57 protein-coding genes (2 of these 57 running past the window's edge) are annotated in these 57,671 nt (G+C 45.7%); 15 read left to right on the top strand and 42 right to left on the bottom strand.

The features are described from left to right. Together MKY87_RS25315 and MKY87_RS25310 are read left to right on the top strand one after the other, a co-directional pair. Positions 1-879, top strand: the 3' portion of a protein-coding gene (locus MKY87_RS25315; RefSeq protein WP_338593324.1) for a YheC/YheD family endospore coat-associated protein. It extends 228 nt beyond the left edge of the window; only the last 879 of its 1,107 coding nucleotides appear in the window; its start codon lies beyond the left edge, outside the window; it ends in the stop codon at positions 877-879. Positions 880-914: 35 nt separating this feature from the next. Next, positions 915-2,093 (top strand): YheC/YheD family endospore coat-associated protein, encoded by a 1,179-nt coding sequence (locus tag MKY87_RS25310; RefSeq protein WP_338593321.1) that lies wholly within the window; start codon positions 915-917, stop codon positions 2,091-2,093. Positions 2,094-2,160: 67 nt separating this feature from the next. Here MKY87_RS25310 and MKY87_RS25305 read toward each other — a convergent pair whose 3' ends face one another. The 8 genes from MKY87_RS25305 to MKY87_RS25270 all read right to left on the bottom strand — a co-directional run bounded on the left by MKY87_RS25305 (position 2,161) and on the right by MKY87_RS25270 (position 12,190). Continuing rightward, entirely contained in the window at positions 2,161-4,083 is a 1,923-nt protein-coding gene (locus tag MKY87_RS25305; RefSeq protein ID WP_340966706.1) for an alginate lyase family protein, read from the bottom strand. Next, positions 4,080-4,415: a cupin domain-containing protein gene (locus MKY87_RS25300; RefSeq protein ID WP_340966704.1), complete on the bottom strand. Its 336-nt coding sequence runs from the start codon at positions 4,413-4,415 to the stop codon at positions 4,080-4,082. Before MKY87_RS25300 ends, MKY87_RS25305 begins: the two co-directional genes overlap by 4 nt. A gap of 68 nt (positions 4,416-4,483) precedes the next feature. Next, a complete protein-coding gene (locus tag MKY87_RS25295; RefSeq protein ID WP_340966703.1) occupies positions 4,484-5,881 on the bottom strand; it encodes an ABC transporter substrate-binding protein in 1,398 nt (465 codons plus the stop codon). A 133-nt stretch (positions 5,882-6,014) separates the two neighbouring features. Continuing rightward, on the bottom strand, positions 6,015-7,619 hold the full coding sequence (locus MKY87_RS25290) for a helix-turn-helix domain-containing protein (protein ID WP_340966702.1): 1,605 nt from the start codon (positions 7,617-7,619) through the stop codon (positions 6,015-6,017). Positions 7,620-7,630: 11 nt separating this feature from the next. Then, the gene (locus tag MKY87_RS25285; RefSeq protein ID WP_340966700.1) at positions 7,631-9,382 is read right to left on the bottom strand and encodes a sensor histidine kinase; all 1,752 of its coding nucleotides are present in this window, start codon (positions 9,380-9,382) and stop codon (positions 7,631-7,633) included. 104 nt (positions 9,383-9,486) lie between these two features. Beyond that, positions 9,487-10,356, bottom strand: a complete 870-nt coding sequence (locus MKY87_RS25280) for a carbohydrate ABC transporter permease (RefSeq protein ID WP_310336617.1) — start codon at positions 10,354-10,356, stop codon at positions 9,487-9,489. Positions 10,357-10,407: 51 nt separating this feature from the next. After that, positions 10,408-11,298 carry a carbohydrate ABC transporter permease gene (locus MKY87_RS25275; protein ID WP_338593306.1) on the bottom strand — a complete coding sequence of 297 codons (891 nt, stop codon included), beginning with the start codon at positions 11,296-11,298 and terminating at the stop codon, positions 10,408-10,410. A 205-nt stretch (positions 11,299-11,503) separates the two neighbouring features. Beyond that, positions 11,504-12,190 (bottom strand): HAD family hydrolase, encoded by a 687-nt coding sequence (locus MKY87_RS25270; RefSeq protein ID WP_036610980.1) that lies wholly within the window; start codon positions 12,188-12,190, stop codon positions 11,504-11,506. A gap of 294 nt (positions 12,191-12,484) precedes the next feature. Between MKY87_RS25270 and MKY87_RS25265 the strand changes: the two genes are divergently transcribed. Then, the gene (locus MKY87_RS25265) at positions 12,485-14,203 is read left to right on the top strand and encodes a methyl-accepting chemotaxis protein (protein ID WP_340966698.1); all 1,719 of its coding nucleotides are present in this window, start codon (positions 12,485-12,487) and stop codon (positions 14,201-14,203) included. 156 nt (positions 14,204-14,359) lie between these two features. Here the strand turns inward: MKY87_RS25265 and MKY87_RS25260 are convergent, their stop codons facing one another. Both MKY87_RS25260 and MKY87_RS25255 read right to left on the bottom strand, forming a co-directional pair. Next, the gene (locus MKY87_RS25260) at positions 14,360-14,809 is read right to left on the bottom strand and encodes a hypothetical protein (RefSeq protein ID WP_340966697.1); all 450 of its coding nucleotides are present in this window, start codon (positions 14,807-14,809) and stop codon (positions 14,360-14,362) included. Positions 14,810-14,946: 137 nt separating this feature from the next. Next, entirely contained in the window at positions 14,947-15,903 is a 957-nt protein-coding gene (locus MKY87_RS25255; protein ID WP_340966694.1) for a Gfo/Idh/MocA family protein, read from the bottom strand. A 435-nt stretch (positions 15,904-16,338) separates the two neighbouring features. Here MKY87_RS25255 and MKY87_RS25250 point away from each other — a divergent pair, with 435 nt between their 5' ends. The 4 genes from MKY87_RS25250 to MKY87_RS25235 all read left to right on the top strand — a co-directional run bounded on the left by MKY87_RS25250 (position 16,339) and on the right by MKY87_RS25235 (position 19,915). After that, positions 16,339-17,949: a thiamine pyrophosphate-binding protein gene (locus tag MKY87_RS25250; protein ID WP_445669434.1), complete on the top strand. Its 1,611-nt coding sequence runs from the start codon at positions 16,339-16,341 to the stop codon at positions 17,947-17,949. Positions 17,950-17,961: 12 nt separating this feature from the next. Then, positions 17,962-18,330 (top strand): carboxymuconolactone decarboxylase family protein, encoded by a 369-nt coding sequence (locus tag MKY87_RS25245; RefSeq protein ID WP_091032589.1) that lies wholly within the window; start codon positions 17,962-17,964, stop codon positions 18,328-18,330. Positions 18,331-18,517: 187 nt separating this feature from the next. Beyond that, positions 18,518-18,868, top strand: coding sequence for a hypothetical protein (locus tag MKY87_RS25240; RefSeq protein WP_340966691.1), 351 nt, complete (start codon positions 18,518-18,520; stop codon positions 18,866-18,868). A gap of 54 nt (positions 18,869-18,922) precedes the next feature. Further along, positions 18,923-19,915, top strand: a complete 993-nt coding sequence (locus MKY87_RS25235) for a 3-oxoacyl-[acyl-carrier-protein] synthase III C-terminal domain-containing protein (protein ID WP_338593289.1) — start codon at positions 18,923-18,925, stop codon at positions 19,913-19,915. A 263-nt stretch (positions 19,916-20,178) separates the two neighbouring features. Here the strand turns inward: MKY87_RS25235 and MKY87_RS25230 are convergent, their stop codons facing one another. The 8 genes from MKY87_RS25230 to MKY87_RS25195 form a co-directional block, all read right to left on the bottom strand. Continuing rightward, entirely contained in the window at positions 20,179-20,487 is a 309-nt protein-coding gene (locus tag MKY87_RS25230; protein WP_340966690.1) for a hypothetical protein, read from the bottom strand. Between the two features lie 208 nt (positions 20,488-20,695). Further along, positions 20,696-21,265 carry a manganese catalase family protein gene (locus MKY87_RS25225; protein ID WP_101313332.1) on the bottom strand — a complete coding sequence of 190 codons (570 nt, stop codon included), beginning with the start codon at positions 21,263-21,265 and terminating at the stop codon, positions 20,696-20,698. Between the two features lie 98 nt (positions 21,266-21,363). After that, the gene (locus MKY87_RS25220) at positions 21,364-21,639 is read right to left on the bottom strand and encodes a spore coat protein CotJB (protein WP_036669913.1); all 276 of its coding nucleotides are present in this window, start codon (positions 21,637-21,639) and stop codon (positions 21,364-21,366) included. Further along, the gene (locus MKY87_RS25215; protein WP_017689526.1) at positions 21,629-21,868 is read right to left on the bottom strand and encodes a spore coat associated protein CotJA; all 240 of its coding nucleotides are present in this window, start codon (positions 21,866-21,868) and stop codon (positions 21,629-21,631) included. The genes MKY87_RS25220 and MKY87_RS25215 overlap by 11 nt, the downstream gene beginning before the upstream one ends. Before the next feature lie 278 nt (positions 21,869-22,146). After that, positions 22,147-23,499 (bottom strand): hemolysin family protein, encoded by a 1,353-nt coding sequence (locus MKY87_RS25210; protein WP_339784876.1) that lies wholly within the window; start codon positions 23,497-23,499, stop codon positions 22,147-22,149. Between the two features lie 46 nt (positions 23,500-23,545). After that, positions 23,546-24,682, bottom strand: a complete 1,137-nt coding sequence (gene yfkAB, locus MKY87_RS25205; protein ID WP_091032604.1) for a radical SAM/CxCxxxxC motif protein YfkAB — start codon at positions 24,680-24,682, stop codon at positions 23,546-23,548. Between the two features lie 220 nt (positions 24,683-24,902). Further along, positions 24,903-26,024: an HD-GYP domain-containing protein gene (locus MKY87_RS25200; RefSeq protein WP_340966688.1), complete on the bottom strand. Its 1,122-nt coding sequence runs from the start codon at positions 26,022-26,024 to the stop codon at positions 24,903-24,905. A gap of 72 nt (positions 26,025-26,096) precedes the next feature. Further along, positions 26,097-27,527, bottom strand: a complete 1,431-nt coding sequence (locus MKY87_RS25195) for a bifunctional metallophosphatase/5'-nucleotidase (RefSeq protein ID WP_340966687.1) — start codon at positions 27,525-27,527, stop codon at positions 26,097-26,099. Positions 27,528-27,647: 120 nt separating this feature from the next. Between MKY87_RS25195 and MKY87_RS25190 the strand changes: the two genes are divergently transcribed. Together MKY87_RS25190 and MKY87_RS25185 are read left to right on the top strand one after the other, a co-directional pair. Continuing rightward, positions 27,648-28,394, top strand: a complete 747-nt coding sequence (locus MKY87_RS25190) for a molybdenum cofactor biosynthesis protein (protein ID WP_340966685.1) — start codon at positions 27,648-27,650, stop codon at positions 28,392-28,394. 123 nt (positions 28,395-28,517) lie between these two features. Beyond that, the gene (locus tag MKY87_RS25185; protein WP_340966683.1) at positions 28,518-29,567 is read left to right on the top strand and encodes an HD-GYP domain-containing protein; all 1,050 of its coding nucleotides are present in this window, start codon (positions 28,518-28,520) and stop codon (positions 29,565-29,567) included. 159 nt (positions 29,568-29,726) lie between these two features. Here MKY87_RS25185 and MKY87_RS25180 read toward each other — a convergent pair whose 3' ends face one another. The 10 genes from MKY87_RS25180 to MKY87_RS25135 all read right to left on the bottom strand — a co-directional run bounded on the left by MKY87_RS25180 (position 29,727) and on the right by MKY87_RS25135 (position 39,302). Then, positions 29,727-29,867, bottom strand: coding sequence for a hypothetical protein (locus MKY87_RS25180; protein WP_017689533.1), 141 nt, complete (start codon positions 29,865-29,867; stop codon positions 29,727-29,729). Between the two features lie 149 nt (positions 29,868-30,016). Next, positions 30,017-30,736, bottom strand: coding sequence for a M23 family metallopeptidase (locus tag MKY87_RS25175; protein WP_074094354.1), 720 nt, complete (start codon positions 30,734-30,736; stop codon positions 30,017-30,019). Positions 30,737-30,943: 207 nt separating this feature from the next. Continuing rightward, positions 30,944-32,293, bottom strand: a complete 1,350-nt coding sequence (locus tag MKY87_RS25170; RefSeq protein WP_340966681.1) for a jacalin-like lectin — start codon at positions 32,291-32,293, stop codon at positions 30,944-30,946. A gap of 300 nt (positions 32,294-32,593) precedes the next feature. Further along, the gene (gene sufB / locus MKY87_RS25165) at positions 32,594-33,991 is read right to left on the bottom strand and encodes a Fe-S cluster assembly protein SufB (protein ID WP_076209130.1); all 1,398 of its coding nucleotides are present in this window, start codon (positions 33,989-33,991) and stop codon (positions 32,594-32,596) included. Positions 33,992-34,011: 20 nt separating this feature from the next. Further along, positions 34,012-34,443, bottom strand: a complete 432-nt coding sequence (gene sufU / locus MKY87_RS25160; protein ID WP_017689537.1) for a Fe-S cluster assembly sulfur transfer protein SufU — start codon at positions 34,441-34,443, stop codon at positions 34,012-34,014. Beyond that, a complete protein-coding gene (locus MKY87_RS25155) occupies positions 34,433-35,653 on the bottom strand; it encodes a cysteine desulfurase (protein WP_076318350.1) in 1,221 nt (406 codons plus the stop codon). The genes sufU and MKY87_RS25155 overlap by 11 nt, the downstream gene beginning before the upstream one ends. Further along, a complete protein-coding gene (gene sufD / locus MKY87_RS25150) occupies positions 35,650-36,954 on the bottom strand; it encodes a Fe-S cluster assembly protein SufD (RefSeq protein WP_036609929.1) in 1,305 nt (434 codons plus the stop codon). The genes MKY87_RS25155 and sufD overlap by 4 nt, the downstream gene beginning before the upstream one ends. A 25-nt stretch (positions 36,955-36,979) precedes the next feature. Beyond that, positions 36,980-37,762: a Fe-S cluster assembly ATPase SufC gene (sufC, locus tag MKY87_RS25145; RefSeq protein ID WP_062833524.1), complete on the bottom strand. Its 783-nt coding sequence runs from the start codon at positions 37,760-37,762 to the stop codon at positions 36,980-36,982. Between the two features lie 379 nt (positions 37,763-38,141). Then, positions 38,142-38,717 carry a DUF1802 family protein gene (locus tag MKY87_RS25140; protein WP_339784890.1) on the bottom strand — a complete coding sequence of 192 codons (576 nt, stop codon included), beginning with the start codon at positions 38,715-38,717 and terminating at the stop codon, positions 38,142-38,144. Positions 38,718-38,840: 123 nt separating this feature from the next. Beyond that, positions 38,841-39,302: a Dps family protein gene (locus MKY87_RS25135; RefSeq protein ID WP_017689542.1), complete on the bottom strand. Its 462-nt coding sequence runs from the start codon at positions 39,300-39,302 to the stop codon at positions 38,841-38,843. A 296-nt stretch (positions 39,303-39,598) separates the two neighbouring features. On the opposite strand from MKY87_RS25135, the gene mtnK reads away from it, so the two are divergent. Then, positions 39,599-40,816 (top strand): S-methyl-5-thioribose kinase, encoded by a 1,218-nt coding sequence (gene mtnK, locus MKY87_RS25130; protein ID WP_339790716.1) that lies wholly within the window; start codon positions 39,599-39,601, stop codon positions 40,814-40,816. A gap of 23 nt (positions 40,817-40,839) precedes the next feature. Further along, entirely contained in the window at positions 40,840-41,913 is a 1,074-nt protein-coding gene (gene mtnA / locus MKY87_RS25125; protein WP_339784892.1) for an S-methyl-5-thioribose-1-phosphate isomerase, read from the top strand. Positions 41,914-42,039: 126 nt separating this feature from the next. On the opposite strand, the gene MKY87_RS25120 is transcribed toward mtnA, so the two are convergent. The 3 genes from MKY87_RS25120 to MKY87_RS25110 all read right to left on the bottom strand — a co-directional run bounded on the left by MKY87_RS25120 (position 42,040) and on the right by MKY87_RS25110 (position 43,569). After that, positions 42,040-42,342 (bottom strand): YunC family protein, encoded by a 303-nt coding sequence (locus MKY87_RS25120; protein WP_017689545.1) that lies wholly within the window; start codon positions 42,340-42,342, stop codon positions 42,040-42,042. A gap of 214 nt (positions 42,343-42,556) precedes the next feature. Beyond that, positions 42,557-43,162, bottom strand: a complete 606-nt coding sequence (locus MKY87_RS25115) for a hypothetical protein (protein WP_339784894.1) — start codon at positions 43,160-43,162, stop codon at positions 42,557-42,559. A gap of 146 nt (positions 43,163-43,308) precedes the next feature. Next, the gene (locus tag MKY87_RS25110; RefSeq protein ID WP_340966678.1) at positions 43,309-43,569 is read right to left on the bottom strand and encodes a hypothetical protein; all 261 of its coding nucleotides are present in this window, start codon (positions 43,567-43,569) and stop codon (positions 43,309-43,311) included. A gap of 592 nt (positions 43,570-44,161) precedes the next feature. Between MKY87_RS25110 and MKY87_RS25105 the strand changes: the two genes are divergently transcribed. After that, positions 44,162-44,740, top strand: a complete 579-nt coding sequence (locus tag MKY87_RS25105) for a hypothetical protein (RefSeq protein WP_340966675.1) — start codon at positions 44,162-44,164, stop codon at positions 44,738-44,740. Positions 44,741-44,864: 124 nt separating this feature from the next. Here the strand turns inward: MKY87_RS25105 and MKY87_RS25100 are convergent, their stop codons facing one another. Beyond that, positions 44,865-45,251, bottom strand: a complete 387-nt coding sequence (locus tag MKY87_RS25100; RefSeq protein ID WP_340966674.1) for a DUF423 domain-containing protein — start codon at positions 45,249-45,251, stop codon at positions 44,865-44,867. Positions 45,252-45,730: 479 nt separating this feature from the next. On the opposite strand from MKY87_RS25100, the gene MKY87_RS25095 reads away from it, so the two are divergent. Together MKY87_RS25095 and MKY87_RS25090 are read left to right on the top strand one after the other, a co-directional pair. Continuing rightward, positions 45,731-46,201 carry a hypothetical protein gene (locus MKY87_RS25095; protein WP_340966673.1) on the top strand — a complete coding sequence of 157 codons (471 nt, stop codon included), beginning with the start codon at positions 45,731-45,733 and terminating at the stop codon, positions 46,199-46,201. Positions 46,202-46,306: 105 nt separating this feature from the next. Beyond that, on the top strand, positions 46,307-47,155 hold the full coding sequence (locus MKY87_RS25090; RefSeq protein ID WP_339784901.1) for a DegV family protein: 849 nt from the start codon (positions 46,307-46,309) through the stop codon (positions 47,153-47,155). 194 nt (positions 47,156-47,349) lie between these two features. Here the strand turns inward: MKY87_RS25090 and pdaA are convergent, their stop codons facing one another. Both pdaA and MKY87_RS25080 read right to left on the bottom strand, forming a co-directional pair. After that, the gene (pdaA, locus tag MKY87_RS25085) at positions 47,350-48,129 is read right to left on the bottom strand and encodes a delta-lactam-biosynthetic de-N-acetylase (protein ID WP_340966670.1); all 780 of its coding nucleotides are present in this window, start codon (positions 48,127-48,129) and stop codon (positions 47,350-47,352) included. Positions 48,130-48,226: 97 nt separating this feature from the next. Continuing rightward, positions 48,227-48,637 carry a hypothetical protein gene (locus tag MKY87_RS25080; protein ID WP_338593084.1) on the bottom strand — a complete coding sequence of 137 codons (411 nt, stop codon included), beginning with the start codon at positions 48,635-48,637 and terminating at the stop codon, positions 48,227-48,229. Positions 48,638-48,842: 205 nt separating this feature from the next. Between MKY87_RS25080 and cysC the strand changes: the two genes are divergently transcribed. Beyond that, the gene (cysC, locus tag MKY87_RS25075; RefSeq protein WP_338593081.1) at positions 48,843-49,481 is read left to right on the top strand and encodes an adenylyl-sulfate kinase; all 639 of its coding nucleotides are present in this window, start codon (positions 48,843-48,845) and stop codon (positions 49,479-49,481) included. Between the two features lie 81 nt (positions 49,482-49,562). Here the strand turns inward: cysC and MKY87_RS25070 are convergent, their stop codons facing one another. From MKY87_RS25070 to MKY87_RS25035, 8 genes are all read right to left on the bottom strand, one after another. Further along, positions 49,563-51,380: an ABC transporter ATP-binding protein gene (locus MKY87_RS25070; protein ID WP_340967548.1), complete on the bottom strand. Its 1,818-nt coding sequence runs from the start codon at positions 51,378-51,380 to the stop codon at positions 49,563-49,565. Continuing rightward, complete coding sequence (locus tag MKY87_RS25065) at positions 51,380-52,513, bottom strand: nucleotidyltransferase domain-containing protein (protein ID WP_340967546.1); 1,134 nt, start codon at positions 52,511-52,513, stop codon at positions 51,380-51,382. The genes MKY87_RS25070 and MKY87_RS25065 overlap by 1 nt, the downstream gene beginning before the upstream one ends. Before the next feature lie 52 nt (positions 52,514-52,565). Next, positions 52,566-53,048, bottom strand: coding sequence for a lasso peptide biosynthesis B2 protein (locus MKY87_RS25060; protein ID WP_074094340.1), 483 nt, complete (start codon positions 53,046-53,048; stop codon positions 52,566-52,568). 4 nt (positions 53,049-53,052) lie between these two features. Then, positions 53,053-53,352 (bottom strand): lasso peptide biosynthesis PqqD family chaperone, encoded by a 300-nt coding sequence (locus MKY87_RS25055; RefSeq protein WP_017689560.1) that lies wholly within the window; start codon positions 53,350-53,352, stop codon positions 53,053-53,055. Beyond that, positions 53,352-54,296: an aldolase gene (locus tag MKY87_RS25050; protein WP_340966668.1), complete on the bottom strand. Its 945-nt coding sequence runs from the start codon at positions 54,294-54,296 to the stop codon at positions 53,352-53,354. The genes MKY87_RS25055 and MKY87_RS25050 overlap by 1 nt, the downstream gene beginning before the upstream one ends. 139 nt (positions 54,297-54,435) lie before the next feature. After that, positions 54,436-54,573, bottom strand: coding sequence for a paeninodin family lasso peptide (locus tag MKY87_RS25045; RefSeq protein WP_017689562.1), 138 nt, complete (start codon positions 54,571-54,573; stop codon positions 54,436-54,438). A 29-nt stretch (positions 54,574-54,602) separates the two neighbouring features. Further along, entirely contained in the window at positions 54,603-56,534 is a 1,932-nt protein-coding gene (locus MKY87_RS25040) for an asparagine synthase-related protein (protein ID WP_340966666.1), read from the bottom strand. Then, a protein-coding gene (locus MKY87_RS25035) for a sulfotransferase family protein (RefSeq protein WP_340966664.1) crosses the window boundary here: on the bottom strand, positions 56,531-57,671 show its 3' portion. The gene runs 128 nt beyond the window's last position; the window shows 1,141 of its 1,269 coding nt (coding positions 129-1,269); the start codon falls outside the window, past its right edge; it ends in the stop codon at positions 56,531-56,533. Before MKY87_RS25035 ends, MKY87_RS25040 begins: the two co-directional genes overlap by 4 nt.

The raw sequence follows: 57,671 nt of genomic DNA, 5'->3' as shown, positions 1-57,671 counted from the left end.
CCCCTTCCCCATGTTCTGTACAATCGTATTCCCAACCGGGAAGACGAAGGAAAACCTTCTGTTCAGCGCAAAATTGACGAATGCATGCAATCAGGAATCGAACTGTATAACCCATTCTTTTTTAACAAATGGGATCTGTTCGAATGGCTCAAGAAGTCCAAATCGACTCAGCAACTGATCCCTTACACTCGGCGGATGCGAAGTGCTTCTTCTCTGGGTGCCGTTTTACGGGCGTATCCCTATCTGTACCTTAAGCCCGAGAGCGGCAAAGCTGGCAAAGGAATCATGATGCTTAAATTCCAGGAAAAAGAACGGCTTCCTTATCGACTCAAAATACAAACCACACGTAGAAGCACGACCTATAAAGCAGCTACACTTGCCAAGTTATGGGCACGAATTCGCAAAGAAACCGGACATACGCCCTATATCATGCAACAAGGCATTGAACTGGCATCCTCTCGTAAACGCCCCTTCGATTTGCGTGTTCTTGTACAAAAGAACACCAAGGGCCAATGGAGCGTAACGGGTGTAGGAGCGAGACTTGCTGGCTCCCGCAGCATTACAACTCATGTGCCACGCGGCGGGAGCGTAGAAGACCCTGAGAAGCTTCTGACCGATCTTTTTGGCGAAGAAATGTCTACAACCCTTATGAAACGTGTGAAATCCACTTCATTAATGATCGCAAGACAGGTAGAACGGGGATCAGGTTACACGCTCGGAGAAATGTCCATGGATCTGGGCATTGATGACCTGGGGGAACTCTGGTTCTTCGAAGCCAATGCAAAGCCCATGAAGTTTGATGAACCACAGATCAGACGGCGGTCATTGGAACGTATATTTCACTACAGCGCTTATCTTGCCCGTCAGTCCAAACGATGATAGACAGGAATACTGCAAAAAGAAGGTGATTGTTTGTGTCCTCACCTGTTCTGGGCATTATGACGTTGTACTTAAATGAACATCGCGCTCTTGAAGAACGAAGCGTTTATCGCAGAATGATTCTTGAAGGGCGCAAGCGGGGACTCGATATCTATGTATTCACACCAGCCGACGTACACCCCGGCGGCAAACAAATTGAAGCCATGGTTTTTCATGAGGGAAAAGGCTGGTCCAGGGAGTGGCGATCATTCCCGGACCTGATCTTTGATCGTTGCCGGATTCAGCGTAACCGAAGGTTCCAGCAATTGCTTGCCTTTCGTGAGAAATATGGGCATCTGCTCTTTCTGAACAGGCCACTGCGCAATAAATGGACCATCCACCAGACCCTTTTACAAAAAGCCAATTTTCGTGAACACCTGCCGGAAACCGCTCTATTTCAGGATATGTCCGATGTAAACCGGATGCTCAAAGTTTCTTCTCTGGTCTACCTCAAACCCATTAATGGAACAGGCGGACGTGGTATACTGCGCATTGAACGCAGCAGTAGCGAAGCGAATACGGTGCTTGTTCAGGGGCGGGATCAGAAGCGTCGTATCATCACTCCCCGTAAAGTTCATTTATCACGACTTGGCGCTTTGCTCCAGCACTGGAACATGAAAGACAAGTATCTTGTACAAAAGGGCATTCAACTTCAGCTTCCGAATGGACGTGTGCATGATTATCGCATGCTCGTTCAGAAAAACGGTGAAGGACAATGGGAGCTTACTGGATGTGCTGGACGCATGGGTGCAGAAAAAAGCGTGACCTCCAATCTGCATGGCGGCGGTCAGGCAATAGCGATGAACCGACTCATGAAGCAATGGATCGAAGATGACGACCTCCGGGCAGAAATTAACACAACTGCAGAGACGTTTGGTATTGATGTTGCTTCGTTTCTGGAAGATACGTATGGTGACCTGTGTGAGCTGGCACTGGATTTGGCGATTGACAGAAGCGGACGTATCTACCTGCTTGAAGTTAATCCCAAACCTGCGCGTGAAGTATTCGCTCGCATCGGGGAGCGGGATATCTATTATAAAGCCATCACTCAACCGCTGGAGTACGCCTTATGGGTATATCGCAACAAACCTCCCGGAATGTCCAAAAAGTCAGCCATTCCCAAGCCCGTTTCGCAAAAATCCGCCAGAGTAAAAAGAAAAAGGAAAGTCAAGTGAATGGATTAGAAAAAGCAGGAGTCTATGTTCGCCAAGTGCGAGCATAGACTCCTGCTTCACTGTTTTTTTATTTCTGTTCTTTCGTCCATTGCAGCGTGTCGTTGTCAATCACAATATACCCTTTTTCCTCACCTTGCACATAAGATAATGTCAATCTCATCAGGTCAGGTTCTAGTTGGCATGTGGTAATACGTGTAACCTGGTCTGTGTGATCCGCGGGCAGGCACAACGTCAGAATTCCCACTTTACCTGAGAAATCAGCCTTGCCTTGGATGACCGATGTTTCCGACTTGGAACCATACACCTCAGATACCCAGCCGGGCTGCTCCGTCAACTCGAAGGCTCCCTTCCCAATGCCTGCCGTAACCCATTGCATCGTAAGCGTTATGGAAGATGCCTCATAGCTCATATCCGCCGTCATTTCTCCAGCTTTATTCATTCCCAGTGTAATATCCGCTTGCGGATGAAGGTGAAAACGTTGCTCCAGCGTATGCTCTGCATCTGCCTCCAGCCAATCTACAATTATTAATATAGGAATTTCGGCCCCTGCCAGCATCCACCGACGATGTGTAACTGGATCTGGCAAATGCGTATATCCATCCTGTGAAGCATCAATGAAGTGATAGCTGTCATTGCTCTCCCAACGTAGCGTTGTGGCCTGAGCCTCCGGCTCACCCCATTGCTGTGTGGAGAGATAAGGTGTCTGATCCAGACCATCCACCGTGACGGTATTGTGCGCCCGTGTACTTTTGAAATACCTCCGCCATTCCCCTTCTTCATACGTGTAACGTCCGGTGTCCGTGAAGAAAAGCTGGTTCTTCCACATCCACTCCACATTCAGCGCATCCGCATGTCCGTGTGCTCCGCCCATGGAAGCTGCATCAAAAAAAAGATATTGATACTTGTCCCTCATGACATAATATCCTGTCTGCGGAAAGGCTCGGCTCGACAACGCCGGAGAAGAAGCAGCCTGTAGTCGGAGGCATCGCTCATATTTCTCCACACCCAGCAACCAGAGACACTCTGAGCTATCTGTTCCGCGAGCCATCAAATCATCATCGTCCAGGATCGCTCCAAGCAAGGTCAGTCGTTGTCGTCCATCACCAACCCAATCCGAATCACCAATACCGGTAGACTGATGATCTGGTCGAATCAGCGCCTCAGTAAATGCAGCCATATGGCGCAGACAGCGGGCATACCATGCCGAGAAAGGATGCCCTGAAATCTCGCCCAACCGATAAGGCGTGCCAAACATTTCGATGCTGGCATTGTGGTAATGTGTTGTCAGTTCAACCTGTATCCCTTCTTCACCCAACTGATGCAGCAAACAAAGCTCAAGACGTTCCATCGCCACTTGACGCCAGTATGCACTTCGCGGGTGCTGGTGGTAGAACGTAGCAATCATGAACAAGCCTTGCATGTGCATAATGGCATGATTGATTTCCGTGCTGCCGAGATAACGGGTCAAAAACTCGGCGTGCTCGTCCAGACCTTGACGAAACTCCGCCTGAAAACCTTCGTCCAGCAGCGGACTCGCTTCCATATATTTATATGCCGATATCCAGGACTGCACGCGTAGTCCCGTCTCCAGCAGGCGCCATGGACCGGGTTTTTGAAAGAACACGGCCTCGTCGTAAACCACATTTACAGGTACAGGGTTCTGTCGCCTCCAACTGCGAAAATGGTCAATGAATGCTGTTACATATAGCGGATTGCCCTTCATCAGATATGCCTTTCCCAGATCGAGCATATGCCAGTGTCGATTGATGCCCCATGTGAACTCCAGATCATCGGTCGGATTGTGAAGCCAGTCCACGGGTGTCCCCATCGGAATCCAGCGATTCAGATCGTTGGTATAAGGAACGATAAATTCATTCAGGATGGCACGATTGGCAATCGTGAGCGAATTTCGGGCTTCTTCCGGAAAATGTTTTTCATAATATTGGGCAGCCCGTTGCAGATCCGTTGCCGAAAGGTAAAAATCGCTCATTGGGACGCCTCAAGAAAATCCTGACGGAACGGGGTAAACACATCCAGAATGACGGAGTCCTCCAGTGCCTTGACCCCATGCGGGACGTTAAAACCGGCATAAAAGCTGTCCCCTGCTTTTAAGATGTGAATTTCTTCACCGACCTGTACCTCAAAGCTGCCTATGACGATATAGCTGACCTGCTCGTGCGCATCATGGGAGTGAACTTCTCCAATACCACCTTTAGCAAAGGTAACCTCCACCATCATTAATGTACCGCCCATACCCAAGATCTTCCGGGAACTCGTTTCGTTCACGATATGTGCATCGATCGACGCATGATTAATAATCATTTTGCTTTTCCCCTTTCCTTGTGAATAAGCGACCGAAGTGGTTAAACCACGGCCGCTATGAACGTTTATTAGTCTTCTGTGGACAATTTACCCTGAAGTTTGGAAGAATCAAACGATGGATCAGCAGTTATATTGGTCAGACCTGCAGCTTTGGTTTTCTCCAAAGCTGCATTGTATCTTGTATCCAGATCCTTGATTACACTATCGAGATCACCACCCGTGAATACATAGATGGAGAATGCATCGCTCCATTTATTTCCTTCCAGTGAACTCTCAGTCACCACACTTGGATTTGCCGGGAAAATGGCATCATAACGTTTGGGCAGGAAACCTTCAATGCCCGGAATGCTTGGTTTTTTGTCAGAGCTTAGTACAGCAGGAATCAGTGAAATCCCATATCCTTTTTCGTAATACTCACTCTGAAGATCTGTGCTGTACACATACTCCATAAACTTCCATGCCACTTCCTTGTTGGCAGAATCTGCATTGATGCCGATGTAGGAGCCCCCGATGACTTGCGAAGCGCCCTTGATCGTTCCATCATTAGTTGGTACAGGAGCGGCTGCCCAATTTTCTTTTGTAGGAAACTGATCTTTATATACACCTGGTTCACCAGAGTGGTTAATGTACATTCCGATTTTACCTTGAGCAAACTGGGCTCTGAGCGGATCGATGTCCAGACTTTCTACCCCTGGCAGCATGCTGCCATCCTGATTCATCTGACGAAGCGCCATTGCGATATCCTTGTACATCCCAAAATCAAATTGGCCAGTCTTGTAGTTGTAACCATCAATACCAACATTATTGCTTGCACCTGCAATCGTATTGGCTGCTCTCCAGAAACCGCTGCTGCTCTTGAACGGGCTGGCAAAACCATAGATGCCTTCACTTTTACCAACTTCGGTAATTTTTTTGGCATCCGCAACCATCTCAGCCAACGTTTTTGGCGGACTCTCGATCCCTGCCTTTTTGAAAATATCCTTGTTATACACAAGCCGCCAGACCTGCCCTGTATTGGGGAGGGAATATATTTTTCCATCAATCGTGTTTTTATTTTCAATCAAGCTGTCTTTAAACACGGCCTTCATCTCATCACTCATGTATCCATCGATGGGGGCGAGATACCCCTTCTGATAATAGGTCTGAAAATCATTAACTTGCAGCACATCGGGTGCCTGCTTGCTGGCAAAAGCAATATCGACCGCCTGTGGATAGTTGTCCCCCATCACGGTCATCTCCACTTCAATGTTGTCCTTGTTCGTCTGGTTGAACTCATCGATCTTGGATTTCATAAAATCAGCATCATGGCGGTCCGGTGTCCAATATATGATTTTGGTTTTCCCTCCGGCATTCTCCCCGCTGGCCCCCGATTCGCTATTTGCCGAAGTACCACTGTCAGCAGAACAACCTGCCAAACTTAGCGCCAGCAATGCACTCAGCGTAGTCACCATCCACTTTTTAACCATTGATATGCCCCCTTATGCTTGTCTGGACAACCCGTTTGGTTATCCGTTAACGTAATGATAATCGCTACGCTTTCATGGAGGTGAGGGACATTCTGACTTTGAATGGTGGGAAAAATGACGATCCGTATCGGTTTCAATTCTCATACATTTGCCGGAAGCAGGTTGGTGTCATGCCGCAATATTTCTTGAACAAACCGCTGAAATACGGCCTGTCCTCATACCCCAGCCTCTGGCAGATCTCTTGCACCTGTACACCTGCAACCAGCAACTCTTTTGCCTTTTCCATCCTCATCTTAGTAATATATTGAATCGGCGTTATGCCCGTTTCCTTTTTGAAGGCATTGGCAAAGTAACTCGGACTTAAATGCACGGATTGGGCACAGGCATGCAGCGTCAGATTTTCTGCAAGATTCAGACTGATATATTCCTGTGCTTTGCTAATCGCCTGTTTGACATCGGTGAGTCGTTTTTTGTCCATAATCTCGCAACCCATACTGCTAAAATGTTTGATATATCCCCTCCAGCCCTCAAACGTCAAGGAACGCATCGCCTCAAGCACTGTCAAGTCGGCCTCAAGACGCAATCGTTCCTCTGCTGTAATCTCATCACAAAAGGCACGGTAGATGGCAAAAGCCAGTCCTGACAGCAAACGAATCATCGTGAGCGGCTCGGGAAAACCTTCGGAAACCTGCCATTCTTCGAGAATTTCATCAATGATGCGGTGACAGGTGCTCTCATTACCACATTTCAGTGCGTAAAAAAGCTCTTTCTCCTTCTCCAAAGGATATACCGGAGCCACACAGGCCTGATTCTCCAGTTCAGCATACTGGAGGATGCAATTTCCTTCACTGTAAAAACGATAGGATATCGCCTGATCTGCATGTGCGTAGGACGTCCAGATTTCCTGTGGTCTGCGGGCAATCGTACCAACACCAATTGAGACTGTTTTTTTGCTGAATCGCTCCACATTTTGGCGGCATTGCTCCAGTAGCTCAGAGACGTCGATCTGGCTTGGTGTGTTAAATATGGCTGCAAGCCGGTATCGGTTTTCCCGTAAAACAACGCCCTTGGTATAGCGGTTTAAGGTTTCTCCCACAATATTTTGGACCGCAAAAGGAACGATTTCGGCATCCAGATGCATCGTGTATCCATATCGCGTATAACCATCCACCTCGATGACCATGACGAGAAGATTGGAGGAATCGAGATCAATATGCAGCTCGTTCCAGCGACTTTCATTCAGGAATCCCCCGATTTCATGACGCAACAAGCCCAGTAGATAGCTGTGACGCTCGTACTGGCTGCTACTCTCCACCTTCTGCTCCAGCTGTTCCAACTGTTTGCACTGTGCCTGTTCTTCCTGAATCACCTGTCTTACCTTCAACACCGCACCGAGTATTTCTTCAGGGGTAAACGGTTTGAGTAAATAATCGGATGCACCCAGCTTGATGGCCTCCTGTGCATAATGAAAATCCGAATAACCACTGATAAAAATAAATTTGGCTCGCAGTCCGGCATCCAATGCCCGCTTCATTAGCTCCAGCCCGCTCAGCTTGGGCATCCTGATATCACTGATCACGATGTCGGGTAGTTGCTCCAGCAACAAGGACCAACCGCGCTCTCCATTGCTCGCCGTGCCTACAATCCGAACCTGATGATCTTCCCACGGAATAGTTGAAGATATGCCCTTTACAACTGCCTGGATATCATCCATAACACACATCGTCAATTGGCCCATACTGCCCCTCCTCAGGTGATCGGAATCGTGATAACAACCGTTGTTCCCACATCTGTACTGCTATGAAACACAATCGTGGCCACATCCCCATAGTGCAGGCTTAATCTGCCATGGAGATTGGATAGGGCATAACCCTTGCGTCCCCCGTCAGGAACATCCTCAGCATAGATACTGGCTACATCCATACCACATCCATTGTCGGCCACCTCCAGCCGTAGTGTGTCACCCTCACGATCAATGCGGATCAGGATAACGCCCAAATCTTCTTTGTCACTGAATCCATGCAGGATGGAATTCTCCACTAAGGGCTGAAGCAATATTTTTAAAATATCAACAGCGTAACAAGAGGGGTCCCCCACCTCAATCCGATAAACGAACAGATCCTCGTAACATTTTTGCTGAAGCTGCATGTATTGTTCGACATGTTTGATCTCCTGCTCCACACTGGTGATGTCTTTCCCATCATTCAGTCCCAGACGGAATAATAAGGATAAGGAGACGATCATCTCACTTACATCCTTCTTCTCTCCGCTCTCACTTTTCCAGAACATCGTATTAAGCGTATTGTAGAGGAAATGAGGATCAACCTGCGCCTGAAGCGCCTTGACTTCAAATCGCCGTTTGTCTTGCTCCGTTGTCCGTACTTCTTCAAACAGAATCTGAATCTGGTCCAACATCCGATTGAAACGATGCCCTACAGCGCTGACTTCATCGTCATACTTGCTGCGAAACCGTACATCCAGGTCATTGGACTCCACCTCAACCATCAGGCGTCGCAGTTTGTTCAGTGGCTTCAGCAGAGCAGAGGCCAGCAGGCTGGACAACCCAAGTGCGAGCAAAATGCAAAACAACATGATCAGGATGATCAGCCAGCGTATCTTTTGGAGGGGGGACAACAAGTCAGCCTTGGACTGTACACTTACCATGACCCAATCCTCGTTCATCGACAATGCCGAATAGTTAACAAGCATGTCCTCCCCCTGATCGTTCCTGTAGGTGAAATCCCCAGCATCGTCACGGCTAAACTGTTGTGTAAAGTCAGGCTCCATAATGAAATCGTAATTTCGGGACCTGGGCCGAATGACTTCATTTCCGTTTTTGTGCAGCAAAAACAGTTGAATCTGGTTATTCATGAGATCCTGCGTCAGAATGTCCCGCATCGCCTCTTCCTTCATATTGACGACCATATATACATTCGAATAGGTATGATTATCGATCACAATGGGTTTGAGCAACAGAGATAACACATTTCCTCGGGATTGAAATAACTGACTCTGATGTGAACCAAACCACATCGTATTCCAGCCTTGCAGCTTCACGTAGCGTCCGTATTCCCTGTCGAACGAGTGATTGCGATTCGGAAAATCTTTGGTCGAGAAAAAATCACCGATAGGTGTTTTCAGATATGCGGTATCAATCAGTGGCTCTACGAGCTTCAATTGAGCAAACGATGTTTGCAGCAGCGAGAGATTCTGATAATAATGAGATGTGTTATTTTTCCCCACGTCCTTCATGACCTGGGTGAACGTTTCATTGAGCATAAAAGAAAAAGAGGATACAACAATGTGCCTCAGATGTTCATCCATAACCTGCACTGATTTGTTCAGAATGCTTTGTTTCAGTTCAAGTGCATTCTGCTCAATGCTTCGTGCAGCAAAGAGATAAGAGCATATCCCGGTCACACTGATGCACAAGACAACGAGAAAAATGTACAGCAGCTGTATTCTTTTTTTCAGGGACATTTTATAAAAGTCGAATATCATCGGCGCTCGCTCCTTGAACACGGTTTGGCCCGTCCGCTGTGAATTAAAATGAGTATAGCACAGTGGAATTACCCGTAAAACCGTTTCCATGATTGTGCTCACGCCTATCCTTTCACAGCTCCCAAGGTCACCTGCATGAATGATTTGTTAGCAAAAATATAAACGATGAGCAGCGGCAAAATGGACAGACAGGCTCCGGCCATCATCAGTTGGACCTCAGCCGCAGCTCCGATGCCATATCGCAGATTAGCCAGCCCAACGGGCAAAGTCTGTAAGTCCGGATTGCTCATGGTGAACACAAAAGGAAGAATATATTCATTCCATGAACTCTGGAATACACCCAGACCTGCAACGGCGAGTCCGGGCCGCAGGAGTGGAAGAATAATTCGCCAGTATGTGGTGAAGAAATTACAGCCATCAATCATCGCCGCTTCATCCAGTTCGCGCGGGATGCTCTTGAAGAAACCAATCAGAATAAAGTATGTGGCAGCATGTGCGCTGATCAGTATAATAATAACGCCCCATAACGTGGTATTCAGTCCCAGCTTGACCATGAGATCAAATTGCGGACGCAGCACGACCGCGCCTATGGAAATAAACAGAGTAGATGCCATGAGCAGGGTGTATCCCTTTTTACCTTTGAAATTCACTCGATCCACAGCATAGGCTGACATCGAAGCTACCAGCAGCGTGCCAATTGTTGTACTGATGCTAACAAACACGCTGTTAATCGTGAAACCCGAAAAATTGGCGGTTTTCCAAGCCTGAGCATAGTTGGAGAACTGCCAAATCTTCGGCCAGATGGTGGCTCCTCCGGTCAATTCCTGGTTCGTTTTGAAGGAACCGAGTAATACAAGTATGATGGGGAACAGAGACAGCAGAGCGATTGCGATCAAAAACAGCCAAAGTACCGTTCGTTTTGTCCAGCGAATGAGTTGGGGAGACCCTGAGGGCGCAAGCACGTTTTGAGTCATCATCGTTTCCTCCTGATAATTTATACGTGTTCAAAAAGTCTGTTTTTCAGTTTAATAGACATCATTGAGCTTTTTGGATATCTGGAAGTAAATGAGTGTCACAGCCCCAACGATGAGAGCCGTTGTGAAACCGACTGCACTGCCATAACCGAGCTGCTGGAGTGATTGGGTGTCAGCCGACACGGGAAACAACAGTTTGAACAAATACAGATACATCACCTCTGTTTTGCCATACGGTCCCCCTTCGGTCAGCACCATAATACTCTCGTAACCTTTCAGCGCCGTGGTAATTGCCAGCATGATGATCATCTGCAAGACAGGACCCAGCAACGGAATCGTTACATTCCGCAGTTTCTGAAACTCACTCGCTCCATCCAGCGATGCCGCCTCATAAAGCTCTTCAGGAATGCTCTGAAGACCCGCAATGAACAACAACATATAGTTGCCCACAGCCCCCCAGATGGCGATGATGATGGTTGTTAACATGGCATGTTCAGCCCCTAGCCAGCTAATGGATTCGGAGATCACATGATACTTAAGCAGCAATTGGTTCAATATTCCGTTATAGGAGTTGAAAATAATAAAGAATACAATCGCCATGACCGAAGCGCTAAAGATAGTGGGAAGATAATAGATCGCCCTAAACAGGGATCTTCCTCTCCATTTACGATTCAAAATAATCGCCAGAGTTAACGACAGTGGAATTGTAACGACGAGTTTGCCCAGGGCATACACACCCGTGTTGCCTACAGAATCCCAGAATTGCCCGTCACGCAAAATGCGTCCAAAATTATCAAGCCCGATGAAGACAGGCGTTCCGATGCCTTGATAATCATAGAACATGTAACGCAGCGCCCATAACAGCGGATAGATCCCGAATACAAGAGTTAGAAAAAGACTTGGAAAGATGAACATATAGGCATGTATTTTGGATGGTTTCACCAGAATCGGACCCCCTATAGCTTTTGAATGAAGTATAGAGGGAATATGGAGGAAAGCGGGATAGGGAAATCAACTTTCTACAGGGGAGAATGTGACTGCATGACCAAACAAAAAAACCTGTATTCAACGAATTTCCGTTGAGTCTACAGGTTCATATCATGTGGTTCGTAATCTTAAACCTCAGTATACGTATGCAGCGTAGAGGCTACTCTGCTTCATCATACAGACGCAGTAGTTCTGTAAAATCAGAGATGAGCACATCTGAGCCCGCAAGCTCCTCATCACGACCGAACCCGGCATAAGCACAGCCGATGACCGCCTGACCGTTCATTTTACCAGCTTCCACGTCAGAAGAGCGATCCCCTACCATCCATGCGTCCTGAATACGATGTTTCTCAAGCAGGATCTGCACCAGATTAATTTTGGAAGGAGTCTTGTACTGGCCTGCACTATATACCCCTTCAAAGAAAGGCATGATTTCGTGTGCAAACGCTACACCCTTTACGTAGTCCTCCAGCCCGTTACTTGCGACAAAAAGACGCACTCCTTGTTGTTTCAAGGCTTGCAGCGTTTCTTTCACACCCGGATACAATTGGGAACCTCCTTGATCAAGCCCTTCAATCTCCAGTTGAAGCAACAGTTCGTCTGCCCGGCGATGTGCCGCTTCCGATGCCTCAGGCATAACCACTTTCCATATATCTTCGAGCAACATACCCAAACTTCCCAGCATCCGTTCCTCGGGTGGAGTTTCTCCTTCAAAGTGCCCTTCGGCACGCAATGTATCAAATAGTTGCTGGTAAGCTGGCAACAACAGGGTCTCTGTCTGGAACAGCGTACCATCCATGTCAAAAATCATCGCTTCCGGTTTGAGCAAAACCTTCTCTTTATTCATGTCCAATGTTCCTTTCGGATTGGGATATTGTATATGTAATTGGAATCGTTCCCTTCCCATGATAAACATAACGTTTGAACGTGTAAACCAACGAATGTAAAAGATCATCAACCCCAACCTTATACAACATCAACCAAACGTTATATTGTAGTTCAACAAACTATATACAAAAGAAGTTTCTTTACGTATAATACTAAAAAATAGTGCTTTAGACACCTAATCTAAAGACCTACAATTATCACATTTCCGGTTTTTTCGACAACTACATATACCCCATAGAGAGGAATAACAAACATGAAAAAGCGAAAGACCTTTAAGATTTTTTATAAGATCGGATTAGGATATTTACTTGTACTGGCTGTACTGGCTGGTTGCATCCTGCTGATTCAGAACAGCACAAGTCAGCTCCAACGGGAACTGGATTTTCTGGTCGATCACGATATGAGGGTACATGCCCTCACCTATGAACTCGAAAGAAACATGGTAGATATGGAAACAGGTCAACGCGGTTACATCATCACGGGTCAGGACAATTACCTCGATCCTTACACCCAGGGAAAAGAGCAACTTATTACACTCAGAGATGAACTTGCGGCTTTAATTTCGGATAATCCGGCTCAACTTGCACTTTTGGAAGACATACATACTACTATGGAGAACTGGGTCCAGGTCGCTGGTGAACCTGTGGTCGCCCTTCGCCAAGCAAATAATACGCAGGCCATTCGAGATTTTTTCGCAGATGATCCAGGTAAAAGAGACATGGACCAGATTCGCACTGCTCTCGATACGTTTCGAACCAACGAGCACACGTTAACCGATAACCGTACAGAAGCGCTGAAGCAAAAAAACACACTACTGAACTTGGAACTGTATGGGGCACTTATCGTTGTGGCCATTATCTCGTTCATCACTGCATTAGTCCTGTCACGTGCCATTGTTAGAAACATTCGTACCGTGAAGCAGGCATTAAATGACATCGGTTCTTCCAATGGTGACCTGACACTGAGAATCGCTACACCAATGAAAGACGAAACTCGTGAACTCGCGGAGGCAGCCAATACAATGCTCACTGGTTTGCAGCAAATGATGCTGGACGTTCAGAGCAATGCCATGATTCTGAGCACAGCTTCGGATCGATTGGATAAAGGGGTTGCCGATAGCCATCTTGCAGGAAAAGAAGTTGCCACTGCCATGGAACGCGTGGCTGAAGGCGCTGATGAACAGGTTGCTCTTACGCAAACCATGGTAGCTGCGATGCAACAATCCCTCAACGGGCTTAATCGTGTCGCCTCCTCGGCAAGTGACGTGGCAGGCCGTGCAGTTCGTACCGAATCCATTGCCGTGGATGGGCAACAGCGCATTGATAATGCTGTAGGTAAAATGAGTTCCATTGAGCAATCCTTCCTCTCTGTACAGGGAGCCATTAATGAAATTTCGAAGATGTCTGATCAAGTGATCAACATTGCAGATTCAATGTCGGGTATTGCAAGACAAACCAATCTGCTTGCACTTAACGCCGGAATTGAAGCTGCCCGCGCTGGGGAAAATGGACGCGGCTTCGCTGTCGTTGCCGCGGAAATCCGTAATCTTGCAGACCAGAGTGCAACATCAGCCAAAGAGATTACAAGTATATTGGAAACCGTGGTAACAGGTGTTCAAAGTACGGTGCAGGTGGTTGATGAGAGCACTCTACATGTGAATGAAGGATTGCGGACCATTGAGGATGCAGGTAATGCTTTTTCAACCATTACTCAGCATATTCATAACCTCAGTGGTGAAATTCTCGAGGTATCTGCTGTTGTCGAAGAGTTAACTTCCGGTAGTGAGGCTGTGATGAAGTCCATCAATGAAGTATCGGCTGTTGTGGAGGATACTGCATCAGCCACGGAAGAAGTATCTGCGATGACGGAGGAACAGCTTGCTTCTCTGCAGGAAATGTCTGACACGTCCAAGCAGTTGAATGAAATGTCCGATGCACTTGATCAGCTGGTTAAGCGATTCAAGCTGGTGTAAAACTCTTGCTGATACGGCTGAGTTGAAAGAAAAAGATGATTTCTGTATTTACAGAAATCATCTTTTTTAGTTCCATTTCAGAAGTATATAGAAACACCCTCAGAATGAACGCTCCTCAACTTCAAGGGCGTATTTGAAGAGGAATGCTCGTTATTCTTATTTTTGCAAAACAAGAAAATAATTAAGCTTGTTATTCGTGCCTGAATCTGAAGGCTTCGTAATCCACTCCGACAACAACGCCTGTAAAGTTTCTACCTCTGACACAGTCAACTTATGCTGGTAGCGTGGATAATCTCTAAAAAATCGTTCAAGATTCATAGAAACATTGCGTACTAACGGCTGCTCACTGTAATAGGTTGTACCTGTAGCTACCGCATTTAATTTGGAAGCTTCCGCTTGATACTGGTATATTTCTTCCTCCAAACCCCGTTCAGCATTTTTTCGCAATTGATCCTGAATATTCTCCGCATACATTGTGAAAGATTGATTCATTTTGTCCTGAAGTCGATCATATTGAGTGTTCGAATTCCAGAGCATATAGGTTACAGCCAGATTGGAGAGAATGAGTAGGATGATGATATAGAAAGGCCATTTTTTTGCCCCCATCTGCTTCACTCCCTTGAAAGTATATTATTTATATTGTAGTTGAGCGAAACTATCCACTTCTGAAAACATATCTTGTTGATTTAAAGACAAAGAACCTCCTTTTGGAATAGAAACGCTAATGGAGTTAGTCACATTATTTAATTTCGCAACGCTTCCAGTATCAATTGTGCCTGATACCCATCGTTAAAGTCATATATTTTAGCTGGTTTGCCTTGTATACGGGCAATGACATGTTTAAGAACTGGCAATTCACTGGCGGATTCAAGCACTTCTACTCGAGACAGTGGCAGTCCCACCCGACCCGTCTTCAATTCTTCCCAATTTTCCAGAGCAATCGTGCCCTTCGTACCGTACACCACCATGGATACACGTTCTTCCCCCGCAAATTGAGAGATGCCATTTAGCTGAATTCGAGTCCCGTCTTCCAGTTCCATTGCAGCCTGTACTTCTAGTTCACAGTCTCCATTCTCAGGATATTGAACCTGAGTGCTCACTACCCGGATGGCACCAAACACCTTTTGAATCATATGAATCCAGTGAATACCTACTTCAAGAATAAATCCACCCTGTTCCCGGCTCGTAATCCAAGCATTCTGTTGCCATGATCGTGGCCACTGCGGGAATTGCAGAATCAGATCTATTTTGCGAACGGCCCCCACAGTACCCTGCTTAATCATCTCTTGCAACTTCAGCACGGAAGGTTCATGCGGCATCGAGAAATGGATGGCATGAACAACGCACGCCTGCTCCGCTGCATCCAGCATCTCTTTGGCTTCTTCTACACTATTGGCAAGCGGTTTCTCGCAGAACACATGAATTTTGCGCTCCAGCGCTTCCATGACAACCGGATAATGAAATTTCGGCGGAACTGCAATATACAACAGATCAATCTGATGTTCATTCATCAATTGCTTGTAATCCGTATACGTCCTAACTCCCCGATGAGAAGCTGCAAAAGACGCCAAACCGTCCTCATTCGCATCACACACCGCTACAATCTCAATCTTTGTATCCATCTTTGTATTCTCGATTAGATGAACCATATGTAGTCCCATTTTACCCAGCCCAATCAGAGCCATCTTGATGATTGTCATTCCATCCCCTCCCAATTCCTTTCCAGTATAGCAGAAAGCAAAGAAATGCGAATGCGATGATGCGTTGATACGAAAAAAGATAAATCTCAAGCTTTCAAGTCGCTATTTGTGGCTGAAATTCATCATTTACAGTCATTATTTTACATTATTTGTAACTTCGTTGCGATTGGGTAATTCGTTTCAGGTATATATAACCAATTATTTTTACTTTATCCAGCAACACTTAAAGCGTTACCAACTTAAGAATCAGGAATTTAGACTCACAAAAACAGGTTGACAAAAAACCACAAAAAAAGATACTCTTCCTAATAACAATGAATATTTCCTCTTACAACCTTAGACAGTAACTTGCATTCAACAAATGGAATATGCGTATGGTTCTAATAACCTATTTCATGAAGCGAGGTGTCCCGCATGAGAACAGTTGCGGACTATTTGGCAGAAACTCTGCGTAATCTAGGCGTTACTCATGTCTTTGGTATTATTGGTAAATCCATCTGTCCTGCTGTACTGAAAATGGTGGATTACGGATTAGAGTTCATTCCAGGCCGTCATGAATCCAGCTCAGGTTTTGCCGCATCCGGTTATGCATTACAGACAGGTAAGCTCGGCGTTGCCTTTGCCACATCCGGTCCAGGCGGAACCAATCTTCTTACTGCAGCAGCCCATGCAAAGGCCAACAATCTGCCTGTACTGTTTATTACGGGTCATCAATCCATTCAGGAACTGGGACTCCCCCAGTGTCAAGATTCTTCTTCCTATCTGGCTGATCTGGCCGAAATGTTCAGGCCTGCTACGCTATTCAGCAAACTGGTTGAGCGTGGAGATCACTTCGGTACACTGCTGAATCATGCACTTTCCATTGCACTCGGCCCTAATAAAGGCCCTGTTCACCTCTGTATTCCTTTTGACGTACAGACTGAATTGTTATCCCAATGCCGGATTGTCATTCCCGAACCGGAACCTCTGCTTAGCGTATCTAACCTGAATCGCATTCTTCCTCTCATTCAACAATCCAACCGCCCTTTAATTATTGCTGGTAAAGGTGTAAGTCGCGCCAGAGCCCATGATGAATTGCTTCATTTGGCCGAATCGTTCAACATTCCCGTCATTACTACTCCTGGTGGAAAAGGAGCGATTGCGTGGGACCATCCCCTATACCATGGACCTTGTGGTGTTGGAGGTTTCCCGCATGCAGACGACATGCTGAACCAAAGTGACCTTTATATCGTACTCGGTTCACGTCTGAGTGACATGACCCTCTGCAATCTGAAGCCTGAACATCATCCGGTACACCTCATTCAATTTGACGCTGATCCTACATTCGTAGGCAAGATTCTGAGCGCTCAAACCTTACATATCACCGGTGATTTGAAGGACAACCTGCAATATTTGCTGGGCACATTAGAAGACCTCCCTACTCCTGTGAGAACCACGACACCCATGGATTACACTGTCCCATTACCAGATCTGCCCCGCCTGTCTCTGGCTTCTGTGCTGGACGGGATGAGTGAACTTCTTCCTTACGATCATAAGCTGTTTGTTGATGATGGCAGCCATGGATTCCATGCGGTTCAGCGATATAAAGTCAAGAAACCAGGCAGCTTTGTGTTTGACGCGTACTTTGCCTGCATGGGGAACGCCATTGGTATGGCGATAGGTGCAAAGGCCGCTTCACCTGAAGAGACCATTGTATGTATCACCGGGGATGGATGTTTCATGATGCTGGGGACGGAGATCAATACTGCGGTATGCAACAACCTGAATGTCATTTTCATTGTCGTTAACAACAAACAATTGGACATGGCACTCAAAGGAATGGAAAAAACAACAGGCAGAATTGATGGCACATTATATGAAGTTCCTATGGATGCAGCCAAATTCGCCGAATCTCTCGGTGCGGTTGCATTTCGAGCAGAAACCCTTGCTGAATTCTCATCTGCGCTGAACACAGCCCAGACGTTGAATCAGGTAACTGTTATTGAGCTTCTGACCGATCGAGATGAAATTCCACCCACGGCTCACCGCACCGTAACTTTGAATTAGGAGGAGCAGATCATGAGTGAACATGTAGCTCAGGGACTAGACCGTTTCGCAAAACTTTCTGGTGAGTACGGCGCAAGAGCCCTTGCACCCATCAAAGAACATTTTCCCGAATTGTCGGAATTTATTATGGGGACGGCATACGGGGATATTTTTCAGCGCACCACGATTACGGATCAATGGAAGGAAGTTGCTATCATCTCTTCGTTGATCACCCAAGGACAGTATGAACAATTGGGGGTACATTACACGATGGCTCTGAGCGTGGGAGTAACGGTGGATCAGCTCAAGGGAATATTGCTACATCTGGCACCCTGTGTGGGTGCTCCACGCATTATTAGCGCATTTAATATTTTGCTTGCTACCTTGGAAGAAATACAGTAATTCACTTTTCTACATTTTTATACATGATTCGACTTTTTTATTGATCTTTTTACATTCCTACCTTTATAATATGGTTAAATTATCCTTCGAACCAGCTCTCATCTTAGAAGCTTTCAGCAGAGGTCCTATGGGGCTGTGTATCCATTAGCAGGATAGCCTTAACTCATTTAAAGGAGAGAGATCAAGCATGGGAAATTTCATTCTGAAGACTGACGTTCCGAACAAGGTGTTAAACATTGAACTGGAGGGTTCTTTCTCTCAAGAAGACGGTTTGCGTTCCATCTCGGCATATCAGGATACGATCGCTCCTCTTAACACCAAGGAGTATGACCTGAACATCGATTGCAAAAAGTTGAATGTTACTGCGCCGGAGATTGTTCCTCTTCTGGAAGGCTGCCTTCAAATGTTCAAAAAAGATGAATATAAAAAAGTCGTGTTGACCCTCGAGAACAACTCGATTCTAAAAATGCAATTGTCCCGACTTGGTCGGTCTGTTGGCCTGGACAATCTCGAAATCATATCTACCGTTACCACTTAATAAACCAGGCGGACAAGCTGTGAATTCACCCTTCCGCTCAAGAGGAGAATGAAGATGGCCGGAATTCGTATTGTAGATATCGATATCTATCATCCTGCAACCAAGGTGCACAATGATTTTTATATTGAACATTTTGATGCAAGAGGTGTAGATATTCGTGGATTGTTAAAGGCACTTGGTCGTGATACACGTTATAAAATTGACAACGATGACGAAAATTCACTAAGCATGGCCTTTGAGGCAGCCAGTAACCTACTGGAGAAAACCGGACTCACCGGTGCAGATATTGATCTGATTGCTTATGCAAGCCAAACGCCAGAATACATCTTTCCTACGAATTCCTTGATGATTCATCGCCTGATTAACGGAGCTTCCCACACGATCTGTATTGACAGTAACGCCAACTGTGCAGGCATGACCGCTGCTTTTGAACAGGTTAGCCGGCAGATGCTGGGCAATCCTCGAATTCGCCGGGCATTAATTATCGGCTCGGATTACGTAGCTCCTCACGCCAGTCCCGATGATCCCGTATACTTCGCCAATTTCGGTGATGCAGCAGCGGCGGTTATTGTAGAGCGGGATGAACATGCTGTCGGTTTCATTGATTCCATCTATCAGACCGATACCTGTGTGTATGGTAATTCACTCTTTCCTGCTGAAGGCTTGGCGAAGCTGGGCAAAACGGGTGTAGATGCGGGTGCCTTTCATGTGAAATTCATCCCATTTGATGATTCGATCTGTGTGGACGCCGCTTCGGAGTCCATTCGTACGTTGCTGACACGTAACGAGATTGGACCAGATGAGATCAGAGCCGCCTGCTTCTCCCAGCTATCCATCAGTAACATTCGGGCTGTATCCGAGAACGTCGGCATTGGTGATGATATTGCCGTCTATATCGGAGATGAGTTCGGATACACCTCAACCAGCAGTCCATTCATCGCATTACATCGAGCGGTTACAACCGGTCAGATTCAGCGTGGTGACAAAGTTCTGTTCTGGACCGTTGGAGCCGGGTGGCAAAATGTTGCCATGGTGGTTGAATATTAGGTATACACTTCAAAATCCAATAAAACCATCTCTGGTACCACTACTGGAGATGGTTTTTTGTTTCTTCATTTTCTCCCCCTATCATTGAAGATTAACATCTACGATTGTGAAAATAGCCACTTACATGTTATTACAAAAAAATATTATTTAAAAGTGAAAGTAGCAGTTCCAAGATTATTTAATCTTGAAACTGCTATTTTAAGATTTATCATAAATTCGTTGTTATAAGAATCTGAAAACGAAGTTTAATCTACCATTTCTGATTATCTGTAAACGGTCCCTTCGTATCTTGCAGCAACAATTCCATCAACAATATGATAACTAGACAACACTAAGGTGCCTACATAGCCGTCTGGCGTAACATAATCCGTAAGATATTGTGGTACTCCAAAACCTACAGGGTAATAATGCACTACAGAAAAAAATTTACTTTCAAGCATAGGAGATACTACGTCTGATACACTTGTGCTGGTATTCGGTTGAATAGTTGCCGCAGACACGCCAGCACTTGAAATGGAAGTGGTCAGAATAAAGGAACATGCAGTCAAAATAAGAACTTTACTAAGTCTCAAAATGATCATCTCCTAAATAGGTTTTTTAACTACAAGTTTATTGTATAATATGTAAGTGGATTTAACAACAATATTTGTAAAATATATAATTATGTGTAATTTAATTTTAAAAATGATTTATTTAATTTTATTATCTTTTCAGACAAAAAAGCAGCCCTGCTGGACTGCTGAACCTCTGCCTCGATATCAAATATTCAGAATCAAACATTCAGAATATCTTCTTTGTATCCCGATCGTCCTTCAGAATCTCCACAGCTTCGCGGAAACGCAAGGAATGCACGATCTCGCGTTCCCTTAGAAACTTCAGACTATCCTGCAGATCCACGTCATCGGTCAGGTCGATCAACCATTGATATGTAGCCCGAGCTTTCTCTTCTGCTGCAATGTCCTCGTACAGATCCGCAATCGGATCACCCTTTGCAGCAATGTAGGCAGCCGTAAAGGGTACACCGGAGGAATTGGTATAAAACAAGGCAGAATCGCGTTGAGCATAGTTCGGCCCAAGTCCCGCTTCTTCCAGTTGATCCACCGACGCGTCCTTGGTCAACTTGTAGATCATGGTGGCAATCATCTCCAGATGAGAAAATTCCTCTGTAGCAATATCCGTCAACAGACCGATAATCTTGTCTGGAATCGTATAACGCTGATTCAGATATCGAAGGGCAGCGGCCAACTCCCCATCGGCACCGCCATATTGTTCCATCAGCAATTTCGCCATGCGAGGATCACATTTACTAACCCTTACGGGATATTGCAGTTTTTTCTCATACACCCACATGTAAGACGCCTCCCTCTACGTTATCAAAATACAGCCATTCTTCTAACCCTCGGGCTTCCTGTCCCTAAAGTCATGCAAGGAAGCCTGAGGCTGATGTGTCACACTTGCCATGGCCAGGGCGTCTGAGACCATTCCCACGGATATTTGGAGAAGGCATGACCAAAGTTCATCAGGGGTCCATACAATTGTTGAAACTCCTGCGCCACCCGCGTACGTTCTTGCGTGAATTTGTTATATTGCTCTATGCTCTGATAATCCCCAGGATGGGTGTCCAGGTACAGATTCAGCTCCACTAATACAAAATCCAGAGCCTGAAGCTCCTCCAGCAGCTCATAGTATTGAGTATCGCACGCTTTTGCTCCTTCAGGTTCCATCCACATCCACCTTCCTTCCCTTCGATCTCGCTGGTGTATAAGGGCTGTATAATGCAGGCCATAACGTCCCCACTCTTAATGCTTCTGCCGGACTGTACTGTGGCCAACCCATAGGCTGAAATGGAATAAATAATTGCGGAGGTACCAGATACGTCCGAATCTCTACTGGTGGACAAGGATCAAACGGCCCCACAAAAGGGGCGTAAGCACGAAGTTGCGGATCTTTCACAAAACAACGCCTCCTATAATACATCGTTGGTGCAACTTAATATTACTGAGGTCCTTCCAGTTTCCCGTCTCTATAACCATATGACGCTGTCCCCCAAGTTAATCCGAAATTCGTTTCAACTATGTGCAGAATTTCTCCAAATTCTTATTTAAAATAAAAAAAGACCTTCGGTTCGTTCCCCTTTCAGGTAACTTCCAAAGGTCTTATATCCTGGCAGATTTTTGTAATCTACGTCATTTCATACTTTTGCTCGTCTTATCTTGCTCCTGCAACGAGTTCTATTCTACTGGTTTTTCTTCCGAATTCATGTCTTGAGGGACAGATTGCTTGTACACTCGAACCCGGGTAATTCGCAAGCGAGTGGATTCTTCCACTTCAAAAACGTAACCATTTAGCTCTTGCGTTTTTCCCTTGGTTGGATTGCCCCCAAGCTCTTTAAACAACCATCCGCCGATGGTATCCACTTCTTCATCCTCAATGATGGCTCCGGTCCACTTATGAACTTCTTCAATAAGCGAACGACCATCAATGGAAAATGAATCTCCACTGCGTTCCATATGCGGACGCTCATCCTCAAACTCGTCATACAAGTCTCCAACGATCTCTTCCAGAATTTCTTCCGCAGTCAGCAATCCAGCTGTGCCGCCATATTCATCCACAACCAGCGTCATCTGTGAATGTTTCTTCTGCATTAGACGCAGCACATGGCTGATTTCCATGGATTCAGGAACGTTTAAGATTGGACGGACGAGTGAAGCCAGATCATGTTGTTGCTCCGGTTTAGCCAGCAACAGATCGGTGATGTGTATAAATCCAATGATCTCATCCTTGTCTTCTACTGCTACGGGATACCGGGAATGTTTGGTTGCGTTGATGATCTCCAAGTTCTCTTCCAAAGACATATGCGTGTACAGACAATCCATGTCTGTACGTGGCAGCATCACTTCACGTGCCAGCATATCGGAGAAATCAAAGATGTTATCCATCAGTTTGATCTCATCTTTATCGATGACACCACTTTTGGCACTCTGCTTCATCAGAATTCGAAGTTCATCTTCCGAGTGAGCTTCTCCTTCACTGGCAGGTTCGATACCTGCCAGACGCAGCAATGCATTGGCCGATACATTCAGTACCCAGATGAACGGGAAGAAGATTTTGTAGAACAACAGCAAAGGTGCAGATAAAAACAATGCCACTCCGTCTGTTTTTTGAATAGCTAACGATTTAGGTGCAAGCTCACCCAGCACAATATGCAGAAACGTAATGATACAAAAACCGATAATGACCGACACGGTCGAAATAAGCCCTGTATCTCCTACACCAAGTTTAAACATGAGTGGCTCAACGAGCAATTCGGAGATGGCCGGTTCTCCCAGCCACCCGAGTCCAAGCGATGTCAGCGTAATCCCGAACTGAGTTGCCGATAGATAGGAATCCAGTTTACTATTCACCTTCAGAGCGTAACCAGCCATACGATTTCCTTCACTCTGCAATTGAGTTAAGCGTGTCTGCCTTACTTTCACAAGGGAAAATTCCGCTGCGACAAATACGCCATTCAAAAATACGAGCAAAAAGACACAGACCAGATTAAATACCAGCTGCCCAAGATGAAATTCGGTATGAATATCCAAGTTGAAACTCCCCTTTTCTATCTATTTCAGGAATACACCTGGAATATCAACGTGTGATTGCCTTTCTTGATTTGAAATCCACACCCTTGTAATACATATCTGCCACTAGCAGGTTTGGTCCGCAACAGGATGCAATATCGCAATGGCAATTGACTGTTTGATTCAACGGATGTTCAGCTGACCATTCATGGAACACATCATCCAGTTTACGATCACGAATGTTGCCAAACGCCGGGATATCCGCAAAATCCGTCACATACACATTACCCGTGAACATGTTGACGTTAACGCGGTTGCGTCCGTCCGGATCGTTACGTACCGTCACATTTGGTTCGCTGTATAAACGATTGATCAGTTCCCGATCCTGCTCTGCTGCACTGCACGCGAAGAATGGCAAGGTACCGAAGAGCATCCACATATCCTTGTCACGCACATCAAGCAAACGATGAATCGCTGCTCTCATATGGTCCAGTGATAACACTGGCAACGACGAAGCAAAGTTCGAGTTATACATCGGATGCACTTCATGACGAACACAGCCCATCTCACGAATCAATTGATGAATACCATCCAGCTTGTCGTGCGTACGGAAGTTAATCATCGACTCCGCAGAGATAAACATGCCTGCTTCACTCAGTTTGCGTGAATTTTCAATCATTTTCTCATACATCTTCACCGCTACTTCACGTTTTACAGGTCTGCCACTATTGGCAAATCCAACTTGATGGAAATCGTCAGCATTCAGATAGTTGAACGAGATATGCATAACGTCCAGATAAGGTAAAAGTTGCTCATACCGGCTGATATCCAGCGTTAAATTCGAATTGATCTGGGAACGTATTCCACGTTCCTTGGCATATTTGAGCAGTGGGATAATCATCTCATCCACTGTTTTCTGGCTAAAGCTTGGCTCGCCACCCGTCAGACTAATCGTCTGCAGATGCTCTACTTCATCCAATCGTTTCAGCATCAGAGGGAGCGGAAGAGCCGGCGCTTCACGCATCGTAAGCATATCTCCCACGGCACAATGCTCACACCTCATATTGCACAGATGTGTCACGGTCATTTCTACACTGGTCAGCACATGGCGTCCATATGTACGCAGAGAGCCGATCGGATCCCACGGATCATTCGTTGGCGATAAAGGCATCGGTTGTACCGATCCTGAGTTTAGCATGGTCATTGTTCTTCACCTTATTCCTTTTATTAACCTAAAAAGTTTTATTTACATCATACCTTGTGTTTCTCTTTTTGGAGTTATCTTTTATCATAGCACAATTTTGAATGCTCCGGCATACGTAGACCCTGTCCATTACATGACAAAAAACGCTCAGGCAACTCTGGACCGCATTACGAAACGGCCCGGATATTACGACATGAGCGCTAATCATCTTTCAAGTAGTTCAGCTTTCCACCTGTTCACTTTGAGCCGCTGAAGGTGTATCCTCCACACCCTCTACACCTGTGATCATCACAGACAGAGCAGTCAGCAGGTTAATTTCATAAGGCGAAGATAAAGTCTGGCCGTCCGCATCTTTTAGAACACGGATAAGCGGACGTTGAGGAACACGTGAATGAATTGATGCAACTACCCCAACTTCTCCCGTACTGAGCTTGACTGAAATACCTACTGGGTATATCGCGACACAATCCCTGAACTTCTCCAGCATCCGTTGTTCATAGAGGGTTCCTGAACCTGTATACAACACCTCTACTGCCTGATGGGGCAGCAAGGCTTGCTTGTACACCCGATTCGTTGTCATGGCATCATACGAATCAGCAAGCGCAATCCATTTGGCATATTCATGAATTTCCTTGTCTTTCAAACCAAAGGGATATCCACTGCCATCAATTCGTTCATGGTGCTGCAGTGCACAATGCGCAGATAGAAGCGGTATGCCTGGTTCATCTTTGAGAATACGGTGTCCATATGTAGTGTGCTGCTGAATGATTTTGAATTCCTCGTCACTCAATCTGGAGGGTTTATGCAAGATTTCTGGTGCAATCTGTGTTTTGCCGATATCATGTAACAAAGCGCCCAGACCAATCTCCATTAATTGCTGGCGTGTGTAACCCGAAGCGACACCAAGAACCAGCGTGTACACACATACATTCAGAGAATGGTTATACAGGTCAAAATCACTGGAGTTCATGTCCATCAGCATAATCATGGCTTCCTTCTGACTGCCGATGTCTTCCAGAATGGCATTCATCACACCACTAAGCGCTTTACCGAAATGAGGAATCTGATTTTTGGTTTTCATCCCTGACATACTTTGAAATTGCTGTTTGATCTCGACCAGTGCCTTCCTCCTGGTCTCTTCCTGCAACATTTCAGGAACGATGATGTCCTCTGTCGCAGCATCTTTAATATACACATAACCGACCCCGAGATCCTTAAGGCGTCCAATCAATCGACTGGTTAGCTCTACATCCTCACTAAGTAATACAAGGCCTTCTTCACTATAAATACGTTTCCCCAGCTTCATGCCAGGCTGCAATAAGTTTATATGTACTAAACGCACAGCCTATCCTCTCCCGCTCCGTAGATGTAATTACCACTAGCCGCCGCTTCAGCAGAAGGCAAGTACTTTAAATTAGCTTTGATGCCAGCGGGCTCGCAGGCTGTCGTCCAGAGCCCCTGGTAGTTTTATTTCCGTTTCCAGCAAATCGCGTATGAATTCCGGAAGATGATAGAGCGTACGGGTTCCATGAGCCAGAGGAGGATACCCCACATTGAACGTAAACATGTCCAGTGTTCCAACGATATACTCACATTGTTCGTCCATAGGCTCCCCATTAATGGATATGGTCTGGATCTTCTCATAGGCTGGCGCATCTGGATTGTATTGAACTTCCATTCCGTCCATACATAACGTGCCTAGAATATGACCACGAAAACCAAATCCCACAATGGGCTTACCTGAAAAATCGTCCAACAAGGACTGCTCAAGTGCTTCACGAATATGACTTCCACTCAAGCATATTGTACAAGCATTTATAGGAGATGGACATAGGGAATGCAACATTCCTTTTGTAATATTACCTTGTGGAAGCTCTCCGAGAAGCTGACCTGCATTCACCAGAGACAGCTGTGCCCCCGTGAAATGACGAACAGCTTGTGCAAGCAATGTTGCAAACGGGGATTCCCGGTCATACGCGATGGGCAGCACCCGATCGGTTATCACTGCCGTCTGATTGAGTGTCCTTTCGGCTTCCGTACGATTCGTAGCGATTGCCAGCGCGACCTGATCATCCAGCATTATACTCTTGGCAGCCATACAACCGCTACTTACCAGTTGAAGAGGTTCTCCCACACTTGTTCGTTCCAGAACCACTTTCCCAAGCCATTGGCCAAATTTGCCAGCTGCGCCCAGCACGGTCTGACCAATGACTAATGGTTCTTCGAGAACATGATGGGTATGTCCACCGAGAATAACATCAATCCCAGTAATCTGCTCCGCCAGTCTCCGATCTGTCGAAAGCCCCAGATGTGAAAGAATAACTACCACATCCACTTCATCACGTAATGCTTCCACTTGAACTCTTAGTGACTCCACAGGGTCCAGAACATCCCACCCGAGCAGTTCGTAAAACGTGGTAAAAGGGGCCGTTGCCCCCAGCAGGCCAACGCGAAATGGACCTTTCTCCACAATCAGAGAAGGTTTCATCCACACTGGCGCAAGGCCAGTATCTTGCTCCACAACATTGCCGCATACCACAGGACACAGAAGTCCAGCGTAGGACTGTGAGAGCTGATCTGGCGTAAAGGTTAGTCCTTCATTGTTACCGATTGTAATGGCATCGTAGCCCGTCAGGTTAATAACATCAACATTAGCCGTACCCAGTGTTCCCTCTGTTTCAACGGCCATCCGGTCCATATGATCGCCGATATCCAATACAAGGATGTTGCCACCTTGGTCACGTTCCTCATTGATCATAGCGGCGATGGTGCTCATGGAGACGAAGTGGCTATGGATGTCATTGGTGTGCAGAATCGTTAATGTTTGCTTCTCCCTGGTGCTCATCACACCGCCTCCCCTGCTCTTCAATAAACGTTCATTCTTCTAATGGATAAGCATAACATTTTCCGCGTCGTTATGATATATTTAAAGGGTTTAGAGATCAAAAAGAGGTGAGTCATATCTATGAAATTGACAATTCAACTATTTGCAGGCATTGCAGAACGTTTAAATACATCCCTTCTGGAGTTTGAGTACATTGGAGACATTCCAACCGCTGCCGATTTAAAAGAAAAACTGAGTCTGGCCTACCCCGAAGCAGCTTCTCAGATAAAGTCATCCTTTTTGGCAGTTAACCAGCAGTACGCTCCTGCCGATACTATACTTAGCTCAGAAGATGAACTTGCGTTGATTCCTCCCGTCTCTGGAGGTGATGGTACGGATATTTCCGATGAGAAGCATCCCTCTACCACCCTAGAGCATCGGACTGAAGATGGCTTATTTCTGATTACAGAGTCCACCTTGTCCGTGGAAGCAACAACGGCGCTAGTGATTACCCCGAATCACGGGGCAGCTCTTACTTTTGTAGGTACGACTCGTGAAATGACCGGTGAACAGCGCACCGTGCATCTTGAATACGAGGCCTATGTGCCGATGGCTCTTTCTCAGATGGCGGCCATTGGTGTGGAAATCTCCGATCGCTGGCCTGGTGTGTTATGTGCAATCAGTCACCGAATCGGCAAAGTGGATGTGGCAGAGATTAGTGTAGTCATTGCCGTTTCCTCGCCTCATCGCAACGACTGTTATGATGCAAGCCGTTACGCCATAGAGAGACTCAAACAGACCGTTCCGATCTGGAAAAAGGAAATTTGGGAAGATGGATCTGAATGGAAAGGACATCAATTAGGACCATGGAACCCCATGAAGAACTAAATAATGAGCCTTTACACCTTTTAGACAGAGTGGGTTAATAGTAAATAAGTCGTTGTCAACCCATTTTTTTCTTGTTATTATAATCATATGTGTCGATATTAGTCGAGAAAAGGTGGTTTATACGTGAGAGTGCATGTTACTGATCTTAAACCGGGTGACCTGTTAAAAAATGATGTATACAACAGTTCGGGTCTCCACATGCTGATGAAAGGTTCCACCCTCAGTGAAGATGACCTATCCAAACTGTTGCAACATGGAATCGAGTACGCAGATGTAGAACACACAACATCCGACCTACACTCTGATGCACAAACCTTACCTTCCGATCAAACCCGTCTGTTAACTAACTTGTTTAACGATACGATCAAAGGTACTGAATCTCTATTTCAACAAGCGATGGAGAAGGGTTTTATTGATGAGACACAGGTCGATGAGATTTTGTTCACCCTAACAGAACAGTTGGAAAAACAAAAAGATGTTGTCTCCTTGTTGCTTATGCTGGACGGGGATAGCGATTATACGTACAACCATTCCTTGCAAGTCGGAATGCTCGCTTTTTATATCGCCGGCTGGATGGGTTACAACCCCGATGAATGTCTAACGGTAGCCAAAGCAGGATATCTTCATGATATCGGCAAGTCCAAGATTCCTTCTGAAATGTTACATAAACCTGGTAAATTGACCACGGAAGAATTTGACGAAATGAAGAAACACACATTCTATGGGTACGATATCATTAAAGAATCCACGCAGGATGAAATTCTGGCAATGGTTGCACTTCAGCATCATGAGCGCGAGGATGGAAGTGGTTATCCTCATGGACTGCGAGGAGACGAGATCCACCCATATGCCCGTATAACTGCTGTAGCGGACGTTTACAGCGCCATGACGACGAATCGGGTGTACCAGACCAAACAGGAACTGATCTCTGTTCTGTGTGAACTGTACAGCCTCAGCTTCGGTCAGTTAAATGCTGAAGCAACTCAGGAACTGATCAAGCACATGCTGCCTAATTTTATCGGTAAAAGGGTTCTGCTCACCACGGGTCAGACGGGGCTCATTGTCATGAATAATCCTGCGGATTATTTCCGACCACTCGTTCAGACCTCTACGGCCTTTATCGATTTAGCGAAGGAAAGAGATATTGCTATCGTTGAAATTTATGTACAGTAATTATGTAACAAGCCTATCTGTTCATTTTACACAGCACACAGTATGCATACGAAGCAACAAACAGGAAGTAGCTTGAATAACCAACTCTGAGGTTGGCATATGACAAAGGGAAGCCGTAATCGGCTTCCCTTTTGTCTATTCCGATTCGATCATGTTGGATTACACGCAGAATGCTTTTGTGATGATAACCAACAGAATGAACAGTACCAAGATTGCACCAGTGTTTGTGAACATATTGTATCCGCCAACGCCGCCTACTCCGCCTACGTTGCCACCACAGCCATATCCTACTTCGCTCATGTGATTGCCTCCTCTTCATCAGGTATACCCTAACATATGACGTTTCCGGTGGAATGAACCGGGCGAACAGGCAACATTCGATAAATGGTTGTCTGTCTGCATCTACCTGAGTGGATTATCCTTTTGCTATTCCTGTTCTTTGCAGGGATCTATATGTCGGAATCCGAATGAACCTGGATGCCCTTTTCCTTGCGGTACATGATAACAAGTAATCTCCAGAATTCATAACTGCCTTTGTCATTCATAATAAACGGTCGATAATAATCAAATGCTTGCTGCGCCCATGCGGGACAATCCATATTGGAAAGTTGCTCCTGTTGCTGAATCCATCCCCCTTGAATCTCCAGCGTTTTCTGCATGGCTTCAAATATTTTCTTCTGCTCAGTGGTCATCGGCGGAGCCTCCTCTTCCTGAGATGCAGTTCCGTATTCGGCCTGTAGATATGCACCCGGTTCCGTCACACCATCATCGCTGGGTGTATACCCGTAAGATGGTGCACTTGTTTTACGAATCTCATAATGTACATGCGGGCCAGTACTCTGACCCGTGCTTCCCTGATTACCGATAAGCTGGCCTCGCTTCACCCGCTGCCCAACGGTTACGGCAATTCGCGAAAGGTGAGCATAACAATGCAAGTAGCCACGATGATCTTGAAGAGCAACGGTAAGCCCGTAACCGCCGAATCCGGAGCCTGTAACTCCTTCGGAAGCAAAACGTACCCTACCTTCCATAAAGGCGTAGACGGGGCCATTCCAGGGCTCTGTCACGAGATCAATTCCGCGGTGAAATGTCTGTCCACCATGAATGGGATGAATTCGATAGCCGAATGAACTTGTAATCCGATAGCCCTCGAAAGGGTTTACGCTCATACACTCACATCCTTTTCTATCATTAAATGCTTAAATCTATGAAATGGCTTGTGCTATTGGTCTTATTTTATTCCACAAAAATACCGCTCAGAATATCATTAGGGAAACCTTATGGTTTCTCCCACGTATATTCCAAGCGGCGCTATGCTACTATGATTACTCTATCAGTTACATATACTAAGTTTTCATTCCAACCACTATACACTCCTAATTCAGAGGTCTGTATATGACCCCTAGCTGATCCAATTCCTGTCCTGCTCTTCCATAAAATCCGGCTATATACCACCCTGCTGGTGCTTCAAGTTTAATTTGATCCGATGTCTTTTGTCCGCCTTCAATCTTATTTCCAAGATTGGTCAACAACTCCACGTAAAAGATCCGTTTGTCTCCATTTCGTGTCCCCTGACTAATGGTTGCCTGAGTTAAATACTCTCCGTCTGCCAAGTTAAGTGTGGCAATGTTTGATTGACCACCATGTTTCAGATTCGTTCCATCCCTGTACAACGTTGAAATGCCGTCTACACGATTGCCTGAGTTAAGCACCACTGAGCTAGGTCTGGACTCCGGAATATGATTTAGATCATTAAACCCGGTCCCCCCGGATCCTCCGATTGTTGAACTTAGTTGGTACTGAGAAGATGTGTTGAACACGAATTCCGCTGTAATCGGATAATGATCGGAGAGTTGCTTCCCACTCGGATCAACAAACGTTTGATTTTCCAAACGATAACTCTGTGCATTAAGGGACAACGCTTTACTTCCGCGATACAAAATTTTGTCGACAATTTCATAGTTCGGGCCATGTATATTGGTTGCATCCATAAGAGCATCCCCATCAGCGGGAATACTTCCACCACGAATCAAATCGATCCACGGATCTCTTAATCCATTCTCAGACATGAGCAACTCTATATTGTCAGCGGCACGGGTGTACCGTGTATTGGTATCCCCAAATACGATAACCGCGTTCCCGTCCGAGTGCTCCTTGATGTAATTGGAGAGTTGTCTGATATTATCTCGTCTGGCCTCAAGCGATTTATCATCGCTCCCTGCGTCCGCATGCAAGTTGTACACGTCCACTTTCACCTGAGGTGTGATCTCATATGTAGCTGCTGTAAATCCTTTTGGAGTCAATTCATCACTTCCATTGTCAAAAAGACCGGATCGCTTATCCCAGGTAATACGCTTCAAGTCACGGAATGGATATTTGGACAGACTGTTCAACCCGCTACCAAAACCCGCAATTCCGCTTGTCGTCGTCAGATACGGCAGAGTGACTTGAGATATCAACTCATTATGATAATTAAAATCCTCTTGTACATTAATAATGTCATAGTCATTTAATTTGGGGGAAATCTGAACGGTGTACTCCTTGGGGTTGGAACTGGATACCAGATCCGGAAGACCACCTACATTGTAACTAAGTACCTTGAATGAACCCGATATCGTTCCACCTTCTGCTGCACTCGCCGTTGATAAAAATAAAGGCCAGCTCGTAAAGGCAACAACAGCAGACAATACCAATGCTGCTCCTTTTTTAACCATACTTATTCGCATTATATACCTCCTCATATTAGAATCTATTCAAATATATGTTTATTCGTTAATGGAAGAATAACGCTGGTCTATTCATTTGTAAATATACAAATTGAACTAAAGAACATTTTCACTTGCCACTCCAATGACAGAACAACCTTCTGAACGCTGTTATCACGAGATTTTTTGAATAAAAATACCCCCTAGAAAGACTTTTTAAAGAGTCTGCTCTAGAGGGTATTCGATCACATGAAATTATATCTACCGCTTAACATCAGCAACTAGCTTCAGCTTCACGGCTTCGAATGGCGCTGCATTGGATTAACCAATAGAGCCTTCCATTTCGAACTTGATCAATCTATTCATCTCAACGGCGTATTCCATTGGCAATTCCTTCGTGAATGGCTCAATGAAGCCCATGATGATCATCTGTGTTGCTTCTGCATCAGTCAGACCACGGCTCATCAGGTAGAAGAGTTGATCCTCAGACACTTTAGACACTGTAGCTTCATGCTCCAGCATGATGTTATCATTCATGATTTCATTGTAAGGAATTGTATCCGATGTGGACTCATTATCGAGAATGAGTGTATCACACTTGATGTTGGATTTCGCGCCCTCAGCTTGACGTCCAAAGGAAGCCAAACCACGGTACGTTACTTTACCACCATGTTTACTGATGGACTTGGATACGATCGTAGATGTTGTATCCGGAGCCAAGTGGATCATTTTCGCACCTGCATCTTGGTGCTGGTTTTTACCAGCAACAGCGATGGAAAGTACGGAACCTTTAGCTCCACGGCCTTTCAGTACAACCGCTGGATATTTCATTGTCAGTTTGGAACCGATGTTACCATCGACCCATTCCATTGTTGCATTTTCTTCTGCAACCGCACGTTTTGTAACGAGGTTGTAGATGTTTGGTGCCCAGTTTTGAATCGTTGTGTAACGAACACGGGCATTTTTCTTACAGATGATCTCAACAACCGCACTGTGCAGTGAGTTCGTGCTGTAGATTGGAGCTGTACATCCCTCTACATAGTGAACGAAGCTGTCTTCGTCGGCAATGATGAGTGTACGCTCGAATTGTCCCATATTCTCGGAGTTAATTCGGAAGTAGGCTTGCAGAGGCACTTCACATTTAACGCCCTTAGGCACGTAGATGAAGCTTCCTCCGGACCATACCGCACTATTCAAAGCAGCAAATTTGTTATCTGCTGGTGGAATAACTGTTGCAAAATATTCACGCAAGATTTCCGGATGCTCTCTGAGAGCCGTGTCCGTATCCATGAAGATTACACCTTGGTCTTCCAATTCCTTTTGCATGTTGTGGTATACAACCTCGGATTCATACTGAGCCGATACACCTGCAAGGAACTTTTGCTCTGCTTCAGGAATACCCAATTTATCAAAGGTTTCCTTGATTTCGGAAGGAACTTCCTCCCATGTTTTACCTTGTTTTTCAGAAGCACGAACGTAGTACTGAATTTCATTGAAATCCAATCCGTCGAGATCTCCGCCCCATTTCGGCATTGGCATCTTTTCGAATTGTTTCAAGGATTTCAAACGGAATTCCAACATCCAATCCGGTTCATTCTTAATCTTGGAAATCTCGGTAACCACTTCTGCAGTCAGACCTTTACCGGTTTGAAATATGGATTTGTGCTCGTCGCGAAAACCATATTTGTACTCTTCCATTTCTGGTGCTTTTTTAGCCATCTTGCTCTACCTCCCTATCGTTATTGTACTTTGTTCTCTTCGTCAATCCCTTTGCGTAATGCATTCCAGGCCAGAGTGGCACATTTGATGCGTGCAGGGAACTTGTTCACACCGGATAGGGCTTCGAGATCTTCATAATCGTCGAAATCGACTTCTTCACCTTTCATCAGTGAGGAAAAACGGTTAGCGATATCGAGTGCCTGTTCCATCGTTTTGCCTTTGACAGCCTCCGTCATCATTGATGCAGAGGACATGCTGATGGAGCAGCCTTCACCCGTATATTTGGCTTCCTGAACGATTCCGTCTTTCAGCAAAATTTGCAGTGAAATCCGGTCGCCGCACGTTGGATTGTTTAAATTCACCGTGACAGCGTCATTATCAAATGTTCCGCGGTTACGCGGATTTTTGTAGTGGTCCATTATAACACGTCTGTACAGATCATCAAGTTGCATCGCCAAAATACTCCTTTGTCTGGATTAAGGCGCTGACAAGCCGATCTACATCTTGTTCGTTATTGTATAGATAGAAGCTGGCACGAGCTGTTGAGCTAACTTCAAGCCAGCGCATTAGCGGTTGACAGCAATGGTGTCCGGCACGAATGGCTACGCCACTCGCATCCAGAACGGTTGCCACATCATGCGGATGAACATCCCCCAGATTAAAGGTAACGACACCCACATGCCGCTTCGCTGGGCCATAGATGGTTAACCCATCGATCTCGGCCAGTCGTTCAGTTGCATAAGCTGCCAGCACACTCTCATGATGTGCGATCTCATCCATACCAATCTGCTCCAGAAAATCAATGGCAGCTCCCAACCCTACCGCACCTGCGATAATCGGGGTTCCACCCTCGAACTTCCAGGGAAGCTCTTTCCAGTTGGATTCGTACAGACCCACATCATCAATCATTTCACCGCCGAACTCAATGGGTTCCATGGACTCCAGCAGCGCCTTTTTGCCGTAGAGTGCACCGATTCCGGTTGGTCCGCACATTTTATGACCGGATAATGCATAGAAATCACAATCCAGATCTTGAACGTCCACCTTCATGTGAGGTGTACTTTGTGCGCCATCAACAACGATGACAGCACCATTGCGGTGTGCAATTTCAGCAATTTGTTTCACAGGATGGATCAGCCCCATAACATTGGATACATAAGCGATCGCTACAATTTTAGTATTGTTCGTAATCGTCTTCTCAACATCAGCCAATTCAATGTGACCATCAGGCTGAAGCGGGATGTATTTCAATGTTGCACCTGTCTCCTTGGCAACCTGCTGCCAAGGAATCAGATTACTATGGTGCTCCATTTGCGTGATAACAATTTCATCGCCTTCTTTGCAATTGGCGCGGGCATAAGATGAAGCCACCAGATTCAGGGCTGTCGTTGTCCCGCGGGTAAAGATAATCTCCTGTGTACGGCGGGCATTGATAAACTTGGCTACCTTCTCACGTGCGCCTTCGTAAGCGTCCGTTGCACGGCTTCCAAGAGTATGAACACCGCGATGTACGTTGGAGTTCTCATACTCATAATAATGTTTGACTGCTTCGATCACAGCACGAGGCTTCTGTGAAGTCGCAGCACTATCTAAATATACGAGCGGGTGTCCGTTAATTTCCTGGTGGAGGATCGGGAACTGCTCGCGAATGGACGGGTTCATTGTCCCAGCTTCTTCTCAATCAGGGACTGCAATTGGGTGCGCAGTGCTTCCAAAGGAATATCCGCCACCACCGGAGCCAGGAAGCCATAGATGATCAGGCGTTCGGCATCCGTACGGTTAATTCCGCGCGACATCAAGTAATGAATCTGCTCGGCATTGACTTGACCAACAGAAGCCGCGTGACCTGCTGTTACATCATCCTCATCAATCAGAAGGATTGGGTTGGCGTCTCCACGTGCTTTAGGGCTCAGCATCAACACTTTCTCTGTCTGCTGTCCATCGGCTTTGGTAGCGCCTTTCTCAATCTTCGTGATCCCGTTGATGATTGCAGAAGCTTCTTCACGCATAACTGCACGTGTAATCATCTGACTTGGTGTATTCTTGCCGAAGTGACGAGCTTCTGTGGTGTAGTTGATTTTCTGTGAACCGGAACCTACAGCGATGACTTTGGAATCAGAACTTGATCCATTGCCTTTCAGCACGGTCATCGTGTTGCTCGCTGTGTCGCCATTGTTCATTTCGCCTACAATCCACTCGATGGAAGCATCATTCTCCAACACTGCACGACGGAATGAAACATCAGTTACATTCACACTCAGTTGATGAACCGATGCGAAACGTACTTTAGCACCTGATTTTGCGAATACTTCCACAACACCATTATGGAAAACAGGTGCGGACAATTCGCCAGATACATAGTTATCCACATAAGTTACTGAGCTGTTTGCTTCTGCAACTACAAGCACGTGAGGTGCAAACGTTGCAGATGCGTCGTCCGTAAGCAACACTGCTTGCAGTGGTACTTCGATTTCGACATTTTTCGGAACATACAGGAAGACCCCGCCATTCCAAAGTGCCGCATGTAATGCAGCGAGGGAATGCTCATCCGCTTTAACTGCTGTGTTCAGATATTGTTTTACCAGATCGCCATGTTCGCGAACCGCTGTAGCCAGATCCGTGAAGATAACTCCTTTTGCTGCCAGATCAGCAGACACCTTGGAGTATACCGTACCGGAATTGCGCTGGATAACCAGACTGCCTTCAGCTTGATCCTGAACCAGATCTTTGATAGAAGCAGGTACTTCTGTCAAAGAAGAAATGGCTTCACTTGTTTTATATGTTCCGTACTCGCTGACATTCCAGCGTTCGATTTTTTGTTTTTCCAGTTTAGGAAGCGCAAGCCCGCTCGCAAGCTTTAAAGCTTCAAGCCGCTGTTCGGTCAACCAGCCGGGTTCATTGTTGCTTTCCGACAAGGCGCGAAGCGCTTCAGATTCAACCGGAAGAATTGTTTGTGTAGTCATTAATTAATCCTCCTCCGTTTTGTCTTTACGCTTCTTGACCTACAGTTTCGTCTGTAATTCCCAGCTCTTCCTTAACCCAGTCATATCCTTCAGCTTCCAGACGGTGTGCCAGTTCAGGTCCGCCGGATTTCACGATACGACCTTGCATCATAACGTGTACGTAGTCAGGAGTAATGTAGTTAAGCAGGCGTTGATAGTGAGTGATGATCAAGAAACCACGATCTTCGCTCTTCATTGCATTTACACCGTTTGCTACGATTTTCAGAGCATCGATGTCCAGACCGGAGTCAATTTCATCAAGTACTACGATTTTCGGATCAAGCAGCATCATTTGCAGAATCTCGTTACGTTTTTTCTCACCACCGGAGAAACCTTCATTCAGGTAACGGTGAGCGAACTCAGGGTTCATGTCGAGTTCTTTCATTTTACCTTCCATTTGACGAATGAACTTGATCAGGGAGATCTCGTTACCTTCGCCACGACGTGCGTTAATTGCACTACGCAAGAAGTCGGAGTTTGTAACACCTGCAATTTCACTTGGGTATTGCATAGCCAGGAATAGACCTGCACGTGCACGCTCATCTACTGCCATATCCAATACATCTTCACCATCAAGTGTAATTGTACCGTCAGTTACTTCATATTTCGGATGGCCCATCAATGCAGAAGCCAGAGTTGATTTACCTGTTCCGTTCGGACCCATGATTGCGTGGATTTCTCCACCTTTCATTTCCAGGTTGATGCCTTTCAGGATTTCCTTACCTTCGATCGTCGCTTTCAGACCTTCAATGACGAAATTCGTAGCCATGTGTATTGTTTCCCTCCATTGATTAAATTGATGTTTGCTGTCGAAAACGAAAAAGCGCCTATTATATCTGAACAGGGCTTCCCCTGAATTTCTCCTGTACTCGAATCTTCAAAGCAAGAACACTTTAGAATAATTCTAAACTGATTCTCAATGATAATCAAGTCATTTCCTAAGAACCTTTGTCTCTTGCATGAAACCTTATTCTTTCTGATTCTATAGTAAAAGACAAATTGAATCAAATCAGAAAACATCTTACGCACAAATGCACAGTGAGAAAAATCACAGCAATTCAAGCTTTTATGTCATCTGCTATACACTAATCTAAAAAAAGGACTCATCCATATTATGGACAAGTCCCTCCGTTAAATAACGTTACCATTTACAATTTGAGCATCTCGTTAATCTTCTGTACCTGTTCGTCAAAATCCGCAACGTCCACCACCGGCGTCATTTCGCGCGGCACCGGACCATTCGGAATAGAAATCCATGAACGACAACCGTTATATTCAGGCAGTATGGGGATTTCCATCGGTTCTTTCAAAAGGTACACACGTAAAATCAATACATGGAGCGGATCTTTGCGTTTCCATTTCAAACGGTCTTCGGCAAAATCCGCTGTCCACATATGAAAGTCAAGAAGTCGATCCAGCATCTCCTGATCTCGTATCTCCAGATCCTGCGTTACTTCGGCATATGCAGTAATACGGATTGTCGAAGCTTCGGGCACCCATTCGGCCAGTGATTCTTCAACATAGGATTGATCCGAGGACTTAATCAGTTCTTTACGCTGATGTTCATAAGTCGGATACAGATAAAACGCTGGACTTTTCAGCTCAAAATGTCGGGTTTCCTCTACAATGCCACCTTTGCGCATCACCATTATTTGGCGACCCGTTTCCAGTGCTTTGATTGCAGAAGCCCATTCTTTTAAAGCCGGCATCGTTGGTTCTAACATAAGCGGTTCCCTCCCAATCGTTCTTGTCAGCAGTATAGACGCTCAGGGCATTTCTGACAACAAATCGGGGAGCAGAAGGCTTACGTAAGAAACATGCTAGTTTTAGATTAAATTTGGGCTGTATTAACCCAGGAAAGAGCGAAGCATCCACATGTGTTTCTCAAGGTCAGCCTTGAAGCCTGTCAGCATATCGGATGTTGGTTGATCTTCAGCTGCATCTGCAACTTCGATACCTTCCTGATATTCATTCGAAAGTGTAGCGAAGTCCTCGATCAGGTTTTGCACCATTGTTTTCGCGTCTTCGCCACCTGCTGCTTCCTGGATAGAGGAAAGCTCCAGATACTCTTTCATTGTAGCTGCTGGGCTACCTTTCAGCGTGAGGATACGCTCTGCGATTTCATCCATTTGCACTGTAACTTCGTTGTAGAACTCTTCGAATTTCACATGCAACGTGAAGAAGTTAGGTCCTTTAACGTACCAGTGATAGTTATGAATTTTGACATACAATACGTTCAGGTTAGCTACCTGACGATTAAGTACTTGTTCCACCGATTTTGCTTGATCTGTTTTGTTTTTTGTAGCCATATTAATCCCATCCTTTATTTAAAATTAGTCTGTCATGCCATGATAAGCAGGTTGTCCCGCAATGCATAACAGAGAGTTAATAATGTGTCACCGCATGTAGCGGAGAGGCTTGCTAACGGTGTTTCTCTCAACCGTCCGGCCTATTTGTTTTTACCCTGGAACAGGAAGTTCGAATCAGGATCGACTTGGCTTGTCTCAAAAAAAAGTTCAAAAAACGCGTTATTTCCGATATACTGACATATACCAAGCAAAGAAGTGGGTTTTCCTGTTTCTTCATATATATGGAGGTGGCACCTTTGTCCCAATATCGCCCGTTTACCCCCCAGGATGCAATTGAACTAGCCAGAACATTACCGGGTCCATTTGCGGCAGATGCAAATCTGGATTGTCACGAGATCGGCGACGGCAATCTGAATTTGGTTTTCCACATCACGGATCAGAACTCCGATAAAAGTATCATTATCAAACAGGCGCTTCCTTATGCGAAAGTGGTTGGAGAATCATGGCCGCTCTCTCTGGTACGTGCCCGCATTGAACGTGAGATTCTTCAGGAAGAGTATCGTCTGTGTCCAGGGATGGTACCCGAAGTGTATCATTACGATGATGACCTTGCGTTAACGGTAATGGAAGATCTGAGTGATCATGTGATCATGCGCAAAGGCCTAATCGAAGGTGTTTCCTATCCTCTTTTTGCACAGCATATCGGGGAATTCATGGCAAGAACGCTGTTCTTCACATCCGACTTGGGCATGGATCAGCAATTGAAGAAGGAACAACAGGGCAGATTCATTAATCCGGATCAATGCAAAATAACGGAGGATCTGATCTTTGATGAACCCTACCGGATCGCCGAGAAAAATAATTATGATGCTTCCATTGAAGACGAGGCTGAAGCCCTTCGCACGGATGAAGAGCTTCACCTTGAAGTGGCCTTGCTACGGGAAAAATTCCTGACACATGGACAGGCACTGCTTCATGGAGATCTGCATACAGGCAGCATTTTTGTTACACCTGAATCAACCAAGGTCATCGATCCCGAATTTGCATATTACGGCCCCATGGGATTCGATGTTGGTGCAGTCCTTGCGAACCTGCTCTTGAATTACGCATCCCTGCCAGGATGGATTCAGGATGAGACTGCTTTGCGTGAGCGTGAGACGCTTTTGCTGAATATGGTTCGTGATGTATGGACTGAATTCGAATCTCGTTTCCGTGCCCTCTGGGTTAATGACCTCGTTGATCCGATGGCAAAAACGCCAGGGTATCAGGATCTGTATGTGCAACAATTGTTCAGAGATTCCATTGGCTTCGCAGGTGCCAAAATGGTTCGTCGTATCGTGGGACTCGCTCACGTGGCGGATATAGATACTATTCCAAATGCGACTGAACGTGAACATGCTCAGCGTAAAGCGTTGTCCATTGGTAAAGCATTGATCAAGAACAATCGTCGCTTGAATACCATCGGCGAAGTACTGGATATTGTATCCACAGCTGTTACTACTACTAAGGCTTAACATAAGGAACGGAGGAACCACCCATGACAACCCCTGAATATCAGCCTCTGTCCTCTCTAATCTGGAAAAAGGACAAGCTTGAAATGCTTGACCAGCGTCTGCTGCCCGAGACCATCCTCATGCTGAAATTGTACACACCCGAGGAAGTATGGGAATCCATTCACTCCATGAAAGTACGCGGTGCTCCGGCGATTGGTATTGCTGCTGCATTTGGTGTTGTATTGGGTGCCAAATCATATGACGGAACAACCGTTCAAGGTTGGTTAGACCACGTAAAATCCATATGTACTCATCTGGCTACTTCCCGTCCAACAGCGGTGAACCTGTTCTGGGCACTGGATCGCATGATGCAAAAAGCAAATGAGGTCGTTGAATCCGGCCTGAGCCTGGATGAGGGCAATGATGCTCTTGAAGTAGAAGCTCTGTTGATTCAGAAGGAAGACGAAGAAGTATGCCGCATGATCGGCGAGAATGCACTGCCTTTATTCGAAGATGGTATGGGTGTACTCACTCACTGCAACGCAGGCGGACTGGCTACGGCAAAATACGGTACGGCAACTGCTCCAATGTATCTCGCACAGGAACGTGGCATTCACCTGAAAGTATTTGCAGACGAAACTCGTCCTGTACTTCAGGGTGCACGCCTGACTGCTTTTGAGCTACAGCAAGCCGGCATTGACGTTACGCTGCTCTGTGATAACATGGCAGGCATGGTGATGTCCAAAGGCTGGATTCAAGCCGTTATCGTCGGAACGGATCGTGTTGCTGCGAATGGTGATGTAGCTAACAAAATCGGGACTTACAGCGTAGCCGTGCTTGCCAAAGCACACAATATTCCGTTCTATGTAGCGAGCCCATTGTCGACTATCGACTTGTCTACTCCATCCGGAGATCTTATTCCGATTGAGGAACGAGCTGCGGAGGAAGTGACCGAAGGATTTGGCAAACGCACAGCACCTCAAGGTGTTAAAGTATACAATCCAGCATTTGACGTAACGCCTAACGAATATGTAACAGCTATCATCACGGAAAAAGGTGTTGTTCGCGCACCTTTCCAAGAAAACCTGGCTGCCTTGTTCGCGAAGGAAGAAGCTTAATTTAATAAGAGTATTCAAGAAAAAGTTCGTGTATAGAGCTAGTGGCTACTGATGTGCCCGGCTCTGTATTAGAACGCTAAGACGCTAAAGAAGGGCTTCCCATATGGGGAGCCCTTTTGTTAGTGCTTAGATCATTTTCAACAAAGCCTCTACACCCGTCATGCCAACCGTAATGCCCATCGCCTCGGCTTCTGTTGTTACCGACTCCATAGGTGCATGCAACAATTGCTCCAGTGTACGCACACCAACCGCCCGAGCCGCAATAATCTTACGATCCCCGAGCTTCTCATTAAGTAACCCCACGTCGAGTGCTCCGCACATGATATATCCTTTGGATGTGTTAATGGTCAACAACGTTGTTTTGGGCAGCTTGACTTCTACCCCTACCAATACATGCTCTCCAACTACAATGGGCTCCATCGTCACCATAATTTCCCGATCCACCTCCTCTTCCACAGGTCACGATAATTGTATGCCTCATTCTGTATTGTCGTGTGGACACCTGCCGTGTTTGAGAAAATGTAGGTACTTACAGTTCAAATATATTGTTGGTAAGTCTTTTCGCAGACTTAGATAGTAGAACTGAGCTTTCAATGAAATATAAAAAGCCACCTCAGAAATGAGGCAGCTCTCATAATAATCGTTAATATTTTTGAGCGTCTATAAGTTCATCAAGGTCATACTTCAAACTATAATCAGTGTATATCACTCTAAGCCTTACAGCATCAGTAACCCTAGCCAACATCAAACTAATACTGGTTTTTTTCTTGTCAATTACCCAATTACATTCCAAAGCAACCGCACCCGAGAGTAGATTTTTTTCTATGTCATCGTCATAATGAACTCGCTTTCCATTTGGAGTTAAACCATCTTGGAAGTTAATTGAAGCATCATATTCGTCAAAGAGGTCACGTTTTATACTGAAGTATTTATAAACTCTGTCCATAGTCGTTTTCTTAAAATCATTAGGATAAATCTCGTATACTGCACGTACTAATTTGTTTTTGTAGAATATGTATACTAGTTTTGCGTTGACTCTGAATCCCGTTGTTTTGTACTCCAATAACGAAATATCCTTTATTTTTGATTGATCTAGCAATTTAGATTTTTCTTTCTTTTTAACCTGATTAACTGTCATACCCCAATTTACGTTCTTAAAATCATACTTAGTAGCTGCTGTTGCTGGTTCATATGTAGTTGAAACGACAAACAATAATAAAACTAAAAACGATAAAACCAACTTCTTCATATGTAGACCTCTTCTCCTAAATTATGGAATTATTATACCATGCCAAAAGGAGCGGGTCTATGGGATTCGATAGAAGGTATTAGAACGCAGGGAATAAACACTAATAAAAGCACCCCTCACCCAAGGTGAATCAAATTCGGCCTACCTTAAAACATATGCTCATCATTCTTTAATTTCCTTATCTCCGTTAACTCTCTTCTAATTCCCAGTACACGTCTATGAAGTACACTTCGATCTATTGATTCAGCTACCGACTTTTTGAACTGGACATCCAATTCACTTAATTGCTCCTGAACTAGTTTCTTTTTATGTATTGGTTTTACTTGCACTTTTGCAGTTGCAGGCTTGATAGGCTTCAATCTTTTCTGCTTCATAATCTGTTCAAATACACTGTCCTCTTGATGCATGGTCTTCATTCCTTAATGTGTGATGAGCATATTGTAACATAATAACGAGAAGACGGTTGTTAAACGTCAGAGTACAAACAATTAGAGTGGGCATGAGCCTATTGGAGATCAACATATTAAAGGGATGCTAAGCAAAAGCACAGCCTTTACGGGGTTCGTCATAAGATACAGTCACAATTGATTTCTTTTTGCGTTCTCAACTCCCTTTAAACACTTTTGAAAACTAATGAATATTGTCTCATACGGGTTCATTATTTACATGTACCAGCACTTTGCCACTCTACTCCAAAATGAGGTACGATAAGTTGCTCCGCACATGCCAATACGTGCTCTCCAACAATAATGGACTGCATCTTTCAACAAATTTCTCGTTCAACCTCCTCTTCCACAGTTCACGAATGTTGTTTTCCTCATCTGGATTGTCTTGTGGACATCTTCGAAAAGACGTGAATAATAAGGTTTATTTGTGATATTCACCCAATTGTTTCGGCATATTTCTGCGCCTCTAGCACTATGATAATTTCCTTTTTAATGATATAGTGAATTGAAGCGTTTTTTTGAGCTGACATACTTTTTAACGGGGCTGGGATGAATGAAAGAAACCTTATCCAATCAAGAGGACATCGGCTTTTTATTTAATGTCGATATACTTATTAAGAGCCGCTCAAATGCATTGGCACTGCAGTCCCTGTTGGAGTTCATAAACAATGAAGAACAAATTGCGGACTTTCGGATTCAATCCGGCATAGAGCTAGGCAAAATTATTGAAGCAACACTCCAGTCCAAGAAGGACTCTTTCGTTACACTTCACAACGAACGCAAAAAATCACAAGCCAACGCAGCACAGAAGGCGTCCACTGCACCTCAGACACCTGCCTCACCTGCTCCAGTCAAAACACAGGATCAGCAAGAAAAACCGGTTAGCGAGAAAAAGCCTGCCACCCAAACATCCAATGTTTCCGATGGAAACTCGTTTGACGCGTGGATTGACACGCTCATTAAAGAGAATAAACTCACCCGTATTGTTGTCAATAACAAAAACGGTAAACATCAGAGCATTCCTTGCCGTATTCTGAATTTTGATCGAGATACCAGTATTGTGAGCATCTACCATGTCGATGAAAAACAGGTGTATACGTTCCGAACCAATGAAATCGATGAGTTTCTGTAACTAACTTCATCGGATTAAAACAAAAAGCAACTTGCGTTAGAATGACGGGACATTCTAACGCAAGTTGCTTTTTTAGTTCTATAGTTCATGCAGGATTGAACCCTCCAAGATTGGTTTGGACCGATCAGGAGCGATCCTTACCTCGTTGCCATACATCTAATGCCAATAACAACCATCCGGCAATGAAGGCTACCCCACCAATTGGTGTGATGGCACCCAGAATCTTGATGCCAGAAATACTAAGCACATACAGGCTGCCCGAGAACACGATAATTCCGATAAACAACAGACGCGCTGCCCACTTCAGTTTCGTCGATGCTCCAAGTTGACCAGCCGTCAAACCAATAATGAGCAAAGCCAATGCATGAATCATGTGATATTGCACACCCGTCTCATATGTAGCAATGGCCGCCGGCCCAATCGTATCCTTGAGCATGTGAGCACCAAACGCGCCGATCGCCACCGCTAGCATGGTCATTACAGCTCCAAGCATCATCCATCTTCGTTGCATGTAAGTTCTCTCCCTTAATTCAACTACTCTTCACTCCTATTATTGTAGCGAATCCACTCCTTCTTTACCAGTCGGGATGGAGCTTCATAGATCATATGTATGTTTATACTTACTATTCCTATCCCTACCCTGAATATCGTAATATATCATAGAAAACTGGCGTAAATCCTTGATTTTTATCGATATTTATGGAAAAGTAAACAGGTATGTCATCGTTGTATTTTAAGTGCAAGTTCAAAAAGATTGGTTTTCAGTACCGAGAAGATGGGATGAAGCTAGAAATGGAGTAGCGGAGCGTAGGGAAAACTACGTGAGCAACGGACATTTCGGGTGAATCCCATATTCGATGATGATGATGCCGTTAGGCATCTTTCGTAATCAAAAGCGGACTTTTTGAACAATTTCTAAAAGGAGAATCATTACTCATCGATTAGGTTAATAACACTCAGTACGATGATTAAGGGAGGCAAGTCAACATTATGGATAATCGCGATTCTTATAATTCAGGTTATAACAACACGGATCAGAACCCTGGCCATGCAGATCCATACAATAACAATGGGTATGAAGCATACCCGCCAGATCATGAGAGACAACCAATGGCACCACTGAAACATTCCGGACCTGGAATCGCCAGCTTTGTCATTGGATTGGTTGCAATCTTGGGTTATATTCTGATATTCTTTATTGCCACCATGGCTGTAAACGAGTCCATCGGAGTTCTAACCCCGTTGCAGACAGAAGAGATAGCCTTGCATCCAGCAGTGGTTCTGGCTTCATTAGCCATTCTGGTCTGCCTGATACTCAATCTGGCCGGAGGCATCGTCGGAATTATTGGTCTTGTCCTCAAGAATCGAAAGAAAGTTTTTTCCATTATCGGAACCATATTAAATGGAATCATGATTCTGTTATTCGTTGGGCTTATTTTGGTAGGCATGACGCTGATGTAACGCTTTGCATCAACGTCATGTTTCCTTATAATTAAAATGAATGGGTTTACACATAAGTACAATCTATATTTTTTGCCAAAATCATTGTTTTCAAAGGAGATTGACATGTCACGAATCAAAATTTTTGCGGATAGCACAAGTGATCTGGCTCCAGAATGGATCCAGCAGCACGATATCGGTATCATCCCCTTATATGTCGTGTTCGGTGAAGAATCACTGAAAGACGGTGCTGAGATTAAGCCTGAACAGCTATATGAACGTGTCAGCCAAGATGGGCGTCTTCCCAAAACAGCTGCACCTTCCCCCGCTGATTTCATAACGGCATTTCAACCTTACATAGATCAAGGGGATGAGATTCTATATATCAGCTTATCTTCTGAACTTTCCTCTACCTATCAAAATGCACGACTAGCGAGTTCCGAGTTCCCGGAAGGTCGAATCTCGGTCATTGACTCACAGAATCTCTCATCAGGAATTGCGCTGATGGTGATGAAAGCTGTACATGCTGCTGATAAAGGACAAAACCTGACTCAGATTACACACCTGATTGAGGCGATGAAATCAAATGTACGCACGGAGTTTGTCATCGATACATTGGAGTATCTGCATAAAGGCGGACGCTGTTCGGGCATGCAAAACCTGATTGGAAGCCTGTTGAAGATTCGTCCTGTCATCCGGGTAACGGATGGCAAGATGGCACCTGCCTATAAAGTGCGCGGTAAACGGGAGAAAGCTCTGGAACAAATGCTGAATAATACACTCAGCCAGAAGGATCAGATCGATCCAGACCTGCTGATTGTTGTGCATACCATGGCTGAAGAGGATGCGCTTGACTTGCAGAAGTCTTTGCAGGAACAAACGGGTGCCCGAGTGGAACTAACCACTGCTGGATGTGTAATATGCAGCCACTGCGGCCCAAAAACGATTGGAATCATCTATAACACTGTTTTATAGTATTACACGTAATATCGGATCGTATTACCCAAACCTTTCTTCTGGATCTGTATGTGGTTACATCCAATACTTGGACGGGCGTACCGATACAACCAAAAAGGGCATTCCGAGCTTAATCGCTCAGGATGCCCTTTAATATTTTGCTAAACTTTTGTATGACCTGCATTTGGTCCATTGCTCATTATGATAATGGATCAATAAGTTTTGGTCCGTAAATCATCCAGACTTTTAAATGCATAACCTTGCTTACGTGCCTCATCAATAATGGAAGCCAGTGCTTCCGTGTTGTCTTTGGATACCGAATGAAGCAAAATGACAGCCCCCTGATGAAGTTGCTTCAGTACCTCTTGATGAGCATATTGTGCACCACGCTGCACATTAGTATCCCAATCTTTATAAGCAACAGACCAGAACACGTTCACATACCCTTGAGCATGACTCTCCGCAAGCGTGCGATTGTTAAAGATCCCTCGTGGTGGACGTAGAAAGGTCGCTTGTTGACCCGTCAGCCGATTAACCTCCGACTTAACCTTCTCAAGTTCCTCTCTAAGTTTTTCATTGGAGATGCGGGTCATATCCGGATGACTCCATGAATGATTACCGACAATATGACCTTCAGCCGCCATACGTTTGACCAACTCAGGCTGATCTTTCAGATAATGACCTGTCACAAAGAAAGCAGCTGGCACCTTCTTGGTACGCAAAACATCCAGTATGGCAGGTGTGAATCCATTCTCATACCCGTTATCAAACGTGAGATACAATTCCTTCTGCTTTGTATCCCCCAGGAAAATGGCATCGTTATGTTGTAAGATCGATTTAAAGCCTTCCTGATCAATGGAGGGCAGTTGACCATTTTGACTTTTTTTGAAGCCAAAGTGATACGCTCCGGTAACCGGTGATGCTTCAGTCTGTGCCGGTACCATACTGATGGATAACAGTCCCAACAGTATATATAGAACCATTCGCTTCATTCTATCCGCTCCTGTTCCTGAAAAATTCGGTTAGTCGTTTGCACACACGAATACCTTCAGGTAATATGCCACAGGAACGGCCAATGTATGTAAATCATTAGCGATCGAAACGTTTATTTTCAGGTTGTGGCGGAGATTGATAAAACAATTCAAGTAAGGTCTGGGGTTTCCCACTGGAAGCAAGCCATTCCCTCACGGTCTGTATGGCACGGGTCTGTCCATCTCCTCGATCACGCCATGTAAGCAGCTCGATAACTTTGATAATCAAGGCCGACATATTGTGATTATCCAGTTCAGATCGTTCTGCCCTCAGCTTGTGATACAAAGCCTCCTGCTCCCAATCCAGTAGAATTTCATCACCAATGGTTGGCTTCAAAAGTGTATACGCTCTGTCACAACCTTTACAACGAACCGTGCGGACCTGTTCATCTATAAATTCCGCTCGGACATCCTGCTGGCAATCCGGGCATTTGAATCCAACTTGTATGTTTTGTATGTTTTCGTTCATGACATTGTTCCTCCTGCGTTGTGGGCATTTGCATCATTCAATGCAAATACTCCTTGGATATATGCATAATGCTTATGTATGTACTACATCTATACCCGATATTTTGTCGATTCACGCTTATTTTGAAGAAATCTGTAAGGTGCTATAATCTTGTAAATATGTTAAAATATTATACATACCATGGTAGGGAAAAGGCGGGATACTCATGTCGAAGGAAGAGCGCAATATAACCTGGCAATCATCCAGCATCAACAGACAAGACCGGGAGAAGCATAATGGGCACCGGAGTCGTGCCATATGGTTTACCGGGTTATCAGGTGCAGGAAAGTCATCCCTTGCATTTGCCCTGGAGCAATATCTCTACGACCAAGGCGTACGCTGTTATGTTCTTGACGGGGATAATGTACGTCATGGACTGAACCGTGATCTCGGTTTTACAGCAGGGGATCGTCAAGAAAATCTGCGGCGAATCGGTGAAGTATCAAAGTTAATGGTAGATGCCGGGTTGTTTGTACTTTCGGCTTTTATCTCTCCTCATGAACAGGATCGGGAGATGGTCAGACAGTTATTTGAACCAGATGATTTCATTGAAATCTATGTGCGCTGTTCAATTCAAGAATGTGAGCGGCGTGATCCCAAGGGGCTGTATAAAAAAGCTCGCAACGGTGACATCCCGCATTTCACAGGCATTTCCGCCCCCTATGATGTACCAAAATCTCCTTCATTCATCATTGATACGGAGCAATCTTCCATTGAGAAAGCCGTGCAAGAGATCGTACAACATTTGGAACAGATCGGAGCTCTCCAGCTTCCGCGCCCTTCCAATACAGAACTGGTCCATTAATTCTTGCTCATTATACTAACCTACTTACATGAAAGGCGCGCCCATAGTGGCGCGCCTCTTTACTTTATGTCATAACCTACTTTACTGCCCCACAACACCCGCTTGCATATTAAGAAGCTTGCTGAACGTCCCTACCGGATCAGTAGATAACTGCTGGTACCCGCCTTCTTGAATCACCCGACCTTCATCAAGCACAATGACACGATCTGCCGTCCGAATCGTGGACAATCGGTGTGCAATCACGATAATGGTCACATGTCCTTTTAGCCGTTCCAGCGCCTCATGAATGTACTGTTCATTCTCACTGTCGAGCGCACTTGTTGCTTCATCAAGTACCAAGACCGAAGGATTACGCAGCATGGCCCGAGCAAGCACCAATCGCTGACGTTCGCCCCCCGATAGCCGAATACCCCGATCACCAATAATCGTATCCAGACCCTGAGGCAGCTTCCTCACAAAAGCCGCAGAGGAGGAAAATTGCAAAGCCTGCCACATCTGCTCTTCACTTGCATTTGGATCAACCAGACGCAGATTCTCACGAATACTTGTATGAAATAGGAATGGGTCTTGGGAGACATATCCGATGGAACTTCGCCAGCTCAATAATCGTTCTTCTGACAGAGGAACACCGTCAATCAGAATACGACCAGTTTCAGGCCTCACGAGGCCCATAATCAGATCTATCAGCGTGCTCTTTCCTGCTCCGGATTTCCCCACAATTGCGGTCATTCCCCTTGCTGGAATCGAAGCTTGCACATTTCTCAATGAGTATGTATCACTTCCCTCATAGCGATAGCAGACATCCTCACACGTGATAGATTCCTTCAGTTCCATAGGTTGAATGCCATCAGTTCCAACGTCTCCTGCCGAAGCAATCTCTGCACTAATCTCACGACTCTTCGCCGTCTGCGCTTGCAGTTCTCTTACTACCCGAAATGCAGGCAGCATGGAGCTGATGTACTCCAGATTGGACTGAATCGCCGTAAATCTTGGCCATAATCGGGAAAAGATAAGGATGATGAGCAGCAAACTTGCTGGAGGCACCGTCATTACACGGAGAGAAAGATAGATGAATGCCGCAATAATGATTGCCGCGGACATCCGGTGAATCAGCTGTGTTCCACTATTCAATTGGCTAAACTGAATGACATTGCGTTCTATCTGTCTGCACATACGCTCAAACCAGTTCATATGTGAACGCTCGAGCATATTGCTCTTAATATCCTTAATGCCGTTGAAATGCTCGGTAATGCCGTTATAATAACTTTGCGAGAATTCAGAGGTCTGGTCCCCGATCTGCTTGGCCCGCTTGACGAATTTTCTCAAGACAAAAAATAATAACAATCCACAGACCAGCACAAGTGCCGTCAACTTGGCGGATAACCAGAAAGCGAGACCAATCTGAATTCCCGTAAAGATCAGAGAGGCTGCCATTTGCAGCATAATGCTTGTTCCCTGGCTCACACGTGCAAGTTCAGTCGTTAATATATGGTTAAAATCGGATTTTCGTTTTTGGAGAAAAAATGACCATTGCGCCATGATAATGGCACCATAGGTTTCCATGCGCAGCGTTCGTACAAATTGCTGCTGGATTCGAGTATTACGGATCGTCTGGAGACGCTGCATCCAGGCCTGTCCGGAGACAATCAACACAAATGTGAACAATACAAGTAACAATTGGCTATTTTCAGAAAAACGATTCAATACTTCGCCAAGCCAAGGAGTGTTTAAGCCTGTGGAGCCCATCTCAAATATGCCAATCAGACTCAGCATCGGAACAAGCATGTAGATGCCGATCCCTTCCATGAGACTGATACAGATCATCCCTAGCAGATTCCAATATAAAATGGGCCCCGTAATATGATGCAACTTTCGCATGAAATACCTTAATTCCGAGATCATACTTTACCCCTTTCCGTCACCGTATACCTTTTAATTCGCCGCCAGAACCAGAGAAACGGACGTAACGGAAAGTACAGAAAAAACAAAGAACGCGGAAGCGGCAATTGATCCACATCCCATGTACTCGGATATAAACGTTCAATAAAGAAAAACCATTTCTGTTTTGTACTTCGAAGTTTAAACAAATACGATTGATAAGACTTCATATCAGCCGGACTTTCCAGCATATCGTTCATGAACTTTGCGCCTTCGTTGGCTAATCGCTTGCCTGTACGGTCACTCAAGGACATCAAGGACCTGTACTCTACATCCAGCGGCGTATTCAGCAGCTCCGAAGCCAGATAAAGAGCCTGTGAACCGATAGATAAACGTCCCTCCGCTTTCAGACGTCTCTCTACTTTCTTCACATCGAGTGGCATGCTGCGGATCATCTGGTCGATATCCAGTAACCAGCGCAGTCTGAACCAGCCATGACGTGCTCCATGGGTTACGAGATAAGCCCATAGATCTTCTTGTTCAAGCATACGGACAGGTGTCTGTGTGAATGAACTGAACCGGCTACGTTTCCACAGCAATTCAAAATCGGTTTCTTTGCCCGAATCCGGGTTCAGACGCCAATGGATCTCCACTTGAGTCCGTTTGACCGGATGGGTGTAACAGATATGATGTTCCCGCCATTTCCAGCTGCGCACTGTAGGTGCCCGCTCCCCTTCCTTGGATACGTATCCGAGGGTAGCCAGAATGTTCTCAGCTGCTTCTACATCAGCCAAAGGAATCAGGATATCCAGATCTTTGGAGGTTCGCATGGATACATCCCCATAGAGATCATGAGCCAGCGCTGGCCCCTTTAGTGTAATATTGCGGATGCCGCGTTCACGAAAAGCTCCACACACCTGCTCCATTTCAGCTGTTAGATGTAACATGCGGAACGTATTGACCGTATATTGTTGTCTCAGACTCTCCATAACATCTACAGGAATGATTGCAGAGTTTAATTCTTTCATTTTCAAATAAAGGACAGAGTATAAGCGGTGATGATAGACAAGCCGCAGAAAGAGCTGCCAATCGGTTCCTTGCAAACCCGCCTTGAATTCTTCAGGGGATAGAGCCGTCAGATCACCTCTAATCATGCTCAAAATCAGCTTAAGCTCCTTCGGAAACCCTGATGAATAGAGTTCACTTTCATGTATCATAGACAATCTCCCCAGATCCCTTCTCCGGACACCGTTTGCCAAACACACCGACAACCGTATATTGGTCCATAGTATCAGCTCCGGTCACGATCAATTTACCACTTCGCAGCCAGGCATGAGCCATCATATGTCCTTGCTTATTCCGTGCAGTCCCCATGTATAACGTACTCTCTATCTTGCGTCGCTCAAGCATCTTCATCCCGGCAATCGCCATTACAAGGCAGCGGCTTTCCCATAACGTATATTTACTGGCGAGCGAAATCGCTTTGGAAATATTCCGTATGGTGATGACCTCGCTGCGTTCGAGTCCTGTCATCGGTGTTTCTACCATAGGCGTACCCAGCCCTGGCGCGATTTTGGCAAATGGCATAGCCTTCTGAATGCGTGCCCAGCCAAGGAGGATATAGGCCTCCCATACCAGTCGACGCATCGACCGCGGGAGCGAGAGATAAACCTTTATTTTTCGCAACATGATTCTACACTCCGCGAGTAACGTCGATTAAACCTTCACGGGACAGATGTTCCAGGAATTGCACCACCTGCTCACGACATACATCTGGCTCAATCTCATACTCCGCTGCAAGTACCTCAACAACTTCACCCAGCGTGCGTTCTTCTGCGATCAGATCCCAGATTCGTCCACCGGTACTCCCCAGATTATAGTATTTTCCAGAGCTAATGCTCATCATGACTTTCTCACTGCCCATATCACTGACCAGATTGCCTTCCTTCCGGGTTACCCGGTCTTCCACATTCATCGGCGTAGTTGCTGTCATTATCCTGTATGCACTCCTTTGCGTATATGATCTGTGATCCGATCCACCATCTCAAATGCTGTAAACTCCGCACCCGTTCTGACCAATCTGCCAATCTCCACACTTGCTGAAAGTCTTGAAGCCGTCTCGAACAACCACTGTGCCAGCCCCTGCCTTGCAACGAGTCCACCCCGGAACGTATGCGAGCATAACAGATGCAGTTGTTCTAGCCCCGTCACTTCAACCAGTTGAACAGATGTATGGTTTTCCTCAGGTTGTGGAGCAAGTTCGAATATTCCACCTAGGGGTACGGCCATCTCATGAAAATAGTGCTGAACAGGTATCGCATACTTCGTAATCTCTGCGTGAACCGTTACATAATCCTGCTCTTTCATGCCGAAACCATCCAGACTGGGCTGCCATAACTTCTGTTGCGGGTAACCAGGTGATACGATAGCTCTTCCTCCGGCATCCCAGGTCAGTGCAACAACATCATCGGTGAGAAGCGGATATCCGCGTGATGCCAGTGCGGCCGACAGTGTCGATTTGCCTGCTCCCGAATGTCCGACAAATGCGTAAGCCCAGCCATCAATAACCACTGCACTACCATGCAGTGGAAGAATGCCACGCTGCATCATAATGACCGCCATACATGTGCCCAGAATGAATAATCTGACCTTTTTCTCATCTGCACCCGGTATAGGGGATACGACAATGCGCTTTCCTTGCTCCATTAGAAACAGACCTGTATCTTCGATTTGGAAAAAAAGACTGCCCTCTCGTGCCACAAAGTTGTCGTTGCCTACATCCCAATCCTCCCACAATGGGGTCAGATCTAAAGACTCGATGTGCACATCCACGACATCAAAATCAGTCTCTGCATCCTTGGGTGCGATCTGTAGTTCAGGCATTCGAATTTGGCTCGACCAGCGTAGACCATACGCCACATAATGCACAGGCAACAATGAACGACGCCTCCTTCGTAATAAAATGTAAAAAAAAGCCCTTATATTCATGTTGCTCAATATAAGGGCGGAGGCGAAAAGCTGGATTTGTTGCATTTCCGCCCTTTAAGTATGATGACACTTCATAAAACTTAACAACTTAGGAAGTTGGATCGTACAGATCCGCATCGTGAACCGTTACCCAGTCAATTTGTCTGTAGCCAGTACCGGCCATCGTTTGATTGACTTCCAACACTTCAAGAGCTGGTGCTTGCCATTCCTTTTTTTCCATTTGCATCGTATTCACCTCCTTTCATGTGCCCTCATTCAGAATTTCCGAATGAACCGATAGACAATCAGACTATGCATCATCAATCGCAGATCTGGATGTGAAGCAAGCTCTGGTCTCGGACTCGGAAAGTTCGCCAGGGCAGATTTGATACGCTCCGTGTTTAATATGCCAGCGACCTTGCTGTCAGAACACAAAGCACGCAACTCAGCCGTAAAGGCATCCCAATTGGGAATGATGCGATGTAACCAATCTGCCGGCTGCACACCCCGTACCCGTTGATTCAGTCTGACCTTGTCAGGCAACTCCGGTGAAGTAGCCCGGCGAATCAAGGAGCGATCCGTCCCGTGTTTCACATATTGTTCAATTGGTACAGACAGGCAGAATCGGATGACTCTGACGTCAGAGGTCGGGTCACGTTCCCAAGCCCGATAACGGAGAGAACATTTTGTGGCTACAGCGCCGTTTTTGTTCGCAATGGCCAGATTATTGAATTTCTCGGCACGCACTTTGAGTGCATCAGCCTGGGCACCGCCCTGCAGAACGATAATGGATTTGAGTCGTTCCAGTACACCTGTTCTCTGCGCAAAGTCAGGATGAATCAACTGTACAGAAGCTGCCTGGCTTGCTCCTTTGGACTGAGCCTTGAACCAATCCGGATATGCCTTTTTCCCGGTGATCTTGGCTATACGGGAGAAGGGCATGCCGGTTCGTTCACTATACTGCTGCATCTCACGGAACCAGCGGTACCAGCGGCCACTTTTCAGTAGACTGGCGTAATAATCCAGAGCCGGGCCCCAGGAGATGGTGAAATTACCACGTGCGCCTGTGAGCAGGATGCCCGCATCTTGCTGGCTCGCTTTTTCATAGAATCCGCGAATCCAGAACGAATTTTCAAAGTATTTATAAGGCATCTCCATAATGTCGAGCCAGGTATCTACTTCACTAAGTGGACTTCTGCCTTCAAAATCAAGGTAGTTCTCCGTGATATTGCCGACGTGATTAATGGTTGAACGTATGAAAGGCCGTTCGTCTGCGAGCAACGTTTTCGACGTATAATCTGTAAAATCCGGTACGGGAACATAACTGTAGGCCTGCAGCCGTTTACCCTGACTTCTCAGTGTTCCGGAAGCAAAACCAACCACGGCTCCCGAGTCCAGTCCGCCACTTAATGCAGCAGCCACCTGTCTGTGCGTTCGCAATCGTGATCCAACCGCCTGCCCAAAGACCTCCCGAAACGCTTCTACATACTCACCATCGGATTTAAGCCTTAGAGGTTCCACTTCATTCCAGCGATGATATTGCTTCAGCTCCAGTCTCCCATCCCGGAAGACAAGTGTATGTGCAGAAGGCAGCTGGCTTATTCCCCGATATACGGTCGAATTGATATCTGCTGAATCATGCATGTCAGGAATGGCAAGGAATTCGGACAGCCAGATCTCATCAAGTTCCTTATGTACCCCTTCAAGCCCGAGCAATGGATTCATGAGTGTGCAAAAGGCAAAACGTGAACCATCATGTCGGTAATAAAAAGCTCTCATGCCTGTAATATCTCTTGCTGCATACAGTTTGCGATTCCGCTCATCCCATATGGCAAATACAAAATCCCCCAGCAATCGGACAGCCACATCGTCTCCCCAGCGCTGATAGGCACGCAGGATCAGTTCACTATCCGCCAACATTGCCAGTTCAGCTCTGGATATCTGTAATTGATCAGCCAACTGTTCCCGATTATCCAGAATGGCATCTGCCGTGATCGTCAGACCACTTTCCTCATCATATAAAGGCAACTTCTCGCTAACCGATTCAGGTGTAATCCATTGGGCATGACAGCTGAGGAACGCCTCATTGCCTTTCCACACTCCTGTTGTATCCGCAGGGACATGCCCCAGGCTTGCATACAAGCGCCAGCTGTCTTCCCATAGCGCCTGCTGACCATCGTTGTGAACAATTCCTGCTATGGCGCTCATGACTTGCCTCCCCGTAGAATCTTGCGCTGTGAAGCCCAGGCGCTGATCTGATGACCAAATGGTACCCATGATTTGATACGCTGTATTTTGCTTTGAGCAGAAGCCAGCTGGACTTTCAAGCGTTCTCGCTCACTGTAACCCCGTTCCAGACGATGATCTGCTGCCCGTAATGCGGCTTGCAGCTGTCTGATCGTTACCAGTGCAGCTAGCGTCGGGTCTGTCTTTTCCGGTTCTTCGGCAACTTGGTCATTAAGATTCCCAAGCGGATCATGAACGACAGAATCTGCCGGTTGCATTCGGTATTGCTGTTGCCACTGGCAACCGGTCGCTGCTGTCAACTGATGCGTGATTCGGTCAATGACCTCTTGATCCGGACTTGCATCATAATATACACCCGTCCATTGTTCGGCTTCTGCCAGCTGTTCACTGTATCCCATCCGGTGGAACAGATCTGCCCCCATCACACGGCAATACAGTTCAACTTCATGTGGTTCTAATATGTTTTTCCAGTTGTTAACAGAACCCTGATGTGCCTCTTGATGCGAAGAGAGGAAAGGATCACCCACGCCCATACTGTAGAACATGTCAGACTTGGCACTGTCCAGAAACTGTCCATACTGCTCCATTCCCTGTTCATATCGAATTCCCAGAAACGCGCATAGTTTCTCAAGTTCTTCTTGAGGATTGGATACCAATCGTTCATATTGCAATTCATACGCATTGGGATGTGGTTTGGCAAAATAATCATTCAAGCGGAGCATCCCAAGTGTGAGATCCACGGCTTTCATGTTTAATTTGGGGCTCTGCAGACTATCAATCAGATCGAATCCTTCTCCTGTGTGGCGATTTACCTTTTTGAATGATGCAGCGATGGCCAGAGGATTACGCTGGAGATGAATGCGCTTGGACTGAGGGAACAGACGATCCAGCCATTCCAGCATGTAATAGTACCGTGGAGATTTATCAACGATGAAGTCTGCTCCGCTCCCTTCAAGGAATCCATTGTAGATCTCAAGAGCAAAACTTCTGCACGCCTTTTCGAAGACATCCTCGGATACCATCGCATTGTAGAACTGACGAATGATGGAGCTACCACCATAAGCGCGTGAATCAGCCTTGGGCAGATCGACAAGATTC

Origin of the sequence: Paenibacillus sp. FSL R7-0198, from assembly GCF_038000415.1 — a bacterium.
Classification (GTDB): Bacteria; Bacillota; Bacilli; order Paenibacillales; family Paenibacillaceae; genus Paenibacillus.
Note: the sequence above shows the minus strand (reverse complement) of the source record. Positions and strands in the feature narration are given on the sequence as shown.

Excerpts from the sequence above, each read along its gene's own strand:
- MKY87_RS25095 (WP_340966673.1), top strand. The coding sequence starts at position 45,731 with ATGGATAATCGCGATTCTTATAATTCAGGTTATAACAACACGGATCAG.
- yfkAB (WP_091032604.1), bottom strand. The coding sequence starts at position 24,682 with ATGACCATGCTAAACTCAGGATCGGTACAACCGATGCCTTTATCGCCA.
- MKY87_RS25140 (WP_339784890.1), bottom strand. The coding sequence starts at position 38,717 with ATGTTAGAACCAACGATGCCGGCTTTAAAAGAATGGGCTTCTGCAATC.
- MKY87_RS25235 (WP_338593289.1), top strand. The coding sequence starts at position 18,923 with ATGGCCGGAATTCGTATTGTAGATATCGATATCTATCATCCTGCAACC.
- MKY87_RS25220 (WP_036669913.1), bottom strand. The coding sequence starts at position 21,639 with ATGGAACCTGAAGGAGCAAAAGCGTGCGATACTCAATACTATGAGCTG.
- pdaA (WP_340966670.1), bottom strand. The coding sequence starts at position 48,129 with ATGAAGCGAATGGTTCTATATATACTGTTGGGACTGTTATCCATCAGT.
- MKY87_RS25245 (WP_091032589.1), top strand. The coding sequence starts at position 17,962 with ATGAGTGAACATGTAGCTCAGGGACTAGACCGTTTCGCAAAACTTTCT.
- MKY87_RS25270 (WP_036610980.1), bottom strand. The coding sequence starts at position 12,190 with ATGAATAAAGAGAAGGTTTTGCTCAAACCGGAAGCGATGATTTTTGAC.
- MKY87_RS25190 (WP_340966685.1), top strand. The coding sequence starts at position 27,648 with ATGAAATTGACAATTCAACTATTTGCAGGCATTGCAGAACGTTTAAAT.
- MKY87_RS25255 (WP_340966694.1), bottom strand. The coding sequence starts at position 15,903 with ATGACAATCATCAAGATGGCTCTGATTGGGCTGGGTAAAATGGGACTA.
- MKY87_RS25100 (WP_340966674.1), bottom strand. The coding sequence starts at position 45,251 with ATGCAACGAAGATGGATGATGCTTGGAGCTGTAATGACCATGCTAGCG.
- MKY87_RS25295 (WP_340966703.1), bottom strand. The coding sequence starts at position 5,881 with ATGGTTAAAAAGTGGATGGTGACTACGCTGAGTGCATTGCTGGCGCTA.
- mtnA (WP_339784892.1), top strand. The coding sequence starts at position 40,840 with ATGACAACCCCTGAATATCAGCCTCTGTCCTCTCTAATCTGGAAAAAG.
- MKY87_RS25280 (WP_310336617.1), bottom strand. The coding sequence starts at position 10,356 with ATGACTCAAAACGTGCTTGCGCCCTCAGGGTCTCCCCAACTCATTCGC.
- sufB (WP_076209130.1), bottom strand. The coding sequence starts at position 33,991 with ATGGCTAAAAAAGCACCAGAAATGGAAGAGTACAAATATGGTTTTCGC.
- MKY87_RS25040 (WP_340966666.1), bottom strand. The coding sequence starts at position 56,534 with ATGAGCGCCATAGCAGGAATTGTTCACAACGATGGTCAGCAGGCGCTA.
- MKY87_RS25180 (WP_017689533.1), bottom strand. The coding sequence starts at position 29,867 with ATGAGCGAAGTAGGATATGGCTGTGGTGGCAACGTAGGCGGAGTAGGC.
- sufD (WP_036609929.1), bottom strand. The coding sequence starts at position 36,954 with ATGACTACACAAACAATTCTTCCGGTTGAATCTGAAGCGCTTCGCGCC.
- cysC (WP_338593081.1), top strand. The coding sequence starts at position 48,843 with ATGTCGAAGGAAGAGCGCAATATAACCTGGCAATCATCCAGCATCAAC.
- MKY87_RS25225 (WP_101313332.1), bottom strand. The coding sequence starts at position 21,265 with ATGTGGGTGTATGAGAAAAAACTGCAATATCCCGTAAGGGTTAGTAAA.
- MKY87_RS25090 (WP_339784901.1), top strand. The coding sequence starts at position 46,307 with ATGTCACGAATCAAAATTTTTGCGGATAGCACAAGTGATCTGGCTCCA.
- MKY87_RS25045 (WP_017689562.1), bottom strand. The coding sequence starts at position 54,573 with ATGCAAATGGAAAAAAAGGAATGGCAAGCACCAGCTCTTGAAGTGTTG.
- MKY87_RS25110 (WP_340966678.1), bottom strand. The coding sequence starts at position 43,569 with ATGCATCAAGAGGACAGTGTATTTGAACAGATTATGAAGCAGAAAAGA.
- MKY87_RS25115 (WP_339784894.1), bottom strand. The coding sequence starts at position 43,162 with ATGAAGAAGTTGGTTTTATCGTTTTTAGTTTTATTATTGTTTGTCGTT.
- MKY87_RS25305 (WP_340966706.1), bottom strand. The coding sequence starts at position 4,083 with ATGAGCGATTTTTACCTTTCGGCAACGGATCTGCAACGGGCTGCCCAA.
- MKY87_RS25060 (WP_074094340.1), bottom strand. The coding sequence starts at position 53,048 with ATGTTGCGAAAAATAAAGGTTTATCTCTCGCTCCCGCGGTCGATGCGT.
- MKY87_RS25300 (WP_340966704.1), bottom strand. The coding sequence starts at position 4,415 with ATGATTATTAATCATGCGTCGATCGATGCACATATCGTGAACGAAACG.
- MKY87_RS25290 (WP_340966702.1), bottom strand. The coding sequence starts at position 7,619 with ATGGGCCAATTGACGATGTGTGTTATGGATGATATCCAGGCAGTTGTA.
- sufU (WP_017689537.1), bottom strand. The coding sequence starts at position 34,443 with ATGCAACTTGATGATCTGTACAGACGTGTTATAATGGACCACTACAAA.
- MKY87_RS25285 (WP_340966700.1), bottom strand. The coding sequence starts at position 9,382 with ATGATATTCGACTTTTATAAAATGTCCCTGAAAAAAAGAATACAGCTG.
- MKY87_RS25120 (WP_017689545.1), bottom strand. The coding sequence starts at position 42,342 with ATGGTGACGATGGAGCCCATTGTAGTTGGAGAGCATGTATTGGTAGGG.
- MKY87_RS25065 (WP_340967546.1), bottom strand. The coding sequence starts at position 52,513 with ATGATTAGAGGTGATCTGACGGCTCTATCCCCTGAAGAATTCAAGGCG.
- MKY87_RS25260 (WP_340966697.1), bottom strand. The coding sequence starts at position 14,809 with ATGGGGGCAAAAAAATGGCCTTTCTATATCATCATCCTACTCATTCTC.
- MKY87_RS25155 (WP_076318350.1), bottom strand. The coding sequence starts at position 35,653 with ATGAACCCGTCCATTCGCGAGCAGTTCCCGATCCTCCACCAGGAAATT.
- MKY87_RS25265 (WP_340966698.1), top strand. The coding sequence starts at position 12,485 with ATGAAAAAGCGAAAGACCTTTAAGATTTTTTATAAGATCGGATTAGGA.
- MKY87_RS25175 (WP_074094354.1), bottom strand. The coding sequence starts at position 30,736 with ATGAGCGTAAACCCTTTCGAGGGCTATCGGATTACAAGTTCATTCGGC.
- MKY87_RS25080 (WP_338593084.1), bottom strand. The coding sequence starts at position 48,637 with ATGAACGAAAACATACAAAACATACAAGTTGGATTCAAATGCCCGGAT.
- MKY87_RS25240 (WP_340966691.1), top strand. The coding sequence starts at position 18,518 with ATGGGAAATTTCATTCTGAAGACTGACGTTCCGAACAAGGTGTTAAAC.
- MKY87_RS25055 (WP_017689560.1), bottom strand. The coding sequence starts at position 53,352 with ATGACAGCAACTACGCCGATGAATGTGGAAGACCGGGTAACCCGGAAG.
- MKY87_RS25170 (WP_340966681.1), bottom strand. The coding sequence starts at position 32,293 with ATGCGAATAAGTATGGTTAAAAAAGGAGCAGCATTGGTATTGTCTGCT.
- MKY87_RS25105 (WP_340966675.1), top strand. The coding sequence starts at position 44,162 with ATGAAAGAAACCTTATCCAATCAAGAGGACATCGGCTTTTTATTTAAT.
- MKY87_RS25195 (WP_340966687.1), bottom strand. The coding sequence starts at position 27,527 with ATGAGCACCAGGGAGAAGCAAACATTAACGATTCTGCACACCAATGAC.
- MKY87_RS25135 (WP_017689542.1), bottom strand. The coding sequence starts at position 39,302 with ATGGCTACAAAAAACAAAACAGATCAAGCAAAATCGGTGGAACAAGTA.
- sufC (WP_062833524.1), bottom strand. The coding sequence starts at position 37,762 with ATGGCTACGAATTTCGTCATTGAAGGTCTGAAAGCGACGATCGAAGGT.